Genomic DNA, 55,318 nt, shown 5'->3' on the forward strand with positions numbered 1-55,318 from the left:
TGAGCTAACCGATACTAATTGCCCGTGAGGCTTGACCATATAACACCCAAGCAATCTGCTACTCCGAGTTGAAAGACGAAAGAGACCAGATTGCGGTGGTGAAGACGAAACGAACCGAAAGTTCGAGAGCAACCCACAAACATCACATACCCGATTCGCTGCAACGTCGAAAGACGCTACAGCTCAAGAATTTCTTGACGACCATAGAGCATTGGAACCACCTGATCCCATCCCGAACTCAGCAGTGAAACGATGCATCGCCGATGGTAGTGTGGGGTTTCCCCATGTGAGAGTAGGTCATCGTCAAGATTAAATTCCGAAACCCCAATTGCGAAAGCAGTTGGGGTTTTGTTTTTGCGCGCGGAAAAGTTCGTTGCGCCACATTTCTATGCAATAGCTCCGAGCGTGGCTATCATGCGGGCCTCATGGTGAGGCGAGACTTGCATGCTGACGTTGTTAAAGCTTCTTAAGGATGGTCGATTTCACTCGGGTCAAGCTCTGGGTTCTGCCTTGGGTGTCAGTCGCAGTGCTGTATGGAAGCAGCTTCAACAGCTAGAGGCTGAGCTGGGGCTGACCATTCACAAAGTGCGAGGGCGTGGCTATCAATTGTCTGCGCCGCTGACGCTACTTGATTCTGCAGAAATCAAGAAAATGCCGCCGTACCGCGATTGGCCTGTGCTGGTCTTCGACTCAATCGATTCCACGAACGCTGAAGCCCTGCGGGCGATCGAGCGGCTTCAGCCTGCGCCATTTCTGGTGCTCGCTGAGCGGCAGACAGCTGGGCGCGGACGGCGTGGTCGGAAGTGGGTAAGTCCGTTCGCGGAAAACGTCTACTACAGCCTGGTGCTTCGTATTGATGGTGGGATGCGCCAGCTGGAAGGCCTGAGCCTCGTTGTTGGGCTCGCCGTTATGCATTCTCTGCGTGAGCTTGGTGTTCCTGGTGTGGGCTTGAAGTGGCCTAACGATGTCTTGGTCGGCCAGAAAAAAATTGCAGGGATATTGCTTGAGTTGGTTGGCGATCCTGCTGATGTGTGTCACGTGGTGCTGGGTGTCGGTATAAATGTGAACATGCAGATGACTGATGAGGTTGATCAGCAGTGGACCTCTATGCGCTTGGAAGCCAGCAGGGCCTTCGATCGTAATCGTTTGGTTGCGGAGCTGGGGGGGATGCTTCAGAAATACCTCGAACGGCATCGGGTTGGCGGTTTTGCAGCAGTCCAGGCTGAGTGGGAGCAAAACCATCTATGGCAGGGGCGCGCGGTGTCGCTAATCGCGGGTGCCAACCAGATCGATGGTGAAGTATTAGGTATCGATAGTCAGGGCGCCTTGCGTCTGAAGGTGGGTGGTGTGGAAAAGGTCTTCAGTGGCGGCGAGCTCAGCTTGAGGTTGCGCAATGATTCTTGAGCTTGACTGTGGAAACAGCTTTATCAAGTGGCGTGTACTCGGCGCGAATGCCTGCCTGCTGGTGGGGGAGGGTGTTGCCGATTCTGATCATGCGTTGATTGACGGTTTGAATGCGCTGGATGGGTTGTCCTTGAAGTTTTGTCGGCTGGTGAGTGTCCGCACTGCCGAGGAAACCGGTGTGTTGATCGCATTATTGAAGACATCCTTTGATGTTTCGGTGGTTTGTGCCACTCCGGCGCAGGAAATGTCCGGCGTTCGCAATGGTTACGAAGAATTTGAGCGGTTGGGACTTGATCGCTGGCTCGCCTTGTTGGGGGGGTATCACCTGGCTGCGGGCGCGTGCCTTGTATTGGATTTTGGTACGGCAGTTACAGCGGATTTCGTTGCTGCGGATGGCGAGCATCTTGGTGGGTTCATTTGTCCGGGGATGCCGTTGATGCGTAACCAGCTCCGTACCCATACCCGGAAAATTCGCTATGGCGACGCTGCGGCTGAACGTGCGTTGGAGAACCTTATCCCGGGGCGTACGACGGTTGAGGCGGTCGAGCGCGGTTGTCTGCTGATGTTGCGAGGTTTCGTTCTCACTCAGCTTGAATTGGCGCGCGACTATTGGGGGCAAGACTTCACGGTCTTTCTTACGGGTGGGGATGCAGTCCAGGTCTCGGAGATGGTGCCGCAGGCCAAGGTGGTTCCGGATCTGGTATTTGTTGGTTTGGCCATGGCTTGTCCCTTGCCCTGAGGTCTTTATGCGCTGGTTGTTTTTACTGCTGCTTGTTCTGAACGTCTTTTACTACATCTGGCATCAGCAAGAGGCTCCTTTGCGGGCAAAGGACGTAACGCCTCTGAGTTTATATAAAGGAGGGCAGCAGGATATTCGGCTTTTGAGTGAGGCGCCTGACGCAGCCAGGGACAAGGGCAAGGTGGTTCAGGCTGATGGCGGTTGTCTCTACTTGGGTGGTTTTGCTCGGCAGGACGTAGCTCAGGGGCTTGAGCGCAGGTTGACGGGTATGGAAGTCAAGTTTCAAAGTTTGCCCAGGGCGAGCTCGGAAAACGCGTCGTACTGGGTGCGTGTTGCCCCGGAAAGCAGGCGTTGGCTGGATGACCTGCAGCTGATAAACCTTTCTAAAGAATTCAATGAGTTAAAACATAAAATAATGCCTTGCGAGGGGGTTGCGCCTTCCGAATAGTTTGCATAGAATGGCGCCCGCTCCACAGCGAAGACCTAAAGCGGTAAGCGATGTGAAGCGAAGTCAAAGCAGCTAACCTCAAGATTTTAATGAGAAAATGCTTGACAGAAGGCTGGCATAGTATAGAATGCCGGCTCGCTTAGGAGGGGTTCCCGAGCGGCCAAAGGGATCAGACTGTAAATCTGACGTCTACGACTTCGAAGGTTCGAATCCTTCCCCCTCCACCATTTTAGCGAGAGCTGCAAGCCTCGCGGGTATAGTTTAGTGGTAGAACCTCAGCCTTCCAAGCTGATGATGCGGGTTCGATTCCCGCTACCCGCTCCAAGTTTGCAGGTTTTGCATAGTGTTACGCTCTTGTAGCTCAGTTGGTAGAGCACACCCTTGGTAAGGGTGAGGTCAGCGGTTCAAATCCGCTCAAGAGCTCCATATAACAAGGCAGATATGAAAATATCTGCCTTTGTTTTAATGGCCTGCAGTGGTTGTGTTGGGTTTGGTGGTGTTGTATTGCTGGCTTCCTGTCTAGACCGGGTCATTGATTAAGCTGTTGTAAAGTCTCCTTCAGGTCAGCATAATGGTCGGCCTGATTTTGTTTTAGGTCAGTAGCTCAATTGGCAGAGCGACGGTCTCCAAAACCGTAGGTTGGGGGTTCGATTCCCTCCTGACCTGCCAGATTCACCAGGTGTGTCTGGCTTTCTTTTCACAGGATCTTCATAGATGACTCCTAAAGCTGAAGCTCAAGGCTCTCGCTTCGATCTGCTCAAGTGGCTAGTGGTAGTCGCTTTGGTGGTTGTTGGCGTTGTTGGCAATCAGTACTTCTCTGCTTCGCCGATCCTGTACCGTGTGCTTGCTTTGCTCGTGATTGCTGCTGTGGCTGCGTTTGTGGGTCTGCAGACAGTCAAGGGTAAGTCTTTCTTTGTTCTGGTGAAGGAAGCGCGCACCGAAATTCGTAAAGTCGTATGGCCAACTCGTCAGGAAACCACTCAGACCACGTTGATAGTTGTGGCTGTTGTTCTGGTTATGGCGTTGCTGTTGTGGGGTCTTGATTCCCTGCTCGGCTGGCTTGTTTCCTTGATTGTCGGTTAAGGGTGTCCCGTGGCTAAGCGTTGGTATGTTGTTCATGCTTACTCGGGTTACGAGAAGCACGTAATGCGTTCGTTGATCGAGCGTGTAAAGCTGGCTGGCATGGAAGATGGCTTCGGCGAAATTCTGGTCCCCACTGAAGAAGTGGTTGAGATGCGGAATGGTCAGAAGCGCAAAAGCGAGCGCAAATTCTTTCCAGGCTATGTGCTGGTCCAGATGGATATGAATGAGGGTACTTGGCACTTGGTCAAGGATACTCCTCGTGTCATGGGTTTCATCGGTGGAACTGCTGATAAGCCTGCGCCGATTACCGACAAAGAAGCGGAAGCAATTCTGCGTCGCGTGGCTGATGGTAGCGATAAGCCGAAGCCTAAGACTCTGTTTGAGCCGGGTGAGACTGTTCGTGTCAATGACGGTCCGTTCGCTGACTTTAACGGCGTTGTTGAAGAAGTTAACTACGAAAAGAGCCGTATCCAAGTGGCAGTGCTCATTTTCGGTCGCTCTACTCCGGTAGAGTTGGAGTTCAGCCAGGTCGAAAAGGTCTAGTTGAGCAAGCATCCCAACCCCGCAGCCGTAGGCTGTGGGGTTTTGTCGTCACTGGGATAAACGCGCAAGCAACCGGGGAGCCTTTCGAGGCGTTTGAACCCGTAATTGGAGTGCCTCATGGCCAAGAAGATTACCGCTTACATCAAGCTGCAAGTGAAGGCCGCTCAGGCTAACCCAAGCCCACCTGTTGGTCCTGCTCTGGGTCAGCACGGCGTGAACATTATGGAGTTCTGCAAGGCTTTCAACGCCCGTACTCAGGGTCTTGAGCCAGGTCTGCCGACTCCAGTGATCATCACTGTTTACAGCGACCGTAGCTTCACATTCGAAACCAAATCCACCCCTGCTTCGGTTCTGCTGAAGAAGGCGGCAGGTCTGACCAGCGGTTCCGCTCGTCCGAACACCGTTAAGGTTGGCACCGTAACTCGTGCTCAGCTGGAAGAAATCGCGAAAACCAAAAACGCGGATCTGACTGCAGCTGATATGGAAGCAGCCGTGCGTACTATCGCCGGTTCTGCTCGTAGCATGGGCCTTAACGTGGAGGGTGTGTAATGGCTAAGCTGACCAAGCGTCAAAAGGCTATCGCCGGCAAAATCGAAGCAGGCAAGTCCTACAACATTGTAGACGCCGCTGCACTGCTGGCCGAGCTGTCGACTGTCAAGTTCAGCGAGTCGTTCGACGTTGCTGTAAACCTGGGTGTTGACCCACGTAAATCCGACCAGGTCGTTCGTAGCGCTACCGTGCTGCCGCACGGCACTGGCAAGACCGTTCGCGTTGCTGTGTTCACCCAGGGTCCAGCTGCTGAGGCCGCTCTGGCTGCCGGCGCTGACCGTGTAGGTATGGACGAACTGGCTGCCGAAATGAAAGGCGGCGACCTGAACTATGACGTAGTGATTGCATCTCCTGATGCAATGCGCGTTGTAGGTCAGTTGGGTCAGATCCTCGGTCCACGTGGTCTGATGCCTAACCCTAAAGTCGGCACCGTAACTCCAGACGTAGCTACCGCGGTTAAAAACGCCAAGGCTGGTCAGGTTCGTTATCGCACCGACAAAAACGGCATCATCCACACTTCCGTTGGCAAGATCGGCTTCGATGCCGTCAAGCTGAAGGAAAACGTTGAAGCCCTGATCGCTGACCTGAAGCGTATCAAGCCAGCTTCTTCGAAAGGTATCTACGTCAAGCGCGTAACCCTGAGCACCACTATGGGCCCAGGTCTGGTCATCGATCAGAGCTCGCTGGACGCGTAAGACGCGAATTGGCGCAAGAGATTGCGCCAATTGAAAAATTGGGGTCCCTGCCTGGCGGGGGCTGTCCAAGACCGTAGGCGACGAAAGTCTTAAACCACAAGCCTACGCAGATGGTGCTCCCGGTTCCTTACCGAATCAGACACCAAAACGACATCCGGTTTCGACTGGATGAAACGGTAACAAGCAGGAGTTAAACCCGTGGCAATTAAACTCGAAGACAAGAAGGCCATCGTCGCTGAAGTCAACGAGGCTGCCAAAGTCGCTCTGTCCGCTGTCGTGGCCGATGCCCGTGGCGTAACAGTAGGCGCAATGACCGGACTCCGTAAAGAGGCTCGTGAAGCTGGCGTTTACGTACGTGTCGTACGTAACACCCTGCTCAAGCGCGCTGTTGATGGCACTGAGTTCAGTGTTCTCAACGACGTGTTCACCGGCCCTACCCTGATCGCTTTCTCCAACGAACACCCGGGCGCTGCTGCTCGTCTGTTCAAAGAGTTCGCCAAGGGTCAGGACAAGTTCGAGATCAAGGCAGCTGCGTTTGATGGCAAGTTCCTTGCCGCTAACCAGATCGACGTGTTGGCTACTTTGCCGACCCGCGACGAAGCTATTGCGAAACTGATGAGCGTGATCCAAGGCGCTACCAGCAAGCTGGCTCGTACCCTGGCAGCCGTTCGCGACCAGAAAGAAGCTGCTGCAGCCTAAGGCGCAGTCGAATCTTTCAAAATCATATGTTTAATTTGATGGCTGCGTAGGCTGTCACCCCAATACAGGATTCAAGTCATGTCTCTGACTAACGAACAAATCATCGAAGCAATCGGCCAGAAAACCGTTCTGGAAGTTGTTGAGCTGATCAAAGCAATGGAAGAAACCTTCGGCGTGACCGCTGCTGTTGCTGCTGCTGGTCCAGCTGCTGCTGCCGCTGTTGTTGAAGAGCAAACCGAGTTCAACGTTGTTCTGGTTGAAGCCGGCGAGAAGAAAGTAAACGTGATCAAGGCAGTTCGTGAACTGACCGGTCTGGGCCTGAAAGAAGCCAAAGAGAAAGTCGACGGCGCTCCTCAGGTTGTAGCTGAAGGCGTTTCGAAAGAAGCTGCTGAAGACGCTAAGAAGAAGCTGGAAGAAGCAGGCGCTAAAGTCGAGCTGAAGTAAGCATCGACTTTGCTCCTCCAGCCCGAGCGTCAAGCGAAAGGCTGATGGCTGGTGGCTTTTGCCACCGGCCTTTTTCCGTTATTGGCGCTCGACTGGGTCGGCGCCTATAACGAGCTGTACCACCCGATGCGGTGGCGCAAACCATGGGGTTTGCACGATTTTCTGGCTACTCCCGTCGGGAGGGCCAAACAAGCAGGTGACCAAGCTGGGGAACGCTGATGGCTTACTCATACACTGAGAAAAAACGTATCCGCAAGGACTTTAGCAAGTTGCCGGACGTCATGGATGTGCCTTACCTCCTGGCCATCCAGCTGGATTCGTATCGTGAATTCTTGCAAGCGGGAGCGACTAAAGATCAGTTCCGCGACGTGGGCCTGCATGCGGCCTTCAAATCCGTTTTCCCGATCATCAGCTACTCCGGCAATGCTGCGCTGGAGTACGTCGGTTATCGTCTGGGCGAACCGGCATTTGATGTCAAAGAATGCGTATTGCGCGGTGTAACTTACGCCGTACCTTTGCGGGTAAAAGTGCGCCTGATCATTTTCGACAAAGAATCGTCGAACAAAGCGATCAAGGACATCAAAGAGCAAGAAGTCTACATGGGTGAAATCCCCCTGATGACTGAAAACGGTACCTTCGTAATCAACGGTACCGAGCGTGTGATCGTTTCCCAGCTGCACCGTTCTCCGGGTGTGTTCTTCGACCACGACCGTGGCAAGACGCACAGCTCCGGTAAGCTGCTGTACTCCGCGCGCATCATTCCTTACCGCGGTTCGTGGCTGGACTTCGAGTTCGACCCGAAAGACTGCGTATTCGTGCGTATCGACCGTCGTCGCAAGCTGCCTGCATCGGTATTGCTGCGCGCGCTCGGCTACACCACTGAAGAAGTGCTGGACGCGTTCTACACCACCAACGTATTCCACCTGAGCGGCGAAACGCTCAGCCTGGAGCTGGTGCCTTCCCGCCTGCGTGGCGAAGTTGCTGTTCTGGACATCCAGGATGCCAGCGGCAAAGTCATCGTTGAGCAGGGTCGTCGTATTACCGCGCGCCACATCAACCAGATCGAAAAAGCCGGCATCAAGATGCTGGACGTGCCTCTGGACTACGTCCTGGGTCGTACTACCGCCAAGGCGATCGTGCACCCGGCAACCGGCGAAATCCTGGCTGAGTGCAATACCGAGCTGAGCACCGAGATCCTGGCAAAAATCGCCAAGGCTCAGGTCGTTCGCGTCGAGACGCTGTACACCAACGACATCGACTGCGGTCCGTTCATCTCCGATACGCTGAAGATCGACTCCACCAGCAACCAATTGGAAGCGCTGGTCGAGATCTATCGCATGATGCGTCCAGGCGAGCCGCCAACCAAAGACGCTGCCGAAACCCTGTTCAACAACCTGTTCTTCAGTCCTGAGCGCTATGACCTGTCCGCGGTCGGCCGGATGAAGTTCAACCGTCGTATCGGTCGTACCGAAATCGAAGGTTCGGGCGTGCTGTGCAAGGAAGACATCGTCGCGGTACTGAAGACTCTGGTCGACATCCGTAACGGTAAAGGCATCGTCGATGACATCGACCACCTGGGTAACCGTCGTGTTCGCTGTGTGGGCGAGATGGCCGAGAACCAGTTCCGCGTTGGCCTGGTGCGTGTTGAGCGTGCGGTCAAAGAGCGTCTGTCGATGGCAGAAAGCGAAGGCCTGATGCCGCAAGACCTGATCAATGCCAAGCCAGTGGCTGCGGCGGTCAAAGAGTTCTTCGGTTCCAGCCAGCTGTCCCAGTTCATGGACCAGAACAACCCGCTGTCCGAGATTACCCACAAGCGTCGTGTTTCCGCACTCGGCCCAGGTGGTTTGACTCGTGAGCGCGCCGGCTTTGAAGTTCGTGACGTACACCCGACTCACTACGGTCGCGTATGCCCGATTGAAACGCCGGAAGGTCCGAACATCGGTCTGATCAACTCGCTGGCTGCGTATGCGCGCACCAACCAGTACGGCTTCCTCGAGAGCCCGTACCGCGTGGTGAAAGACGCTCTGGTCACTGACGACATCGTATTCCTGTCCGCCATCGAAGAAGCTGATCACGTGATCGCTCAGGCTTCGGCCACGATGAACGAGAAGAAGTACCTGGTCGATGAGCTGGTAGCCGTTCGTCACCTGAACGAGTTCACCGTCAAGGCGCCAGAAGACGTCACCTTGATGGACGTATCGCCGAAGCAGGTAGTCTCGGTTGCAGCGTCGCTGATCCCGTTCCTCGAGCACGACGACGCCAACCGTGCGTTGATGGGTTCGAACATGCAGCGTCAAGCTGTGCCAACCCTGCGTGCTGACAAGCCGCTGGTAGGTACCGGTATGGAGCGTAACGTGGCTCGCGACTCCGGCGTTTGCGTCGTGGCTCGTCGTGGCGGCGTGATCGACTCTGTCGACGCCAGCCGTATTGTTGTTCGTGTTGCAGATGACGAAGTTGAAACCGGTGAAGCCGGTGTGGACATCTACAACCTGACCAAATACACCCGCTCCAACCAGAACACCTGCATCAACCAGCGTCCGCTGGTGCGTAAAGGTGATCGGGTTCAGCGCAGCGACATCATGGCCGACGGTCCGTCCACCGACATGGGTGAACTGGCTCTGGGTCAGAACATGCGCATCGCGTTCATGGCATGGAACGGCTTCAACTTCGAAGACTCCATCTGCCTGTCCGAGCGTGTGGTTCAGGAAGACCGTTTCACCACGATCCACATTCAGGAACTGACCTGTGTGGCGCGTGACACCAAGCTTGGCCCAGAGGAAATCACTGCGGACATCCCGAACGTGGGTGAGGCTGCACTGAACAAGCTGGACGAAGCCGGTATCGTTTACGTTGGCGCCGAAGTTGGCCCGGGCGACATCCTGGTTGGTAAGGTCACTCCGAAAGGCGAGACCCAACTGACTCCGGAAGAAAAACTGCTGCGCGCGATCTTCGGTGAGAAGGCCAGCGACGTTAAAGACACTTCCCTGCGCGTGCCAACCGGTACCAAGGGTACTGTCATCGACGTTCAGGTCTTCACCCGCGATGGCGTTGAGCGCGACAGCCGTGCCCTGTCCATCGAGAAGAGCCAGCTCGACGAGATCCGCAAGGACCTGAACGAAGAGTTCCGTATCGTTGAAGGCGCTACCTTCGAACGTCTGCGTTCCGCTCTGGTCGGCCACGTAGCCGAAGGCGGCGCGGGTCTGAAGAAAGGTCAGGTCATCTCTGATGAAGTCCTCGACGGTCTTGAGCATGGTCAGTGGTTCAAACTGCGCATGGCTGAAGATGCTCTGAACGAGCAGCTCGAGAAGGCTCAGGCCTACATCGTTGATCGCCGCCGTCTGCTGGACGACAAGTTCGAAGACAAGAAGCGCAAACTGCAGCAGGGCGATGACCTGGCTCCAGGCGTGCTGAAAATCGTCAAGGTGTACCTGGCAATCCGTCGTCGCATCCAGCCGGGCGACAAGATGGCCGGTCGTCACGGTAACAAGGGTGTGGTCTCCGTGATCATGCCGGTTGAAGACATGCCGCACGATGCCAACGGCACACCGGTCGATGTGGTCCTCAACCCGTTGGGCGTACCTTCGCGTATGAACGTTGGTCAGATTCTCGAAACCCACCTGGGCCTGGCGGCCAAAGGTCTGGGCGAGAAGATCAACCGCATGGTCGAAGAGCAGCGTAAGGTCGCTGAACTGCGCACCTTCCTGGATGAGATCTACAACCAGATCGGTGGTCGTAACGAAGCGCTGGATACGTTCTCCGACCAGGAAATTCTGGATCTGGCTCAGAACCTGCGCAACGGCGTTCCTATGGCCACTCCGGTATTCGACGGTGCCAAGGAAGTTGAAATCAAGGCCATGCTGAAACTGGCTGATCTGCCAGAAAGCGGCCAGATGCAACTGACCGACGGCCGTACCGGCAACAAGTTCGAGCGCCCGGTTACCGTTGGCTACATGTACATGCTGAAGCTGAACCACTTGGTAGACGACAAGATGCACGCGCGTTCTACCGGTTCGTACAGCCTGGTTACCCAGCAGCCGCTGGGTGGTAAGGCGCAGTTCGGTGGTCAGCGTTTCGGGGAGATGGAGGTCTGGGCACTGGAAGCATACGGTGCTGCATACACTCTGCAAGAAATGCTCACAGTGAAGTCGGACGATGTGAACGGTCGGACCAAGATGTACAAAAACATCGTGGACGGCGATCACCGTATGGAGCCGGGCATGCCCGAGTCCTTCAACGTGTTGATCAAAGAAATTCGTTCCCTCGGCATCGATATCGATCTGGAAACCGAATAACACGTGACGCGAATCGAGAGCGGGGCAGGATTGCCCGCTCTCTGCTCCGCCAGGAGGAAAGGCCTTGAAAGACCTACTGAATTTGCTGAAAAACCAGGGTCAAGTCGAAGAGTTCGATGCCATCCGTATCGGATTGGCATCGCCTGAGATGATCCGTTCGTGGTCGTTCGGTGAAGTTAAAAAGCCGGAAACCATCAACTACCGTACGTTCAAGCCTGAGCGTGACGGTCTGTTCTGCGCCAAGATCTTTGGCCCGGTAAAGGATTACGAGTGCCTGTGCGGTAAGTACAAGCGCTTGAAGCACCGCGGTGTGATCTGCGAGAAGTGCGGCGTTGAAGTTGCACTGGCAAAAGTTCGTCGTGAGCGCATGGCGCACATTGAACTGGCATCGCCGGTTGCCCACATCTGGTTCCTGAAGTCGCTGCCGTCCCGTATCGGCTTGCTGATGGACATGACCCTGCGTGATATCGAGCGCGTTCTCTACTTCGAGAGCTACGTCGTTATCGATCCAGGCATGACCACCCTTGAAAAAGGTCAGCTGCTGAACGACGAGCAGTACTTCGAAGCCCTCGAAGAATTCGGTGACGATTTCGATGCCCGCATGGGTGCCGAAGCTGTCCGCGAACTGCTGCACGCTATCGATCTGGAACACGAGATTGGCCGTCTGCGTGAAGAAATTCCGCAAACCAACTCCGAAACCAAAATCAAGAAGCTGTCCAAGCGTCTGAAGTTGATGGAAGCCTTCCAGGGTTCCGGCAACCTGCCAGAGTGGATGGTGTTGACCGTTCTGCCGGTTCTGCCGCCAGATCTGCGTCCACTGGTCCCACTGGATGGCGGTCGTTTCGCGACTTCCGACCTCAACGATCTGTATCGTCGAGTGATCAACCGTAACAACCGCTTGAAGCGTCTGCTCGATCTGTCCGCTCCGGACATCATCGTGCGCAACGAAAAGCGTATGTTGCAGGAAGCTGTCGACGCACTGCTCGACAACGGTCGTCGTGGCCGCGCTATCACCGGTTCCAACAAGCGTCCTCTGAAATCCCTGGCTGACATGATCAAGGGTAAGCAAGGTCGTTTCCGTCAGAACCTGCTCGGTAAGCGTGTTGACTACTCCGGTCGTTCGGTAATTACCGTAGGTCCGACCCTGCGTCTGCACCAGTGCGGTCTGCCGAAGAAAATGGCTCTCGAGCTGTTCAAGCCGTTCATTTTCGGCAAGCTGGAAATGCGTGGTCTCGCAACCACCATCAAGGCCGCCAAAAAGATGGTCGAGCGCGAGCTGCCGGAAGTTTGGGACGTTCTTGCTGAAGTGATTCGCGAACACCCGGTTCTGCTCAACCGTGCACCGACCCTTCACCGTCTGGGTATCCAGGCGTTTGAACCGGTACTGATCGAAGGTAAGGCTATCCAGCTGCACCCGCTGGTCTGTGCTGCGTACAACGCCGACTTCGACGGCGACCAAATGGCCGTGCACGTACCGCTGACACTGGAAGCCCAGCTGGAAGCGCGTGCGTTGATGATGTCGACCAACAACATTCTGTCGCCAGCCAACGGTGAGCCGATCATCGTTCCGTCGCAGGACGTTGTATTGGGTCTGTACTACATGACTCGTGAAGCGATCAACGCCAAGGGCGAAGGTCGTGTGTTCGCGGATCTGCAGGAAGTTGACCGTGTATTCCGCGCCGGCGAAGCCGCGCTGCACGCGAAAATCAAAGTGCGGATCAACGAAACAGTCAACGATCGTGATGGCGGCAGTGTGACCGGCACCCGTATTGTCGACACCACTGTCGGCCGTGCACTGCTGTTCCAGGTTGTGCCAAAAGGTCTGTCCTTCGACGTCGTCAACCTGCCGATGAAGAAAAAAGCGATCTCCAAGCTGATCAACCAGTGCTACCGCGTGGTTGGTCTGAAAGAGACCGTGATCTTCGCTGACCAGTTGATGTACACCGGTTTTGCCTATTCGACCATTTCCGGCGTTTCCATCGGCGTTAACGACTTCGTTATCCCGGATGAAAAAGCCCGCATCATCGGTACTGCTACCGACGAAGTGAAGGAAATCGAAAGCCAGTACGCTTCCGGCCTGGTAACCCAGGGTGAGAAGTACAACAAGGTTATCGACCTCTGGTCCAAGGCGAACGACGAAGTTTCCAAGGCGATGATGGCCAACCTCTCGAAAGAGAAAGTCATCGACCGTCACGGTGACGAAGTCGATCAGGAATCCTTCAACTCGATGTACATGATGGCCGACTCGGGTGCACGGGGTTCTGCTGCGCAGATCCGTCAGCTCGCCGGTATGCGTGGTCTGATGGCCAAGCCGGACGGTTCCATCATTGAGACGCCGATTACTGCGAACTTCCGTGAAGGTTTGAGCGTACTTCAGTACTTCATCTCCACTCACGGTGCTCGTAAGGGTCTGGCGGATACCGCTTTGAAGACTGCGAACTCCGGTTACCTGACTCGTCGTCTGGTAGACGTGGCGCAGGATCTGGTTGTAACCGAGATCGATTGCGGCACCGAGCAAGGCTTGCTGATGACGCCGCACATTGAAGGCGGTGACGTTGTCGAGCCGTTGGGTGAACGCGTATTGGGTCGTGTCATCGCCCGTGACGTATTCAAGCCGGGTACCGAGGACGTTATCGTTCCTGCCGGCACCCTGGTCGACGAGAAGTGGGTCGAGTTCATCGAGCTGAACAGCATCGACGAAGTGATCGTGCGTTCGCCGATCAGCTGCGAAACTCGCTATGGCATTTGCGCCAAGTGCTATGGCCGTGACCTGGCTCGTGGTCACCAGGTGAACATCGGTGAATCGGTCGGCGTTATCGCTGCCCAGTCCATCGGTGAGCCGGGTACGCAGTTGACCATGCGTACGTTCCACATCGGTGGTGCGGCAAGCCGGACCTCCGCAGCCGACAGCGTTCAGGTGAAAAATGGCGGTACTGTCCGTCTGCACAACCTGAAACACGTTGAGCGTGTCGACGGTCACCTGGTTGCCGTGTCCCGTTCCGGTGAACTGGCGATCGCTGATGACTTCGGTCGTGAGCGTGAGCGTTACAAGCTGCCGTACGGTGCCGTGATTTCGGTTAAAGAGGGTGACAAGGTCGACGCTGGCGCCATCGTGGCCAAGTGGGATCCGCACACTCACCCGATCGTTACCGAAATGAAAGGTACCGTGACCTACGTGGGCATGGAAGAAGGCATCACGATCAAGCGTCAGACTGACGAATTGACCGGTATGACCAATATTGAAGTACTCGACGCCAAAGATCGTCCAGCTGCCGGCAAGGACATTCGTCCTGCCGTGAAGATGGTCGACGACAACGGCAAGGACCTTTTGCTGCCGGGCACTGACGTTATCGCTCAGTACTTCCTGCCAGCCAACGCCCTGGTCGGTGTAGCGGACGGCGCGAAGATTGCGATCGGTGATGTTATCGCTCGTATCCCGCAAGAGACCTCGAAGACTCGTGACATCACCGGTGGTCTGCCGCGTGTTGCCGACTTGTTCGAAGCCCGTCGTCCGAAGGAAGCGTCGATTCTGGCTGAAGTCAGCGGCACCATCGCGTTCGGTAAAGAAACCAAGGGCAAGCGCCGTTTGGTCATTACCCCGAACGACGGTAGCGATCCGTATGAAGAGCTGATTCCGAAGTGGCGTCACCTGAACGTCTTCGAAGGCGAGCAAGTGAACCGCGGCGAAGTTATCTCCGACGGTCCAAGCGATCCACACGACATCCTGCGTCTGTTGGGTGTGAGTGCGCTGGCCAAGTACATTGTGAACGAGATCCAGGACGTTTATCGCCTGCAAGGCGTGAAGATCAACGACAAGCACATCGAGACCATCCTGCGTCAGATGCTGCGGAAAGTTGAAATCGCTGAATCCGGCGATTCCAGCTTCATCAAGGGCGACCAGATGGAGTTGACTCACGTACTGGTAGAGAACGAACGCCTGGCTGCGGAAGACAAGTTCGTCTCCAAGTTCACTCGCGTACTTTTGGGTATCACCAAGGCCTCGTTGTCCACCGAATCGTTCATCTCGGCGGCTTCCTTCCAGGAAACCACCCGAGTACTGACCGAGGCGGCGGTGACCGGCAAGCGCGACTACCTGCGCGGCCTGAAAGAAAACGTAGTCGTGGGTCGTCTGATCCCGGCTGGTACCGGCCTGGCCTATCACAGCGAACGCAAGCGTCGCCGTGATGCAGACAAGCCGTTGCGCGTAAGCGCCAGTGAAGTGGAAGCTGCACTGACCGAAGCGCTGAACTCGAGCGGTAACTGAGTTCTGCGGTAATTGAGAGTAGGACCCTGACCACTCCGTTCATCGAATCCAGACAAATTGTCCAGGTTGGATGAGCGGGGAGGGCAGGGCCTTGCCTTGACTGGGGGCGGGATCCTCTTTAGACTCTTGTACCCCTAAATTTGGCGGGGATTCGTTCCCGTCATTTTGCTTTTCTTGCAAGACAATAGCGTCGCAAGACAACAGTGGAGCTAGTAGATGGCAACTATCAACCAGCTGGTACGTCAGCCGCGTAAGCGTATCGTCGAGAAATCCGACGTGCCTGCGCTGCAGAACTGCCCGCAACGTCGTGGTGTGTGCACCCGTGTGTACACCACCACGCCGAAAAAACCTAACTCGGCACTGCGTAAAGTATGCCGTGTGCGTCTGACCAACGGTTTCGAGGTTTCCTCGTACATCGGTGGTGAAGGCCACAACCTGCAAGAGCACAGCGTGGTACTGATCCGCGGCGGTCGTGTAAAAGACTTGCCAGGTGTTCGTTATCACACCGTTCGCGGCTCTTTGGATACTTCCGGCGTTAAAGGTCGTAACCAAGGTCGTTCGAAGTACGGTACCAAGCGTCCGAAGTAATCGGCCGCTCTGCAGTTATCTATTTTATTGAGTCGATAAGAGTAAGGTCGGGCACGCATCTCTCGAGATCTGTTCCGAACTAACCTGAAGACCGTTTGAGGGCTTATCAATGCCAAGACGTCGCGTAGCAGCAAAGCGTGAGATTCTGGACGATCCGAAATACGGAAGCCAAATCCTCGCCAAATTCATGAACCACGTTATGGAAAGCGGCAAGAAAGCCGTTGCCGAGCGTATCGTTTATGGTGCCCTGGAAACTGTTGCGGCTCGCAAGAACGGCACCGATCCCCTGGAACTCTTCGAAAAAGCACTCGACGCCATCGCTCCGCTGGTCGAAGTGAAGTCGCGCCGCGTTGGTGGTGCTACTTACCAGGTTCCGGTCGAAGTTCGCCCTTCGCGTCGTAACGCTCTGGCAATGCGCTGGTTGGTAGACTTCGCCCGCAAGCGCGGCGAGAAGTCCATGGCTCTGCGTTTGGCTGGCGAACTGCTGGATGCTGCTGAAGGCAAAGGTGCTGCAGTTAAGAAGCGTGAAGACGTGCACCGTATGGCCGAAGCCAACAAGGCTTTCTCGCACTACCGCTTCTAATTTTAGCTTCACTAATTTTGCGAGGGCTTTATGGCTCGTACTACTCCGATTAGCCGCTACCGTAACATCGGTATCGTCGCTCACGTGGATGCTGGTAAAACCACCACCACCGAGCGCGTCCTTTTTTACACCGGCAAAAGTCACAAAATGGGCGAGGTGCATGACGGCGCCGCGACCACAGACTGGATGGTGCAGGAGCAGGAGCGTGGTATTACCATTACTTCTGCTGCAATTACCGCCTTCTGGAAAGGTTCCGAGAAGCAGTACTCGCACGAGCATCGCTTCAACGTTATCGATACCCCGGGTCACGTAGACTTCACCATTGAAGTGGAGCGTTCCCTGCGCGTACTCGACGGCGCTGTCGTTGTGTTCTGTGGTACTTCGGGTGTTGAGCCTCAGTCGGAAACCGTATGGCGTCAAGCCAACAAATACGGCGTTCCTCGTCTTGTTTACGTAAATAAGATGGACCGTGCTGGTGCCAACTTCCTGCGCGTGATCGGTCAGATCAAGCAGCGTCTGGGTCACACTCCGGTGCCGATTCAGTTGGCCATCGGTTCCGAAGACAACTTCCAGGGTCAGATCGATCTGATCAACATGCAAGCTGTCTACTGGAATGACTCCGACAAGGGTATGGTTCCTGTTCGCAAGGACATCCCGGCTGAGCTGCAAGAGCTGGCTGAAGAGTGGCGCAACAACATGGTTGAAGCTGCTGCCGAAGCCAGCGAAGAGCTGATGAACAAGTACCTGGAAGGCGAAGAGCTGTCGATCGAAGAGATCAAGGCTGCTCTGCGTCAGCGTACTATCGCCGGTGAAATCGTTCTGGCTGTTTGCGGTTCTTCTTTCAAGAACAAGGGTGTTCCCCTGGTTCTCGACGCCGTTATCGACTTCCTGCCAGCTCCGACCGACATTCCTGCTATCAAGGGTTCCAACCCTGATAACGAGGAAGAGGAAATGGAGCGTCATGCGAACGATGAAGAGCCGTTCGCGGCACTGGCGTTCAAGATCGCTACCGACCCGTTCGTGGGTACTTTGACATTCGTCCGCGTTTACTCGGGTGTGTTGAACTCCGGCGACGGCGTAATCAACTCGGTCAAAGGCAAGAAAGAGCGCGTGGGTCGCATGGTGCAAATGCACGCAAACGCCCGTGAAGAGATCAAGGAAGTACGCGCTGGCGACATCGCGGCCCTGATCGGCATGAAGGACGTCACCACTGGTGAGACCCTCTGCAGCGCTGACAAGCCAATCATCCTGGTTCGTATGGACTTCCCGGAGCCGGTAATTTCGGTTGCCGTAGAGCCTAAGACCAAGGATGACCAGGAAAAAATGGGTATCGCACTGGGCAAACTTGCTCAGGAAGACCCGTCTTTCCGCGTCAAGACTGATGAAGAGACTGGTCAAACGATCATCTCTGGTATGGGTGAGTTGCACCTGGACATCCTGGTTGACCGGATGCGCCGTGAGTTCAACGTTGAAGCCAACATCGGTAAGCCTCAAGTTTCGTATCGTGAGCGCATCACGAAGAACTGCGAAATCGAAGGCAAGTTCGTTCGTCAATCCGGCGGTCGTGGCCAGTTCGGTCATTGCTGGATCCGTTTTGCCCCTGCTGACGAAGGTCAGGAAGGTCTGCAATTCGTGAACGAAGTAGTGGGTGGTGTGGTTCCTAAGGAATACATCCCGGCTATCCAGAAAGGTATCGAAGAGCAGATGAAAAACGGCGTTGTCGCCGGCTATCCGCTTATCGGCCTGAAGGCTACTGTGTTCGATGGTTCCTACCACGACGTCGACTCCAACGAGATGGCGTTCAAGGTGGCTGCTTCCATGGCGACCAAGCAACTGGCCCAGAAGGGCGGTGGTGAGTTGCTCGAGCCGATCATGGCGGTAGAGGTTGTTACGCCTGAAGACTATATGGGTGATGTGATGGGCGACCTTAACCGTCGCCGTGGCATGATCCAGGGTATGGAAGACACGGTCTCCGGCAAGGTAATTCGTGCCGAGGTACCGCTGGGTGAGATGTTCGGTTACGCGACCGACGTTCGTTCCATGTCCCAGGGTCGCGCAAGCTACTCTATGGAATTCAAAAAATACGATACAGCTCCGTCGCACATCGTCGAAACTGTAACCAAAAAACAAGGCTGATTCAGCCCCTTTAGGCTAGGAGTTAATTGTCGTGGCTAAAGAAAAATTTGATCGTTCCCTACCGCACGTAAACGTTGGCACCATCGGTCACGTTGACCACGGTAAAACCACTCTGACCGCTGCTCTGACTCGCGTCTGCTCCGAAGTTTTCGGTTCGGCCGTAGTTGAATTCGACAAGATCGACAGCGCTCCAGAAGAAAAAGCTCGCGGTATTACCATCAACACCGCGCACGTTGAGTACAACTCGAACATTCGTCACTACGCTCACGTTGACTGCCCAGGTCACGCTGACTATGTGAAGAACATGATCACCGGTGCTGCCCAGATGGACGGCGCGATCCTGGTTTGCTCGGCTGCCGATGGTCCGATGCCACAAACCCGTGAGCACATCCTGCTGTCCCGTCAGGTAGGCGTTCCGTACATCGTGGTTTTCCTGAACAAGGCTGACCTGGTAGACGACGCTGAGCTGCTGGAACTGGTTGAGATGGAAGTTCGCGACCTGCTGAGCACTTACGACTTCCCGGGTGATGACACTCCAATCATCATCGGTTCCGCTCGTATGGCGCTGGAAGGCAAAGACGACAACGAAATGGGCACTACCGCTGTTAAGAAGCTGGTAGAAACTCTGGACAGCTACATCCCAGAGCCAGAGCGTGCTATCGACAAGCCGTTCCTGATGCCAATCGAAGACGTATTCTCGATCTCCGGTCGTGGTACTGTTGTGACTGGTCGTATCGAGCGCGGTATCGTTCGCGTTCAAGACGCACTGGAAATCGTTGGTCTGCGTGACACCACCACCACCACCTGCACCGGTGTTGAAATGTTCCGCAAGCTGCTGGACGAAGGTCGTGCTGGCGAGAACTGCGGCGTTCTGCTGCGTGGTACCAAGCGTGACGACGTTGAGCGTGGTCAGGTTCTGGTTAAGCCAGGTTCGGTTAAGCCGCACACCAAGTTCACCGCAGAAGTTTACGTTCTGAGCAAAGAAGAAGGCGGTCGTCACACTCCGTTCTTCAAAGGCTACCGTCCACAGTTCTACTTCCGTACTACTGACGTGACCGGTAACTGCGAACTGCCAGAAGGCGTTGAAATGGTAATGCCAGGTGACAACATTCAGATGACTGTTACCCTGATCAAGACCATCGCAATGGAAGACGGTCTGCGCTTCGCTATCCGTGAAGGCGGCCGTACCGTTGGTGCTGGTGTTGTAGCTAAAATCATCGAGTAATCTCTTGTCGAGATAGCTTTGATGCTTTGAAAAAGCCCCCGCTCAGCGGGGGCTTTTTTATTGGGTTGACACCTATCTGGAGCGTCTATAGAATTGCGCCTCCTTTTAACGGGCGTATTGCGCCCGGTGGGAATAGCAGCCGGAGTCTGAAATCCAATGCAAAATCAGCAAATCCGTATCAGGTTGAAGGCTTTCGACCATCGCCTGATCGACCAATCAACCCAGGAAATCGTGGAAACCGCGAAACGTACTGGTGCTCAAGTGCGTGGTCCAATTCCATTGCCTACCCGTAAAGAGCGGTTCACCGTTCTGGTCTCCCCGCACGTCAACAAAGACGCGCGTGACCAGTACGAGATCCGTACTCATAAGCGCGTTCTGGACATCGTCCAGCCAACGGATAAAACCGTTGATGCTCTTATGAAGCTTGATCTTGCGGCCGGTGTGGAAGTGCAGATCAGCCTCGGCTAAGACTCGGTCTTGGTCGTGTAACGCTCTGAAATGGGCGGCCATAGCGGGTGAAAGCCCCGTACACTCATGAGGTTTACAACATGACTATTGGTGTAGTCGGTCGTAAATGCGGTATGACCCGTATTTTCACCGAAGAAGGTGTCTCCATTCCGGTCACGGTCATTGAGATCGAGCCGAATCGTGTCACCCAGTTCAAAACTGAAGAGACCGATGGCTATCGTGCAGTGCAAGTCACTGTCGGCGAGCGTCGTGCTTCGCGTGTAACAGCAGCTCAGGCTGGCCACTTCGCCAAGGCGAACGTTGCCGCTGGTCGTACCGTAATGGAATTCCGTCTTGAAGAAGGCGAGTACCAGGCCGGCGATCTGATCAAGGCCGAACTCTTTGCCGCTGGTCAACTGGTTGATGTAACCGGTCAGTCCAAAGGTAAAGGCTTCCAGGGTACGATCAAGCGTTGGAACTTCCGCGGGCAAGATAACACCCACGGTAACTCCGTATCCCACCGCGTTCCAGGCTCTATCGGCCAGTGCCAGACTCCTGGTCGTGTATTCAAGGGCAAGAAAATGTCCGGTCATATGGGCGCTGAGCGCGTGACCGTACAGTCCCTCGAAGTAGTGCGCGTGGACGCTGAACGCAATCTGTTGTTGGTCAAGGGCGCTGTTCCTGGCGCTACTGGCGGCAACGTGGTTGTACGTCCAGCAGCCAAGGCTCGCGGTTAAGGGGAAGCTGACATGCAATTAAATGTAAATGACGCTCAAGCGATCGAAGTTTCCGAACTGACATTTGGCGGCGAATTCAACGAGACGCTGGTTCACCAAGCAGTCGTGGCCTACATGGCTGGCGGCCGTCAGGGTAGCAAGCAGCAGAAAACCCGGTCCGACGTTTCCGGTGGCGGCAAGCGCCCATGGCGTCAGAAAGGTACTGGTCGTGCTCGTGCCGGTACTATCCGTAGCCCAATCTGGCGTGGCGGCGGTACCACTTTCGCAGCTCGTCCTCAGGATCACTCCCAAAAGCTGAACAAGAAAATGTATCGCGCTGCGCTGCGTTCGATTCTTGCTGAGCTGGTGCGTACTGATCGTCTGGTCGTGGTTCAGGATTTCGCTGTTGAAACTCCGAAAACCAAAGACCTGCTGGGCAAGCTGAACAACATGAGCCTGACCGACGTTTTGATCGTGTCGGACGCTGTTGATCAGAACCTGTACCTGGCTGCTCGTAACCTGCCACACGTCGACGTGCGTGATGTGCAAGGTTCCGATCCAGTTAGTCTGATCGCATACGACAAGGTGTTGATCACCGTGTCGGCCGTGAAGAAATTCGAGGAGCTGCTGGGATGAACCAGGAACGCGTATTTAAAGTTCTGCTTGGCCCGCACGTTTCCGAGAAGGCTACGGTTCTGGCAGACAAGAAAGGCCAGTTCGTTTTCAAGGTTGCTACTGACGCAACCAAGCTGGAAATCAAGAAGGCCGTCGAAAGCCTGTTCAGCGTGAAAGTAGAACGCGTTACTACCCTGAATGTTCTGGGTAAGAGCAAGCGTACTGCTCGCGGTCTGGGCAAGCGTAATGACTGGAAGAAGGCAGTTATCTCCCTTCAGCCAGGCCAAGATCTCGATTTCAGCAGCAGTGCTGAGTAAGGAAGGGGTGCATCATGGCAATCGTTAAATGCAAACCGACTTCCCCTGGCCGCCGTTTTGTGGTCAAGGTGGTCAACCAGGAGCTGCATAAAGGCGCTCCTCACGCACCGCTGCTCGAGAAGAAATCGAAGTCTGGTGGTCGTAACAACAATGGCCGTATTACCACTCGTCACGTTGGTGGTGGTCATAAGCAGCATTATCGTCTGGTCGACTTCCGTCGCAACGACAAAGATGGCATCGCTGCCACTGTCGAGCGTATCGAATACGATCCAAACCGTACTGCTCACATCGCTCTGCTGCTGTACGCAGATGGCGAGCGTCGCTACATCATCGCCCCTAAAGGCGTGAGCGCTGGCGACCAGCTGATCGCAGGTGCTCTGGCGCCGATCAAGCCGGGCAACGCTCTGCAACTGCGTAACATTCCAGTTGGTAGCACCGTACACGGCATCGAGTTGAAGCCAGGTAAAGGCGCTCAGATCGCTCGTTCCGCTGGTGCTTCGGCTCAGCTGATCGCTCGTGAAGGTGTCTACGTGACCCTGCGTCTGCGTTCTGGTGAGATGCGTAAAGTGCTGGCTGAATGCCGCGCGACCCTGGGTGAAGTCTCGAACTCCGAGCACAGCCTGCGTTCGCTGGGTAAAGCTGGTGCCAAACGCTGGCGTGGCGTTCGCCCAACCGTTCGTGGTGTTGCCATGAACCCGGTTGACCACCCGCATGGTGGTGGTGAAGGTCGTACCTCCGGTGGTCGTCATCCGGTATCGCCATGGGGCTTCCCGACTAAGGGCGCGAAGACTCGTGGTAATAAGCGTACCGACAAAATGATCGTCCGTCGTCGCAAGTAAATAGAGGGATACGACAGTGCCACGTTCTCTGAAAAAAGGTCCTTTTATCGATCTTCACCTACTGAAGAAGATCGAAGTGGCGGCGGAGAAGAACGATCGCAAACCAGTGAAAACCTGGTCGCGCCGTTCGATGATCCTGCCACAAATGGTCGGTCTGACCATTGCTGTACACAACGGTCGTCAGCACGTCCCAGTTCTCGTGAACGAAGACATGGTCGGCCACAAACTGGGCGAGTTCGCCGGTACCCGCACTTATCGCGGGCACGTGGCAGACAAGAAAGCCAAGCGTTAAGGGGTTAGGAAATGGAAGTAGCCGCTAAGTTGTCGGGCGCTCGAATCTCCGCCCAGAAAGCCCGCTTGGTCGCCGACCAGATCCGCGGGAAGAAGGTGGGCGAAGCGCTCAACCTGTTGGCTTTCAGCAGCAAGAAAGCCGCCGAGATCATGAAGAAAGTGCTGGAGTCGGCCGTAGCCAACGCCGAGCATAACGAAGGCGCAGACGTTGATGACCTGAAGGTCAGCACCGTTTTCGTCAACGAAGGGCGTTCGCTGAAGCGCATCATGCCACGTGCCAAAGGCCGTGCTGATCGCATCGTCAAGCGGTCTTGCCATATCACTGTCAAGGTTGCTGACAAGTAACGGAGTCGAAGAGATGGGTCAGAAAGTACATCCCATTGGCATTCGCCTGGGAATCGTCAAGGAGCACACCTCCGTCTGGTACGCAGACGGTCGGACTTATGCGGACTATTTGCTCGCAGATCTGAATGTGCGTGAGTATCTCCAAGACAAACTAAAAAGCGCGTCCGTAAGCCGTATCGATATCCATCGTCCGGCTCAAACTGCACGCATCACCATCCACACCGCTCGTCCAGGTATCGTTATCGGGAAGAAAGGTGAAGATGTTGAGAAACTGCGTCAGGACCTGACCAAGCAAATGGGTGTGCCTGTGCACATCAATATCGAAGAGATCCGCAAACCGGAGCTCGACGGTATGCTGGTTGCGCAGAGCGTAGCTCAGCAGCTGGAGCGTCGCGTAATGTTCCGTCGCGCTATGAAGCGCGCAGTACAGAACGCCATGCGCATTGGTGCCAAAGGCATCAAAATCCAAGTGAGCGGTCGTCTCGGCGGTGCTGAAATCGCACGTACTGAATGGTATCGCGAAGGTCGTGTGCCACTGCACACCCTGCGTGCCGATATCGACTATGCCACCTACGAAGCTCACACCACTTACGGTGTGATCGGTGTGAAGGTTTGGATCTTCAAAGGCGAAGTAATTGGTGGTCGCCAAGAAGAGCTGAAGCCACAAGCACCAGCGCCTCGTAAAAAAGCTGCTAAGTAAGGGGTACGCAAAATGTTGCAACCAAAGCGTACGAAGTTCCGCAAGCAGATGACCGGCCACAACCGTGGTCTGGCACTGCGCGGTAGCAAAGTCAGCTTCGGCGAGTTCGCGCTGAAGTCTGTTGCTCGTGGTCGTCTCACCGCTCGTCAGATCGAGTCAGCGCGTCGTGCTCTGACCCGTCACGTAAAGCGTGGCGGCAAGATCTGGATCCGTGTATTCCCGGACAAGCCTATTTCCAAAAAGCCTCTCGAAGTTCGGATGGGTAAAGGTAAGGGTAACGTCGAATACTGGGTTGCCCAGATTCAGCCAGGCAAAGTCCTGTATGAAATCGAGGGTGTTTCTGAAGAGCTGGCGCGTGAGGCTTTCGCCCTGGCTGCTGCAAAGCTGCCGCTCGCCACCTCCTTTGTTAAGCGGACGGTGATGTGATGAAAGCGAATGAACTTCGTGAAAAATCCGCACAGCAGCTGAACGAGCAACTGCTCGGCTTGCTGCGCGACCAGTTCAATCTGCGCATGCAGAAAGCAACTGGCCAGTTGGGGCAGTCGCATCTGCTCTCGCAAGTTAAGCGTGACATCGCTCGCGTGAAGACTGTGCTCAACCAGCAGGCAGGTAAGTGATCATGGCTGAAGCCGAAAAGACTGTCCGTACGCTGACTGGCCGTGTTGTCAGCGACAAGATGGACAAAACCATCACCGTTCTGATCGAGCGTCGCGTTAAGCACCCGATCTACGGTAAATATGTTAAGCGTTCGACTAAGCTGCACGCGCACGACGAAACCAACCAGTGCCACATCGGCGACAAAGTCACTATTCGTGAAACTCGTCCTTTGGCCAAGACCAAGTCTTGGGCGCTGGTTGATATTCTCGAACGCGCTGTGGAAGTCTAAGGACTAGGGGTCGGAGAAATTATATGATTCAGACTCAATCCATGCTCGATGTGGCCGATAACAGCGGCGCTCGCCGTGTTATGTGCATCAAGGTGCTGGGTGGCTCCCATCGTCGTTACGCTGGTATCGGTGACATCATCAAAGTTACCGTCAAGGAAGCAATTCCTCGCGGTAAAGTGAAAAAAGGCCAAGTGATGACTGCTGTAGTAGTCCGCACTCGTCACGGCGTACGTCGTGCTGATGGCTCCATTATCCGCTTTGATGGCAACGCTGCTGTTCTGTTGAACAACAAGCAAGAGCCGATCGGCACCCGTATCTTTGGGCCAGTGACCCGTGAACTTCGTACTGAGAAGTTCATGAAGATCGTCTCGCTCGCCCCAGAAGTGCTGTAAGGAGATCCGACATGCAAAAGATTCGTCGTGACGACGAGATCATCGTGATCGCCGGCAAAGACAAAGGTAAGCGCGGTAAGGTGCTGAAGGTTCTTGCTGACAACCGTCTGGTTGTTGGCGGTCTGAACCTGGTCAAGCGTCATACCAAGCCTAACCCGATGTCGGGCGTACAAGGCGGTATCGTCGAGAAAGAAGCGCCACTGCACGCTTCCAACGTCGCCATCTTCAACGGCGAAACCAACAAGGCTGACCGCGTTGGTTTCAAAGTAGAAGACGGTAAGAAAATTCGTGTCTTCAAGTCGACCCAAAAAGCGGTTGATGCTTGAACACTGCTAGGTAGAAGACCATGGCACGACTAAAAGAGATTTACCGGAAGGAAATCGCACCGAAACTTAAGGAAGAACTTAAGCTTTCGAACGTGATGGAAGTTCCGCGCGTTACCAAGATCACCCTGAACATGGGTCTGGGCGAAGCGATCGGCGACAAGAAAGTCATCGAGCACGCTGTTGCTGACCTGGAAAAGATCACCGGCCAGAAAGTCGTTGTGACCTACGCTCGCAAATCCATCGCTGGCTTTAAAGTCCGTGAAGGTTGGCCGATCGGCGTCAAAGTGACCCTGCGCCGTGAGCGTATGTACGAGTTCCTGGATCGTCTGCTGTCGATCTCCCTGCCTCGGGTTCGCGACTTCCGCGGCCTGAATGCCAAGTCCTTCGATGGTCGTGGCAACTACAGCATGGGCGTGAAAGAGCAGATCATTTTCCCGGAAATCGACTACGACAAGATCGATGCTCTCCGCGGTCTGGACATTACCCTGACCACCACTGCCAAGAACGATGACGAAGGCCGCGCACTGCTGCGTGCTTTCAAATTCCCGTTCCGCAACTGATTGGAGTAGGAAAATGGCCAAGAAGAGCATGAAAAACCGTGAGCTGAAGCGTCAGCTCACCGTTGCCAAGTACGCCACCAAGCGTGCAGCGCTGAAAGCTATCATCGTTGATCTGAACGCAAGTCCAGAAGCGCGTTGGGAAGCTACCGTAGCTCTGCAGAAGCAACCACGTGACGCAAGCGCCTCGCGCATGCGTAACCGTTGCCGCCTGACTGGTCGTCCGCATGGCGTTTACCGCAAGTTCGGCCTGGGCCGTAACAAACTGCGTGAAGCGGCAATGCGTGGTGACGTACCAGGTCTGGTTAAAGCCAGCTGGTAAGCACTGTCAAAGTCTCGGCGTTCCGGTTTGCAATAACCTGACCGCCGGTGGCCTTGAATCTGAATCAAGCCCCTTATGGGGCTTGATTCATTTCCGGGGTGTGTCTAGAATACCCGGCTCGCCTGAGCCCGTGTTTTTATGCTCGGAGATTCTCGGCGATACGTAGTAGCCGCAAGGCTAATTTTTCTGTTTTAGGAGCGTCTAGCCCATGAGTATGCAGGACCCGTTAGCGGACATGCTAACTCGAATCCGTAATGCCCAGATGGCTGAAAAGTCCGTCGTAAGCATGCCTTCTTCCACGTTGAAGGTGGCTGTTGCCAAAGTCCTGAAGGACGAAGGTTACATTGCGGGTTATCAGATCAGCAGCGAAACCAAGCCACTGCTGTCTATCGAGCTGAAATATTTCGAAGGCCGTCCGGTTATCGAAGAAGTTAAGCGCGTTAGCCGTCCAGGCCTGCGTCAGTACAAGTCCGTCGAAGATCTGCCGAAAGTTCGTGGCGGTCTGGGCGTGTCTATCGTCTCCACCAACAAGGGTGTGATGACTGATCGTGCTGCGCGCGCTGCCGGTGTCGGCGGCGAAGTTCTTTGCACTGTGTTCTAAGGGGGGATAAGCATGTCTCGCGTCGCTAAGAACCCCGTTAAGCTGCCAGCCGGCGTCGAAGTAAAATTCGCAGGCCAACAGCTTTCGGTGAAGGGTGCCAAGGGCACTCTCGAACTGAACGTCCATTCGTCCGTTGAGATCGTTGAAGAAGCCGGTGAGCTGCGTTTCGCTGCTCGCAATGGCGATCAACAGACTCGCGCAATGGCCGGTACCACTCGTGCGCTGGTTAACAACATGGTCCAAGGCGTAAGCCAAGGCTTCGAGCGCAAGCTCCAGCTGGTCGGTGTTGGTTACAAAGCGCAAGCAAAAGGCACAGTGCTGAACCTGGCTCTTGGCTTCTCGCATCCAGTGGATTACGAACTGCCGGCAGGCATCACTGCTGAGACTCCTAGCCAGACCGATATCCTGATCAAGGGCATCGACAAGCAGCTGGTAGGTCAAGTGGCCGCCGAGATCCGCGACTTCCGTCCACCAGAGCCGTACAAAGGCAAAGGTGTGCGCTACGCGGACGAAGTCGTCCGTCGTAAAGAAGCCAAGAAGAAGTAGGGCATAGCAAATGACCGACAAAAAAGTTACTCGACTGCGTCGCGCTCGCAAAGCACGCCTGAAAATGCACGAACTCGAAGTCGTGCGTCTCTGCGTGTTCCGCTCTTCGCAGCACATCTACGCCCAGGTCATTTCGGCCGACGGCAACAAAGTCCTGGCAAGCGCCTCGACTTTGGATAAAGAACTGCGTGATGGTGCCACCGGCAACATCGACGCGGCCACTAAGGTTGGCCAGCTGGTCGCTTCGCGTGCTAAGGCCGCTGGCGTCTCGCAGGTGGCTTTCGACCGCTCTGGCTTCAAGTACCACGGCCGCGTTAAGGCGCTGGCTGATGCTGCTCGTGAAGCTGGGCTGGAGTTCTAAGTTATGTCAAATAACGACCAAAAGCGCGACGAAGGCTACATCGAGAAGCTGGTTCAAGTTAACCGCGTAGCCAAAACCGTTAAAGGCGGCCGTATCTTCACTTTCACCGCGTTGACCGTGGTTGGTGATGGTAAAGGCCGTGTTGGCTTCGGCCGTGGCAAGTCGCGTGAAGTGCCTGCTGCGATCCAGAAGGCAATGGAAGCTGCTCGCCGCAACATGATCCAGGTTGATCTGAACGGCACCACTCTGCAGTACTCCACGAAGTCCGCTCACGGCGCTTCGAAGGTTTACATGCAGCCTGCTTCCGAAGGTACCGGTATCATCGCTGGCGGCGCTATGCGTGCCGTTCTCGAAGTTGCTGGCGTTCAGAACGTTCTGGCCAAGTGCTATGGCTCGACTAACCCTGTAAACGTGGTTCACGCCACTTTCAAGGGTCTGAAGGCTATGCAATCTCCTGAGTCCATTGCTGCCAAGCGTGGCAAAAGCGTGAAGGAGATCATCTGATCATGGCTACCGTAAAAGTTACGCTGATCAAAAGCATGACCGGCCGCATCCCTAACCACAAACTGTGCGTTAAGGGTCTGGGTCTGCGTCGCATCGGTCACACTGTAGAAGTCCAGGATACTCCCGAGAACCGCGGGATGATCAACAAGGCTTACTACATGCTGCGTGTCGAGGGTTAATCGATGAAACTCAATGATCTGAGTCCAGCGCCGGGTTCCCGTCGCGAAAAGCATCGTCCGGGCCGTGGTATCGGTAGTGGTTTGGGTAAGACTGGTGGCCGTGGTCACAAAGGTCAGACCTCCCGCTCCGGTGGCACCATTGCTCCAGGCTTTGAAGGCGGTCAACAGCCGCTGCATCGTCGCCTGCCGAAGTTCGGTTTCGTTTCCCTGAAAGCCATGGATCGCGCAGAAGTGCGTCTGTCCGAGCTGGCTAAAGTGGAAGGCGACATCGTCACCGTGCAGTCCCTGAAAGATGCCAACGTGATCAACGTCAACGTACAGCGCGTGAAAATCATGCTGTCCGGTGAAGTGGCTCGCGCTGTAACCATCGGAAAGGGAATCGGCGCCACCAAAGGTGCGCGTGCGGCTATCGAAGCAGCTGGCGGCAAGTTCGAGGAATAAATGGCTAAGCAAGGTGCTCTCTCTGCGCTCGGCAAAGGCGGTATGTCTGAACTCTGGGCTCGTCTGCGTTTTCTGTTCCTGGCGATTATCGTCTACCGAATAGGCGCACACATCCCGGTTCCAGGTATCAACCCGGACCGACTCGCGGACCTGTTTCGACAGAATGAGGGGACCATTCTTAGCTTGTTCAACATGTTTTCCGGCGGCGCGCTGGAGCGTATGAGCATCTTTGCACTGGGGATCATGCCGTACATTTCGGCATCGATCATCATGCAGCTCATGACCGCTGTCAGCCCGCAGCTGGAGCAGTTGAAGAAGGAAGGTGAAGCTGGCCGTCGCAAGATCAGCCAGTACACCCGCTACGGCACTGTCGTCCTCGCCCTCGTTCAGGCTATTGGCATGTCCATTGGTTTGGCGGGGCAGGGCGTAGCGTTCACTGGTGACTTTGGCTTCCATTTCGTCGCGGTATCCACTTTTGTGGCTGGCGCGATGTTCATGATGTGGCTGGGTGAGCAGATTACTGAGCGTGGTGTTGGCAACGGTATCTCGATGTTGATTTTTTCGGGTATCGTCGCCGGTCTTCCGAGAGCGATCGGGCAGTCTTTCGAGTCTGCGCGTCAGGGTGATATCAACATCTTCGCCCTGGTTGCCATCGGTTTGCTGGCAGTAGCGATTATCGGTTTCGTGGTGTTCATTGAGCGTGGTCAGCGTCGTATCGCTGTTCACTACGCCAAGCGTCAGCAGGGCCGCAAGGTCTTCGCTGCGCAGACCAGCCACTTGCCGTTGAAGGTGAACATGGCCGGCGTTATTCCGGCCATTTTCGCGAGCAGCATCTTGCTGTTCCCGGCTTCGTTGGGTGCCTGGTTCGGCCAGTCTGAAGGTATGGGCTGGTTGCAGGACATCTCGCAGTCGATCGCTCCTGGTCAGCCGTTGAATATTCTGCTGTTTAGTGCAGGGATTATTTTCTTCTGCTTCTTCTATACGGCGTTGATGTTCAATCCGAAAGACGTAGCGGAAAACCTGAAGAAGTCCGGTGCCTTTATTCCGGGCATCCGTCCAGGTGAGCAGTCTGCGCGCTACATTGATGGCGTTCTGACTCGCTTGACCATGTTCGGTGCTCTTTACATGACGGCCGTCTGCCTGTTGCCCCAGTTCCTGGTGGTTGCAGCCAACGTTCCGTTCTACCTTGGCGGGACCTCGTTGCTGATCGTGGTCGTGGTTGTGATGGACTTCATGTCCCAAGTACAATCGCACCTCGTTTCGCACCAGTACGAATCCCTGATGAAGAAAGCCAACCTGAAGGGTTACGGCAGCGGCATGTTGCGCTGAGTACCCATAAGGTTCGAGGAGTTGGTGATGAAAGTTCGTGCATCGGTGAAAAAGCTGTGCCGTAACTGCAAGATTATTCGCCGCGAAGGTGTTGTTCGAGTAATTTGCAGCGCGGAACCGCGTCACAAACAGCGCCAAGGCTGAGTGTGATTGTGCTTCAAGCCCGGCAGCTAGTGCGCTGCCGGGTTGATTATTTGTTATTACAGCGATATTATCTCGCGCCCTATTTCTTGGCTTCCGGGGCGTAGGTAGCTGTCAATTGGAGTCCCACTGAATGGCCCGTATTGCAGGCGTTAACATTCCAGATAACAAGCATACTGTTATCTCGCTGACCTACATCTATGGTGTTGGTCGCACTACTGCACAGAAAATCTGTGCAGAGACTGGGGTAAACCCAGCTGCGAAGATCAAGGATCTGAGCGACGAGCAAATTGAACAGCTGCGTGGCGAAGTGGCGAAGTTCACCACTGAAGGTGACCTGCGTCGCGAAATCAACATGAAAATCAAGCGCTTGATGGACCTCGGTTGCTATCGCGGTCTGCGTCATCGTCGTGGTCTGCCAGTACGCGGTCAGCGTACCAAGACCAACGCGCGTACCCGTAAAGGTCCGCGTAAGCCGATCCGCAAGTAATCGCCCCAGCGAATCGACAGGAATTTAATCATGGCAAAACCTGCTGCTCGTCCTCGTAAAAAAGTTAAAAAGACAGTGGTTGATGGCATCGCCCACATCCATGCTTCTTTTAACAACACCATCGTGACCATTACCGACCGTCAAGGTAACGCTCTTTCCTGGGCTACCTCCGGTGGTTCGGGTTTCCGCGGTTCCCGCAAGTCCACCCCGTTCGCTGCTCAAGTAGCTGCTGAGCGTGCTGGTCAAGCTGCGCTGGAATACGGCCTGAAAAACCTCGACGTAAACGTCAAGGGCCCAGGTCCAGGTCGTGAATCCGCAGTCCGCGCTTTGAACGGCTGTGGCTACAAGATCGCCAGCATCACCGACGTGACGCCAATCCCGCACAACGGGTGCCGTCCGCCGAAGAAGCGCCGCGTGTAATCCAGGAGATTGTAAAGAATGGCTCGTTACATTGGTCCAAAATGCAAACTCGCTCGTCGCGAAGGCACCGATCTCTTCCTGAAGAGCGGCGTGCGCGCGATCGAATCGAAGTGCAACATTGAAGCAGCACCTGGTATCCACGGCCAGCGCCGCGGTCGCCAGTCCGATTACGGCACCCAACTGCGTGAAAAGCAGAAGGTCCGTCGTATCTACGGCGTTCTCGAGCGTCAATTCAGCGGCTACTACAAAGAAGCTGCTGGCAAGAAAGGCGCAACCGGCGAAAACCTGTTGCAACTGCTCGAATGCCGTCTGGACAACGTTGTATACCGTATGGGCTTTGGTTCGACTCGTGCCGAATCCCGTCAGCTGGTATCGCACAAGTCGATCAGCGTAAACGGCAAAACCGTTAACGTTCCGTCCTACCAGGTTCGTGCTGGTGACGTGGTTGCTGTTCGCGAGAAAGCAAAAAACCAACTTCGCATTGTCCAAGCTCTCGATCTGTGTGCTCAACGTGGCCGCGTAGAGTGGGTAGAAGTAGACACTGAGAAGAAGTCGGGCGTTTTCAAGAACGTTCCAGCTCGCAGTGATCTGTCCGCCGACATCAACGAAAGCCTGATTGTCGAGCTCTACTCCAAGTAAGGGCTAGAAAATAGGTGCATCCATGCAGATTTCGGTAAATGAGTTCCTGACACCCCGTCACATTGATGTGCAGGTTGTCAGTCCAACCCGCGCCAAGATCACTCTCGAGCCTCTCGAGCGTGGTTTTGGCCACACCCTGGGCAACGCGCTGCGCCGCATCCTGTTGTCCTCAATGCCTGGCTGTGCAGTAGTCGAGGCCGAGATTGACGGTGTGCTCCACGAGTACAGCGCCATCGAAGGTGTACAGGAAGACGTAATTGAAATCCTGTTGAACCTTAAGGGTCTGGCTATCAAGCTGCACGGCCGTGACGAAGTTACGCTGACCTTGTCGAAGAAGGGTTCGGGGGTGGTTACCGCTGCCGATATTCAGCTGGATCATGATGTCGAGATCGTTAATCCCGATCACGTAATCGCTAACCTGGCGTCTAACGGCGCCCTGAACATGAAGCTCGTAGTAGCTCGTGGTCGTGGTTATGAGCCGGCAGACTCGCGTCAGAGCGATGAAGACGAAAGCCGCAGCATTGGTCGCTTGCAGCTTGACTCTTCGTTCAGCCCGGTTCGCCGTATCGCATACGTGGTGGAAAACGCCCGTGTCGAGCAGCGTACTAACCTGGACAAGCTGGTTATTGATCTGGAAACCAACGGTACTCTGGATCCTGAAGAGGCTATCCGCCGCGCTGCAACCATTCTGCAACAGCAGTTGGCTGCGTTCGTCGACCTCAAAGGTGACAGCGAACCAGTGGTAATCGAGCAGGAAGACGAGATCGATCCGATCCTGCTTCGCCCGGTTGACGATCTGGAACTGACTGTACGTTCGGCTAACTGCCTTAAGGCGGAAAACATCTACTACATCGGCGACCTGATTCAGCGTACCGAAGTAGAGCTGTTGAAGACTCCGAACCTGGGCAAGAAATCCTTGACTGAAATCAAGGACGTTCTGGCCTCCCGCGGTCTGTCCCTCGGCATGCGCCTCGACAACTGGCCGCCTGCAAGTCTTAAGAAGGACGACAAGGCGACTGCCTGATCGTCGTAATCACCGAACGTAGTGTTTGGTAAGGAATGAACCATGCGTCATCGTAAAAGTGGGCGTCACCTGAGCCGCACCAGCTCGCACCGCAAGGCCATGTTCCAGAACATGGCGGTGTCGCTGTTCGAGCACGAGCTGATCAAAACTACTCTGCCAAAAGCCAAAGAACTGCGCCGCGTTGCCGAGCCGCTGATCACTCTGGCCAAGACAGACAGCGTTGCTAACCGTCGTCTGGCTTTCGACCGTACTCGTTCGAAAGCCATCGTAGGCAAGCTCTTCAACGACCTGGGCAAGCGTTACGCTACCCGTGAGGGTGGCTACCTGCGCATTCTCAAGTGCGGTTTCCGCGCTGGCGACAACGCTCCTATGGCGTACGTCGAGTTGGTTGATCGTGCTACCGGCGGTGAAGCTGTTTCCGCTGAGTAAGACGTCAGTCTGAAACAAAGAACCGGGCCTAGTGCCCGGTTTTTTGTGCGCGCTCGAAAAGTGGATTTACGTTCTGTTGGTATTGGTTATCTCTATCGATTGAGATGAGTTAATGAATTAGATGGTGTCATGCTCATCGTCAATACTTCCTTTCAGCCGATTAGCCGGCAGTTCAAGACCGATAAAGGAAGAGATCGCATGAGCCAAAACAAGATGCTTACCACTGCCAGTGGCGCTCCTGTCGCTGATAATCAGAATTCCCGCTCCGCAGGCCCGCGTGGGCCGCTGTTGCTTGACGACTTCCACCTGCTCGAGAAGTTGGCGCACTTCAACCGTGAAAATATCCCTGAGCGTCGTGTGCATGCCAAAGGCTCAGGGGCATACGGCACCTTCACCGTAACTCGTGATATCACTGAGTACACCAGCGCCAAGCTGTTCGCGGCCGTCGGCAAGCAAACCCCAACCTTCCTGCGATTCTCCACTGTGGGCGGTGAGCGTGGTTCGGCTGACACCGAGCGCGACCCACGGGGTTTTGCGCTGAAGTTCTACACCGAAGAAGGCAACTGGGACATTGTGGGTAACAACACGCCGGTGTTCTTCATTCGTGATCCTTTGAAATTCCCGGACTTTATCCACACCCAAAAGCGTCTGCCGCAAAGCAACCTGAAAAGTGCGCAAGCGATGTGGGATTTCTGGTCGCACTCCCCTGAGGCACTGCACCAGGTCACGATCCTGTTCTCGGACCGCGGCATCCCCGACGGCTATCGCCACATGCACGGCTTCGGTAGCCACACCTACAGCCTGATCAGCGCCAAGGGCGAGCGGCACTGGGTGAAATGGCACTACAAAACCAAACAGGGCATCAAGAACCTGGCGCCAGCTGAGGCCGCGCGCCTGGCAGGTACCGACCCGGATTACGCCCAGCGCGACCTGTTCGAAGCCATCGAGCGCGGTGATTTCCCGAAATGGAGCGTGTGCATCCAAATCATGACCGAGGCCCAGGCCGCTGCGCATTACGAAAACCCGTTCGACGTGACCAAAACCTGGTCGCAGAAAGAGTTTCCGCTGATCGAGGTCGGTGAGCTGGAGTTGAACCGCAACCCGCTCAACTATTTCGCGGAAGTAGAACAGGCTGCCTTTGGCCCAAGCAACATGGTGCCAGGTGTAGGCCTCTCTCCGGATCGCATGCTGCAAGGTCGCGTCTTCGCCTATGCCGACGCGCACCGCTACCGTGTGGGCACCAATCACCAGCAACTGCCGGTGAACGCACCTCGTAGCACGGTCAACAGCTACCAGCGCGATGGTTCGATGGCGTTCGGCACCAATGGTGGCGCGGCGCCGAATTACGAGCCCAACAGCTACGTCGACTCGCCAAAGCAAACTCCGCACTACGCCGAGCCGCAGTTGGCTCTGAGTGGCGCTGCCGATCGCTACGATCATCGCGAAGACACGGACTACTACAGCCACGCAGGCGCGCTGTTCCGCCTGATGAGCGATGAACAGAAGACGCTGCTGGTTAGCAACATCGCTGGTGCGATGGCAGGTGTATCGAGCGATGTCGTCGATCGCCAGTTGCAGCATTTCTTCAGGGCTGATCCGGCGTATGGAGAAGCAATCGCAAAGCTGCTCAATGTACAGATTAACGAAGTCTAAATGAGAAGCAGAACCGCCCTTATTTGGGCGGTTTTTGCGTTATTTAGGCTGCTTTTCTAAGAATATCTTCGCTTTTATTGCGTTTGGTCCGTGACGATGGAGTCGTGTTGGTTCAAACTACAGACTTTCAAGCAGGGAGATGTAGGGCGATGAAAGGCCACCCAGACGTTATCGATTACCTCAACACGTTGCTGACCGGCGAATTGGCCGCGCGTGACCAATATTTCGTGCACTCGCGGATGTATGAGGACTGGGGTTTCACCAAGCTCTACGAACGAATCAACCACGAGATGGAAGAAGAAGCCGGGCATGCCGATGCACTGATGCGCCGCATTCTGATGCTCGAAGGTACTCCACGCATGCGTCCTGATGATCTCGATGTCGGCACCACGGTACCGGAGATGCTGGAAGCGGACCTGCGCCTCGAGTACAAAGTACGCGCCGCTCTCTGCAAAGGCATCGAGCTCTGCGAGAAGCACCAGGATTACATCAGCCGCGAGATCCTCGAAGTTCAGCTCAACGACACAGAAGAAGATCACACCTATTGGCTGGAAAAGCAGCTGGGCCTGATCAAGCTGATCGGTATCCAGAACTACCTGCAGTCCCACGCCTGATTCACCCAGATACAAAAAAGCCCCGGCCACTGAGACAGTGACCGGGGCTTTTTCATGGGCCTTGATCAGGCCCGATCACGCTCCAGCAGCGGTTTGAGGTAGTAGCCGGTATGAGATTGTTTCATCTCGGCGACTTCCTCTGGTGTGCCAACGGCGATGATCTGGCCACCTTTGGAGCCGCCTTCCGGCCCCAGGTCCACCAGCCAGTCGGCTGTCTTGATCACGTCCAGGTTGTGCTCGATCACCACCACGGTATTGCCGTGATCGCGCAAGCGGTGCAATACGTCGAGCAGTTGCTGGATATCCGCGAAGTGCAGGCCGGTTGTCGGCTCGTCGAGGATGTACAGGGTCTTGCCGGTATCGCGCTTGGACAGTTCGCGGGAAAGCTTGACCCGCTGTGCCTCGCCACCGGACAGCGTGGTCGCCGATTGCCCCAGTTTGATGTAGGACAGGCCGACGTCCATCAACGTCTGTAGCTTGCGCGCCAGGGCCGGGACCGCGTCAAAGAACTCTCGGGCTTCCTCGATGGTCATCTCGAGGGTCTCGTGAATGCTCTTGCCCTTGTACTTGATCTCCAGGGTTTCGCGGTTGTAGCGCTTGCTCTTGCAGACGTCGCACGGTACGTAGATGTCCGGCAGGAAGTGCATCTCGACCTTGATCAGACCATCGCCCTGACAGGCTTCGCAGCGCCCACCCTTTACGTTGAACGAGAAGCGCCCCGGACCATAACCGCGGGAGCGGGACTCTGGCACGCCGGCGAACAGCTCGCGAATCGGCGTGAACAACCCGGTGTAAGTCGCCGGGTTGGAGCGCGGCGTGCGTCCAATCGGGCTCTGGTCGATATCGACCACCTTATCCAGATGCTCCAGCCCCTTGATGCTGTCGTGCGGAGCCGCTTCGAGTGTCGTCGCACCGTTCAGCGCCGTGGCGCTGAGAGGGAAAAGCGTATTGTTGATCAGCGTGGATTTGCCCGAGCCGGACACACCCGTCACGCAAGTCAGCAAGCCGATCGGAATATCCAGATCGACATTGCGCAAGTTGTTGCCACGGGCGCCTTTCAGCGACAGCGACAGCTTCTTGTTGCGAGGTGTGCGCTTGGCCGGTACTTCGATCTTCACCCGACCCGACAGGTACTTGCCGGTCAGCGAATCCGGATGCGACATCACCTCGTCCGGCGTACCCTCGGCAACGATGGCGCCGCCATGGACCCCGGCCCCCGGGCCGATATCCACCACGTAGTCGGCCAGGCGAATGGCGTCCTCGTCGTGTTCGACCACGATCACCGTGTTACCGATGTCGCGCAGGTGCTTCAGAGTGCCCAGCAGGCGGTCGTTATCGCGCTGGTGCAGGCCAATCGAAGGTTCGTCGAGAATGTACAGCACGCCGACCAGCCCCGCACCGATCTGGCTGGCCAGACGGATACGTTGTGCTTCACCGCCCGACAGCGTGTCCGCGCTGCGGTCCAGCGACAGATAGTCGAGGCCGACGTTGACCAGGAACTGCAGGCGCTCACGGATTTCCTTGAGGATCTTGTCGGCAATCTCGCCGCGACGACCGGTCAGCGACAGCCCGCCGAAATATTCGCAGGCATCACCGATTGGCAGGTTGGTCACTGCCGGCAGGTTTTTCTCTCCCACCCACACATGCCGCGCCTCGCGCCGCAGACGGGTGCCACGGCAATCCGGGCAGGATTGGGTGCTGAGAAACTTGGCCAGTTCTTCGCGCACCGAAGCCGATTCGGTTTCGCGATAGCGACGCTCCAGGTTCGGCACGATGCCTTCGAACGGGTGCGAGCGTTTGACGATGTCGCCGCGATCATTCAGGTATTTGAAGTCGACGTTCTGTGAGCCGGTGCCGTGCAGGATCTGCTTCTGCTTGTCGGCCGGCAACTCGTTGAACGGCACTTCCAAGCTGAACTTGAAGTGACTGGCCAATGAGCCAAGCATCTGGAAGTAATAGACGTTGCGCCGGTCCCAGCCGCGAATCGCCCCTTCGGCCAGTGTTAGCTCGCCGTTGACCAGTCGCTTGATGTCGAAGAACTGCTTGACCCCAAGGCCGTCGCAGGTCGGACAGGCGCCGGCCGGGTTGTTGAAGGAAAACAGCTTGGGTTCGAGTTCGCTGATTGCGTGGCCGCAGATCGGGCAGGCGAAGCGTGCGGAGAAGATCATCTCTTCGCCCGGTTCGTCGTCCATCGGCGCTACCAGCGCAATGCCATCCGCCAGCTTGAGCGCGGTTTCGAAGGATTCGGCCAGTCGCTGTTGCAGATCGGCGCGGACCTTGAAGCGGTCGACCACCACGTCAATGGTGTGTTTCTTCTGTTTGTCGAGCTTAGGCGCTTCGTCCAGCTCATAGAGCTTGCCGTTGATCCGGGCACGAACGAAACCCTGGGCCCGCAGCTCTTCGAAGACCGAGAGGTGCTCGCCTTTGCGCTCGCGGATGACCGGTGCCAGCAGCATAAGTTTGCTGCCCTCCGGCTGCGCGAGGACCAGATCGACCATCTGGCTGACGGTCTGCGCTTCCAGCGGGATGTCGTGATCCGGGCAGCGCGGGATGCCGACGCGCGCATACAGCAAACGCAGGTAGTCGTAGATCTCGGTGATGGTGCCGACGGTCGAACGCGGGTTGTGCGAGGTCGACTTCTGCTCGATGGAGATGGCCGGCGACAGGCCTTCGATGGTGTCGACGTCGGGCTTTTCCATCATCGACAGGAATTGTCGGGCGTAGGCTGACAGCGATTCGACGTAGCGGCGCTGGCCTTCGGCGTACAGTGTGTCGAATGCCAGCGACGACTTGCCGGAGCCGGACAGGCCGGTGATGACGATCAGCTTGTCCCGCGGCAGGGTCAGGTCGATGTTCTTCAGGTTGTGGGTTCGAGCCCCACGGATCAGGATCTTGTCCAAAGTGGCCTCGCTTGGCGGGCGTCGAAAACGTAGGAGTATACGGCCAAATACTGGATGGATGCACACTATCGAATGATGTCATTGCAGGCTTACATGAAAGGTCTTTCATCTACACGCGGCAAAGCGTCGCGATATACCCAGTCAATCGATCGGACTGGTAGAATCGCCGCCGGTTCACATGAGGTTTTTCCATGCACGATCCCCACAGCGAACGCATGAGTGGCAGCGAGACCCGCGCGGCGAGCGGTCTGGCCCTGGTGTTCGCCTTCCGCATGCTGGGCATGTTCATGGTGTTGCCGGTACTGGCGACCTATGGCATGGACCTCGCTGGAGCGACCCCCGCCCTGATAGGGCTGGCGATTGGCGCTTACGGCCTGACCCAGGCAATTTTCCAGATTCCTTTCGGCATCATTTCCGATCGCATCGGCCGTCGCCCGGTGATTTACCTCGGGTTGGTGGTATTCGCCCTTGGCAGCGTATTGGCGGCCAACGCCGATTCGATCTGGGGCGTGATCGCCGGTCGTATCCTGCAAGGCGCAGGGGCGATTTCCGCCGCAGTCATGGCCTTGTTATCGGATCTGACTCGCGAGCAGCATCGCACCAAGGCCATGGCCATGATCGGCATGACCATCGGCCTGTCGTTCGCCGTGGCGATGGTGGTCGGTCCCTTGCTGACCCGGGCTTTCGGCCTTTCCGGATTGTTCCTGGCCACCGGTGGCATGGCGCTGGTGGGTATCGTGATCGTGATGTTCATGGTGCCGCGCTCCACCGGTCCATTGCAGCACCGCGAGTCCGGCGTCGCGCGCCAGGCCTTGATGCCGACCCTCAAGCACCCGGACCTGTTGCGCCTGGATTTGGGTATCTTCGTGTTGCACGCGATGTTGATGTCGAGCTTCGTGGCCTTGCCGCTGGCGCTGGTCGAGAAGGCCGGGCTGCCCAAGGAACAGCACTGGTGGGTGTACCTCACAGCGCTGCTGATCTCTTTCTTCGCCATGATCCCGTTCATTATCTACGGCGAAAAACGACGCAAAATGAAACGAGTTCTGCTCGGTGCCGTCGTGACGCTGATGCTCACTGAGCTATTCTTCTGGCAGTTCGGCGACAGCCTGCGGGCTCTGGTGGTGGGTACGGTGGTGTTCTTCACCGCGTTCAACCTGCTGGAGGCTTCGCTGCCGTCGCTGATCAGCAAGGTTTCACCGGCTGGCGGCAAGGGCACGGCGATGGGGGTTTATTCCACCAGTCAATTCCTCGGTTCGGCATTGGGCGGAATTCTCGGCGGCTGGATGTTCCAGCACGGCGGTTTGTCGGTTGTGTTCCTGGGATGTGCGGCTCTGGCTGCACTCTGGTTGGCCTTTGCTGTTACCATGCGTGAACCTCCCTACGTGACAAGCCTGCGCTTGCCGTTGTCGCCCGAGGCGATCCGCGAAGCGGGTCTGGTCGAGCGCCTGAAGGCCGTCGTAGGGGTAACAGATGCAGTGATAGTCGCTGATGAGGCGGCCATTTACATCAAATTGGACACCGAACTATTGGATCGCAGCACCCTGGAAGACCTGGTGAACAACCCGGCCGGGGCAGCGTGCGTAGCCTAGGAGAACGTAATGGCCCGTGGGGTTAACAAAGTCATATTGGTCGGCACTTGCGGCCAGGATCCTGAAGTTCGCTACCTGCCGAACGGTAACGCCGTGACCAACCTGAGTCTGGCGACCAGCGAACAGTGGACCGACAAGCAAACCGGTCAGAAAGTTGAAAAGACCGAATGGCACCGTGTATCGATGTTCGGCAAAGTGGCGGAAATCGCCGGCGAATACCTGCGTAAAGGTTCGCAAGTCTACATCGAAGGCAAGTTGCAGACCCGCGAGTGGGAAAAAGACGGCATCAAGCGTTACACCACTGAAATCGTGGTCGACATGCAAGGCACCATGCAGCTGCTGGGCGGTCGTCCACAGCAGGGTGACCAACAAGGCGGTGGTAACAACTACCAGCAGTCCGCGCCACGCCAGCAGGCTCCACGCCCTCAGCAGTCGGCACCGCAGCAGCGTCCAGCGCCACAACAGGCCGCTCCGCAGCCAGCTCCGGATTTCGACAGCTTTGATGACGATATCCCGTTCTAATCGGGACCTATGGAAGTGTCTAAAGCAAATTAAGAGGACTGACCCCAGTGTTTACACAGGGTTAGTCTCTAAAAGCCCACAAGAAAGCCCCGCGTTTTTGTAAAGAAGCGTGGGGCTTTTGCTTTACACCTTTTGAATGTCTCTTCGCTTGTGCGCTGTTCGCCTCCTCTAGTGTCCAAAAAGCGCTGACCTGCTTTGCGATTAAAAAATGAAATGCATTCCATTTCGCGATCTGTGCCTGCGTGTGGCATGGCTTGTCTGACGATGTATGCCTTCAGTGAGGAGAACCAGAAAAGGAGCGTGTACATGTCTTTATGGCAGGTTTTCTTTTCAATTCGCCCAAGGTCGCCTTCGCTTGTTTGAACTGTGTAATGGATGGCGGCTGTTGGTCACACCAGCATAAGCCATCGGGCCTGTGGTCCAAAGCTTAGCTGGTGAGCGGAGCGTCTTGGCATGTCTTGGTTGGGTGACCATCTACTTGGGGAGCCGTGCAATGAGAAAGCCGGCAGGCCTAGACTACATGGTGGCAAAACAGTAGCTTGCTGCTCAGGCGCCTCGAAAACCTTTCATGGAGGACGCAGAACAGGACAAGTAGATAGGCCGAGAGACAGGAGGTTGAATGTTTGAGCCTATAGAAGCACTGGATATCTACAACAAAAACGTCAATATCCTGATCGGCTCGGGTGCGTCGGCAGATCTGTTTCCCACTCTGGGGTTGCAGATTCGGGATGCGCAGGGCAATTGGGAGACGATTGAAACGCTGTCAACCAAATATGCACTGCGCCCCGAAAAGAATGCGGCGCTGTTTATGCACTACTACAACACGTGCATTCATCCCGTACAGACATTTACTCCGTCAGCGATCACCACGCCTGAGGGGCTGGAAAACCTTCACCACTACGAAGTGTTTTTGCGTACGTTATTAGGGTTCCTAGACAGACGAAAGGATGCTAATCGAAAGATCAACATTTTCACGACCAATTATGATGGCTGCCTGGCGCACTCAGCTGATCGTCTACTCGTGAAAGGGGCGCACGAATTTGTTGTGAACGATGGAACCTCAGGGTTCTATAAGAAGCATCTGCACGCCAAAAACTTCAACACGTTTCAATGCCAGACCGGGGTGTTCGAACGTGCCGCTTACGGCGTCCCGCAGCTCAACATCATTCACTTGCATGGTTCAGTTTACTGGGCCAAGAGCGGTGACAAGATTGAGGTGAGCTACAAGAATGACTTCAAGAACGTGCTCACTCCACACGTCGAAAACAAGATTTCGGAGTTTTCAAAGTACCTAGTTACCAAAGGGGGCGTCACTGACGAGGTCCCGATGGTGAAGCTTACCCATCATCAAATAGATAGATTCTGGTACGAATACAACAAGCTGCCCATCGTGAATCCTACAAAATGGAAGTTTCACGAGACGGTTTTTGAAGAGCACTACTATCAAATGCTCAGGCTCCTCAGCTACGAGTTGGAGCGACCTAACTCGATCCTGATCACGTTCGGGTTCTCCTTTGCGGATGAGCACATCCTCAAACTCGTTCAGCGCTCGCTGTCAAACCCCAAGCTCCAGACGTTTGTTTGTGCCTATAGCCAGCGGGGCGCGCAGAAAATGCGCGACGAGTTTGGGGCTTGGAGAAACGTCAAGGTCATCGGCCCGCCCGAGGGGGCTGACTTGAATTTTGCCAATTTCAATAAGCATGTGCTTTCGCTCAGTCCGCAAGCCTACGAGTCCGGAGATGCTCACTGATGACCATCTCTGTAGGTGAGGTTATCGCCGTCAGCGGCGTCAGGATTACCTTGAGGATATTCGAGGATTCCAACCAGGAGACTCTGTTTCACGATGGGGTGAAGTACAGAGGGGTGTCAATCAGAGAGCATTTGCTGATCCAGCGCGGGTTCATCGATATCGTCTGTCTGGTCGAAGGTGAATACCTCGATGAGCGCAAGCTGGACGAGTCCGCCGAAAAAACTGCCTACATCAGGAAAGTCGATGTCCGGCCCATCGGCTACGTGGCCGATCATCAGTTCTATGAAGGCGTAAAGTATCTGCCGATGATCAGAGACCTTGCCTCTCTACTTAGTGAGGAGATGGTCGGGAAGATCTACGGTGTGAACAATGGGGCCAGCTTCACAATCGGTGCGATGCTCAAGGAAAACGTCGCTATTAGCCTTCCTTGGACGCGGCTGTTTAACAGTCATCTGGGCATTTTTGGAAACACGGGCAGTGGGAAATCGAATACGTTGGCCAAGCTCTACACGACCTTGTTTCGGGAAAAGCTTGAAGGGTTAAAAGGAAAGAGTCAGTTCATTATCATAGACTTCAATGGTGAGTACACGGGCGACCAGATCCTAGCCGCCGCAGATAAAAAAGTGACGGTTTTAGATTCCAAGAAAGGCGCGCAAAAATTCACGTTGGAGAGTGCTCACTTCTGGGATGCAGAAACCCTCAGTCTACTTTTTCAGGCAACCACGAACACGCAGGCTCCGTTTCTGCGGCGGGTCTTATCAGGGAAGGAGAAGTTTAAAGAAATTCCGCTCTCGCATTTCTTGGTCAAAACCTTTGAGCGGGTGTTTGCTGCCGCAGAGCCTAAGCCGGAAGCGCTTGAGTTGGCGCGCGAGGTCGCCCGAATTGTTGACTCGGAAGCGTTGCAACACCATTTGGCCGGGGTCAAATACCATGCGCAAAATAAATATTTTAGAGCGCTGGAGGGGCATTACTACGATTCAGATGGAAAATCATTTTCTGACTTTTTGAAACCTTTCCTCGCCGAGCATGTGAACCTGGAGGAGCTGGATCAATTCGATGAGCTACTTTTTCGGTGTTATTTACAGCTTTGCAATGATGTGGTGATGGGCTACGCGCAATACGAGCATATCCAGCCCGTATTGGGCAGGGCGAGGTCTTCTCTGGCGGGATTGCGTAACGTCCTGCATATCGTCGATGACGCACCGCAGCCCGCTCTGTTGCATGTCATCTCCCTGAAGAAATGTAAGAACGATGTGAAAAAAATTCTGCCGATGCTCATTGCCAAGAATTTTTATGTGAATCACAAGGAAGCTGAAGGGTTAAACAGCCCTCCCACTAAAACCCTGCACCTGATCATTGATGAAGCGCATAACATTCTTTCAGAGCAATCAACACGAGAGCATGAAATCTGGAAGGATTATCGCTTGGAGCTGTTTGAGGAAATAATCAAGGAAGGACGAAAATATGGTGTGTACCTGACGCTCTCCAGCCAACGGCCTGCGGACATTTCTCCCACTATCGTCTCCCAAATACATAATTTCTTCATTCATCGTCTGGTCAACGAGCGTGACTTGATGTTGCTCGATAATACGATCAGTACATTGGACGCTTCGTCCAAATCATTGATACCTACCTTGGTCAAAGGGTGCTGCGTACTCACTGGAACGGCGTTCGACTTGCCGATGATCCTGAAGGTAGATCCATTGCTGGAAGGGCACAGGCCCGCGAGTGATGATGTCAATCTTGAGGCGCTGTGGAAAAGCCCATGAGTGTTACCTGCGAGGAGCCTCAGCGAGCGGTTGGATGAGCAGAGATCTACCCAAGAGGTCGAGCGGCTTACAATGAGGGTTTGTACCCACCCTATGAACAGCTTGGGCTCAGATTAGCCATCATAACGAAGAAGGCTCGCCGAGGGAGTCCTGAAGTTCTTTAAGAACTTCCGAGGATTGCACCACCATGTGGTGGCTAACTTTTGGGTCTGCACCATGGATAATCGCATTTCTAAGTGAAATGAGTTCTCTTAGTTTGTTGTACAGTTCTGTCGTAATTCGTTCGCTCTGGAGCAAGAGCCTAGCCAGCCGGCTATTAGAGGTTCGCTTATTGTTTTTTAATGGCTCTGCTACTGCCATGACCATCGTTTCGAAATTGGTGGCTGAGGCTAAAAGGCCTTCAATCTGATTGTAGTTCTTAACGAAATCCTCTAGCTTTCCGTTCCGCTCCCCTGCTTGATTTTTAGGGTCAATCTCATTTTGGAGTGCGATACTGGCAGACTCAAGCCCATCGGGCTCAACAATGTCCACAACAAAAAACGCAATGGTGATGAAAGATACGGCGAAGAGTGATTGGGCGAGGTTCAGCAGAATGGTCAGTAGCAAAGTGTTGGAAGAGTTCTCATAGGCGAACACAAGGCTTGTAAATAGCATCGTGAACATAACGAGCGCGGTGATGACAGCCAACTGCTGGAAATACCTATGTTCGAGCTTCGCAATCGGCTCGGTACGGGTGGCGTCAGCCCTAGCTTCTCGCCCGAGCTCGCCCCGGAAAAATATATAGCCTGTCAGTGTTAAGCCGTACACAGCGGCCAAGACCTGAGCCGAAGTCGAATACAAATACATTATTTGGTTTTCGGTAAGCTCAAAAAAGGCATCATTCACCCCGTAATACATCGTGGTTATACAAATTAAAAACAGAGCTCCAAGAATAGTTGAGAAGACTACCTTGTTTGGGATTGAATTCAGTCGCATCTACCATCCTTGAAAAAACCATTCGATCAGCGAGCCCGTAAGCAATAGCTATGCACCTGGCGTCGCAACCGCCTCGAGAGGCGGCGTGTCATTATGCCATTATTGGCGCTTACGGCGAATCCCAGCGGATATGTGCAATTCTTGACCTATTTTTAATGGACGAATTTGAAGGCCGCCTGCCGTGCTCGCTCCTCCGAAGCTTGGTCAGGCAGTGTGCGAAGTAGGCTTCAAGCCGGCTCAGCAGTGCTTCAGCGCTCTCTTCTGCATCCTCGACAGAGAAGCGAGCGTTGAAGCCTGGATAGGCTGTGTTCACCTCGTTGAGTATCCATCGGATCGAGTTGCTTCATGGCGTGGAGCGAAACCGAGCTGAGTTCAGATCAATCAGGCTGTTTCACACCTCTGATCTCACGACTCAAAATCAAGCGGCTCCTCTGTCTCACTCTTGTCGGTGTCCCGTTTCCAGTGATGGATCTGGGGTTTCCCCTTGCTATGCCAGACGACTCCTTCAGAACGGCGCCAGGACGCATGGTGGTTTCCTCCATCAGGCCACGCGCCACGTTCGGTGACGAACACCCATATGCACGAGAAACCATCTTCCTCAAGGAATGTATTGAATAGATCTCGGTCAATGAAGGCGTGTGAGCCGTCATCTCTGCTCTGCCCACTGATGAAGAGAGGAGTGCCGGAAGTACCAACGTAAATATTCGGGTTTGCGTAATCTGGTTTCAGGCCGAGGCGTTTGGCTAACCAGGGCGCAGGCATCAGAGCATGGGCGCCGTCCGTCAGCGAGGCGTCCAGGTGTGACTCCCAGTGGTAGCGGAAACAAGGGTAAGCAACCTCTACCTCGCCGATGTTGTAAAAGTCCATAATTGACCACTGCTCCTGATCCCAAGTTGAGCGCCATGGGGCCTCCAGGAGATAGCCATTGTCCGTTGAGTTGCGCGTCGACCAATTGTCCACTCGGATCTCTTTCTGCAGGCGGATGTACTTTATGAGGGCTTCCTCGTCTTCCTGCCTGACAATTACTGGCAACAGAAATCGCCATTCTTGCTTTCTTTGCCCGTGCTCGCGGTCGGATCTGTCCTTATAACACTCTGTCTCCGAGCGATGCTCGTGCAGAACCACCCAGTCCTGGCCAGTCGAATCCTTCCTGACCAATAGGTTTGGCATGTTCGTCGCGGGATTCTCTTCAAACGGCCACTTGCCAAGCTCTGCCTCGGAAGTCTCTCGCATACTGATCTCGCACCTCCCAATAGAGTCTCTGGGCTTGGCTGGGAGCTCGGCAGGAAGCAGGATCGTGGGATCAATGTCTCGGTGGAAGCCAATGTCGAGTGGCCCTGCATACTGGCGCGAGCCGTGGAGGGCTCGCTCCGACATCCATTTATTGTCAGCAAGACTGCAGAGGAGCTCATCCAAAGCCAGCCACTGGTACTTCTTGCCGATCCGCTCGACGAGAGGCCGGTCTCGGCTGTAGTCATGCCGCCTGCTTCGGTCATTGGGGAAGAGCTTTTTCGTCCATCCCAGTGCGTAGGCTCGCTTGGCAACCCATAGTTGGGCAGCGGCTATGTCGATGTGCGGCAAAGGATCTGGTCGCCCATCTTCATTGTTGAAACGTGGCCTGTACTCCTTGTGATACCGGGCTTTTTCCTTTGCGCTCAATTGCATCAGAAGCAGCTCTTCACAGTCTCTGAAGTGTTCTGAGTAGTCTTTTGCAGCTTTGCCCTTCCGACGCATGGCGAGATCTCGGAAGCGATTGGGTGCGAAGCTACGCATCAGCTCCAGGAGTTCGACACGTAAAGGGCAATGATCTATGACTTCCTGCTCGAAGACTTCATACCGTTCGGTCAGAGTGAGAGGCTCTGCCTTGCTCAGGGACACGTTTGCAAATGAGCTAACGCGCGGACGTATCTCGTAGCATCCAAAATCACCTCCCCACTGAGCGCAAGAGTCTTGTATTTGGGAGTCGCCCGCTCGATTGGCCGCTTTATCCAGCGCTTCCTCAGTCACTGCCAGGCGAATTACCTTGGAGGTATAGGGCGGCCTTGATTGCAGCATGTCTACGGTACTGGGCAGATAGCCTCTGGCGTGTGCAAGCTCAATGATTCCGAAAGCAGCATCTCTGAGCAGAATGGATGCAGGAACATCTTCACGACTGAATACGGTCTTGTAAGCCACGCCAGCAAATTCACGTAGAATTTGCTCGTCATTTCTGATGCAACACGCGCCGTAAGCGGCTGTGTGGAGGCGCTCCAGCACATAAAGGTCGTCGACTTCGTAAAAGGCTTGAGAGAGCTTCGCATAAAGGGATAGGTTGCGGATCATCAAGGACGTGAGCGCCTTGGTTGATTTATCACGTAGCTCGCGGTTTGAACTCGCGAGGAACCACGTGAGAGTTATCGCGCAGAGGTGCTGAACTTCCGGATCAGTATGGTCATTTTGCTCAAGGGCACTCCACTCGATCAGTCTCCGTGCGGTATCACCCTCGCCCAAGGGAAGCCCGTTAATAAGTACAGTCCAGTATGCATCCCGATTTGCCATGCTTCGGTTGATCAACTTTTTGTGAAGTACCCTAGCGTTCCATGGGTGCCCCACACTCGCGCTTACCTGGACAATAATATCGAAGTGTTCCTCTTCAGCTTTTACGAACGCCTCGAATATTTCTAGGGTGCGCTCAGTGAAAGAGTCGTTATTCCTCCATCTTAGGCTTTCGATGAATGCGTTGCCAATGGCGTAGTCATCAGCCCAAACCCCGATGTCTCCAGGTAGTAGATCAAGTAACTCTTGATGAAATAGCTCGGGTAACTGCACGGAAAGTGCATCTGTAAGCCCGGCCCATTCGCCGTGAATACTCTCGCCATCGTGGATAAATTGAAGGGTGCCAGCTCGCAATGCTTCCGATGGGTCATTAACCTCCTTCAGAAGACCAGAGGCCATTAGATAGTCCTGAAGGCGTTGGAAGCTAAAACGAACTATGTCCTCCGGAACTGCGAACGGATCAGCATCCCAGCCTCTGGGATCAGGATCTAGTCTGAAAAGTCCGTTTCTCTGAAGGGCCTCGAACCAAGTTATCCCAGGGGGTGTAGGATACGCATGAAACTTTTCTCCTACGATTCGAATAGCATCAATGTGAGGTACAAAGTCTCGTCTATGGGCTGCCATATAAGCAGCAATTGCAGCGAGTGCCTGGTTGGTGGGTATGACCAGCTCGTCGCTGCCATCCCTTCCTACTCCCAAGTTCCGGGCAATGCTTCTTGTGTAGAAAGAGAATACCTGCTTCGTACCCACCAGTCCCTTAGGGAAATGTCTGAGACCTTCTCGCTTCAGAGCCACACAAGCGCTGCGCAGGAAGAGCGGATTAACGAATTCCGCTGCCAGCCATGGTGTATTTGGTTGAGAGATACCACGTCCGCCTAGGTATATTCTCGCTGCTCGTGATTGCTCTTCCTTAGTTTCGAATCCTTGAATTCTGAACGATGGAATCGTCTCCTCTACAGTTCTAGGGACGACATAAGGCTTGTACTCAGTTCTGCAACTGAACACTAGTAGGAGATTGGCGTAGCGCTCAACCCTGGCGATGAACTCAGCTAGCTCATTACGCCAAAGCGTCAACCCCGCGCCTTCATTGACCGCATCTACCAAAATTAAACCGCGCTTACCGCTGGCATCAGCTGCCGCGCTTAGCGCCTGCAGTAAAGCATCAGGATTGATCTCATCTATACCGAGCCGTCTGGATATCTGAGTCCAGATATTTTCTGCTGTTAAATGCTGGCCAAGGATGAAGAAGACAGGCCGACCTTCCGATATGGCGCTTTCGGCGATACTCCCTAACAGATGTGATTTTCCTGTTCCTGCTTTTCCATATATGAAAATGCTGCGTCGGTACTCGGCGGAGAAATGGCGGTTCTGAATAAAAGACCTGAAAATGTAAGCCGCATCGCTAAGCTTTCTCAGTGTGTGGTCTGCTGAGTCCAGCGCGGAGAATCCTGACTTTGGCTGCTCCGGCGTTGACTCTCGCAAATTCCACACGGCCCGTTCTAAGTCGTGGACGTTTTCCGAGATATTCTCAACGGTTTGTACGACTTCCCTTAGGGGCCAATTTTTCCAAGCGTCGGTTGTGAATTGATGAGAAAGCCTTTCGAGCGAACCAATTTCCCGCTCGATTTTTTCTATTTGGTCGGCCTGGCCACCTAAGGTTTTTCCAACGGATTTGAGTTGAGCTGCAGCGTAAATCCTGGCGATCTGTTCTTGGATCTCTGTGATGATGCAGGGGGCGCGTAACGCTATTCGAAATACTCGCTGTATCCCGACCTCTACATGATCTTCAGGGTGATATCTTTCATCCAGCGACTTGATGGCCAAAGCGATGTGGTCAGAGAACCAACGGGCCGAGAACTCAAAATCTCCAAACCAGAAGCGGCGGAGGCCTTCTGCTGACGGATGAGTTAGCCGGTCCGTGATATCAGAGGCTGTCCAAACAATGAACTCTATGCTTTTTCCTGGCGCAACAAGTTCAGCCCATTTAGCTTTTCGTGCATTCCAAGAATGCCAACCAGTGTTGCCACGACCTTGCTTTCCAGTTTTGTCAGTAAGATCACATGGGAGCGCAATGACGTACTTTGTCAGGTCTGGGTGAGCCTTTAGAGCGGTCTCTACAGAGTCATCAATGTTTGCCCAATTTACTTCTCGAGACTTCGTATAGTATTTGGCTTGATACCCGATCTCGCTCCCATCATCGAGCAACCAATATGCCTCGATTCCTCCGTCCCCGCCGGAACCTTCTATTCGCCTGAATTCCGCGTCAGCGGCTGGCCTTTCCCGTCGAGCTAGCTGGCAGATAAGTTCTTCGAAGGCAAGGCGCTGTCCTGATTCCATGCCCCTGATGCGTGTGTAATCCATGCGGGTATCCGTAGCGTAACTGGTTGGTGGCACCTTGCCTCATGCGAGTGTATTCGTTTGAGCTGGCGATCAAAATGCTGCATTGATATTGCAGGATCACGATCAGGTTTAGCGTTGCGAGGAGCAGAGGTTGTCAATGCTATCAAGGCCGAATTACCCTCCCAAAATGACTGCGGTCGGATTTTTGCCTGGGCGGTGGTTGTGCAGGCCCTGCTTACAAAAATTGATCCTATTTCCTATTGGAAAACGCGTTTCAAGCATTTATTGACGATGCCGCCAACGGCGGTGCTGGCGAAGGCTGGCTTAACAACTGCAGAGCTAGGTCTAGTCCCAGGCTGGCAAGCCCGCCCTTTCTGGTCTCAATCCAGGTGCTCGACCGGCTTCAGCATGGTAGAAAAGTGTAAACAACGGTGCTTCAAAGCCTGGTGGTGTTTACACTTTTTTTAAATGGTGAGTACCTGATTTTCAACATGTTGACTCAAAAGGGAAATTTGAGTTGTTGTCGTTTTTTGGTGAATAGAACCGTTCTAATTAAACGCTTGGAACAAAAAAAGCCAGGCATTCCCAAAGGATCCCGGGCTTTTTGCTGCCCGCGATTTTTCAGTCGAGTATCAGGTGTGGCAGAAACCGGCTCGAATCCTTGGTGATCAGGCTGTTGTCTTCCCGGACACCGATGCCCGCCGCCTGATCGCCGATCACCCAGGAGCCGATCAGCGTATAGCTCTCGCCGAACTTCGGCAGCGGGGCGAATTCCTGCAGGATGAACGGCGCGTCCGTGTAAGGCCCATCCTGCTTCACGATCATGCCCTCCGCGGTTTGCAACTCGATGTTGGCGCCTTCCCGCGAGAAGTACGGTTTGCGAACCCAGCCCTTGGGCACCGCTTTGCCTGGCTCGGTATCCAGGTGGGCGGCGAGCAGGTTCGGGTGACCTTTGTTGAATTCCCACAGCAGCGGCAGGATGCCCTTGTTGGACAGGATCGATTTCCAGGCCGGCTCGAAAAACTGCGTGTCACTCTCGGCAATCGCCGCGCCGAACGGTTCGTGGAAGATGAACTCCCAGGCATGCAGCTTGAACAGGTGAGGGATCCAGCGATCTTCAAGATCGACGAAACGGCCTTCACTGGTCAGCCCGATATCTTCGATATCGATGTGCCGTGATTCGATGCCGACCTTTTCGGCGATCAGGCGCAGGTAGTCAGTGGTGCCCCTGTCTTCCACCGAGTCTTTCATCGAGGCAAAGTAGAACGGTTGCTTGAGCTGAAGCTGGGCGAAGGCCTGATGCAGTTTGGTGTCGATGCTGTTGAACTGGTCGGCACTCTTGGGCAGCAACCCGCGCTCGATGCACTGCTCCAGCCAGCCCCATTGAAAGGCGGCGGCTTCGTACAGACTGGTGGGGGTGTCGTAGTTCAGCTCCAGCAACTTGGCTGGGCCGTTGCCGTTGTAGGAGAAATCCATGCGCCCGTACAGGTGCGGATGGCCTTCGAGCCACGACGTGCGGATCAGGTCGTGGAAGGGCGCAGGAATGCTCAGACGCTCCAGCAGCTCTTCACTCTTGACCACCCGGGCCACCAGATCCATGCACATTTCGTGGATCTCGGAGGTCGGGTCTTCCAGATCGTTTTCGATCTGTTTGAGCGTGAACTGGTAGTACGCGCTTTCGTCCCAATAGGGTTCGTCGTCGATGGTATGGAACAGAAAGCCGAGGCTCTCGGCCGTCTGTTTCCAGTCATGCCGCTCTGCGCAGTGGATTTTCTTCATGGCCTTGCGTCCTCAGCTGCTCGATCCGCCGCCCCAGCCGCTGCGGGCACTGGCCTTGCTGCCGAAGCCGCCACGGGAGGTGGAAGAAGCCACGGAAATCGGTTTCTTGGCCGGGCGCGTAGAGGTGGTGCTGTAGCCGCTGCCGTATTTCGCCTGGTTGGAGCGGTAGAACGTTGAGCCCTTGGCGATCCGCTGGCTGAGCGTGGAAGAGCCGTAGCTGCCGCGATCATCGCGATAGCGATAGACCGGCTCGGAGTAGTAGCTGTTGCGGTTGTTGCTCAGCATGTTGCCGATCAGCAGGCCGGTCAGCAGGCTGCTGGTGGAAAAGCCCGAACCGCCGCCACTGTTGCTGGTTTCTGACGCAGGCAACTGGGCCCTCGCGGCGTCCACCTGGGATTGCGTGACCTGGCCATCAGCCGTCAGTTCGAAGCCGCCCAGCCGGGGGATGAACTTGCCGGCCGAGTCCTGCTGGCACCAATCGGCGACGAAGTCGGCATCGCAATCGGCTTGGTTGTCGTACACCGGGGCCATGCGGCGATGCTCGGCCAGGGCGGTCATGTAGGCGTCGGAGCAGACATCCACCGGCAGCTTTTCATCGGCGCACTGCTGAACGGACTGGAAGTTGTACTTCTTCTGCACCGCGTAGGTTTTTTCCGTTGGCCCGCAGCCCGATATCGCCATGGCGACCGACGCGGCCAGCGAAAGCTGTACGTACTTGCTTCGTTTCATTCGGCGCTCCCTGCCGTCAGTTCTGGGATGGGGTCATGCACGCGGCGTTCAACATGCCGACGCTGATGGCCACTGCCGCCACATAGATACCCGCAGCAATTTCACCTTTTTGAATGCGCTCGGACACGCCCTTGAGCACCAGGCTGGTCATCAGGAACGCCAGCAACTGGACGAACGCGGCGATCACGGCCCAGACAACGAAATCCAGAATGCTGATGGAGTAAGCGATGACATTGCTGGCCGGAATGGCGAAACCGATGATCGCGCCACCCAGGGCAATCGCGGCGGCCACGTTGCCCGAGCGGATCAGTTCGAATTCCTTGTGGGGCGTGATTCGGGTGTAGATCAGCTGGAACAATGCGAATAACGCCGCAGCGCCGCCAAGGTACAAGACGAACCCGAGCACGGCGGCTTTGTTCAGGGAGATGGAGAGTGCTTCCAGCATGGATAACTTCCTGTTTAAAAAATAGTCAGATCGGTGGTGTACAGCGAGATGCCCCGGGACGTGCTCAGGCTGATGGTGCCCTCTGCGTCTTCCTCGACGGAAAACAGCAGGAACTCCCGGCGATTGGTCAGGCCGGTGTCGCGGGCGTAGAGCATCGAATGGTGTTCGATGCGGTAAGTCTCCTCGGGATTGCTCAGGTTTTCGCTCAGCGACACCAGTTCCGTCTGGCCGGTCTCAGTGCCCCATTCACGGGTGAATACGATGCCGTCATGGGTATAGTTCGGCAAGCCGATCCGGCTGTCGGGACCGGCCAGCCGGCGCAATTCCGCTTCAGTGCTGATGGTGACGTAATCCAGGTAATTGAACAGGATCACCGACTCGACTTGTCCGGCGATTTCGCCGCTGGTGTGCACTTGCAGCCAGTGATCCTCGTCGTTCAAGTAGTAGCGCGACAGCCAGGTCGATTGACCGAGCTCGATGGTGCCGGCGCTCCAGATCTGCTGGGACTCGGGAATCGCCACGGTGGTTTTCCCGTCGAGCAGCAGTTTCAGGGTCGAGTCGAACATCACGCCCTTGCCGAATGCCAAGCCCAGCGGCCCGGCGAGCGCCTCATTGGACGGCACGCTGTCGTTGGCAATCCACTTCGAATCCGAGTTTGGAGCTTCGAGCCCCATGAACTTTTTAAACCATCCCATCGAAGACCTCGAATCGACAAAATGAAAGAAGGGCAATCAATGCCCTTCCTGTTGCGCGGTTGCCGCCTGGATCACTCGGCGGACTGTTTTTTCAGGCGCTCGAGAATGGCGTTGGCGCTGCCTGCGTCCGGGGTGATGCCGGCCTCGCGCAGTTTGCGATCCAGATCGTTGCCGGATGAAGCCTCGGCCAGTTCGTCCTGGGCGTTCAGTTCAGCGGCGCGCTGCTGTTGCTTGGCTTGCAGGCGATTGAGAGTGCCGACAGCGGTTTCCAGCTTGCCGTTGGCGCCACCGCTGGCAATCGAAGCGCTGACCTGGGCCTTCTGCACGCTTTCGCGGGCTTTGGCCATGTCCACTTGCTGGCGCAGGCTCTTGATCCGCGCTTCGGCCTTGTTGATGTCCTTGCGCATGTTGTCGGCGTAGGTGCCGAACTCGGTGGCCTGCTTCTGTTCGACATCCAGATCGTTGGTCAGGGTCGAAATGGCTTCGGCCACTTCCAGCGCCAGGTCTTCGCGATTGGCCTGGATCGCGGCGAGTGCCTTGGACTCCAAGTCCTTGATCTTGGCGTTGTACTCACCGACGCGATCGGCCGAGAGTTTGTGTTTGGCCATGATGGTGACCAGCTCGCGCCGGGCATTGGCCAGGGCGCTGTCGGCGTCGCGGATTTCCTGATCGAGGATGCGCAGGGCCTGCTGGTCGACGATGGCCTCGCCGACTTCGCTGGCGCCGCCGCGCAATGCGGTGAACAACTTGCTCCAGATGGACTGAGTCATTGGATTTTCCCTGTTTGCGAATGGCTTGGAAGAGGATTACTTGAAGAAGTGTTCGAAGGCTTCGCTGGCGCGATGCACGTTGTCCACCAGGGTTTTGATCTCGGTGACCACGTTGGTCAGGCTCGAGTCGGAGCTCAGCGCGCCGAACATGTTGTAGACGGTCTGTCCGTTCGGCATGGATTCGATGCCGATCGAGGACAGCGGGAACAGCTCGCGGCTGCGCAGCACGGCATCGTTGAAGGCACGCACGTCACTGATCGAATCGATGTCGACCAGTACGGTGTCGACGATGATCTGCTCGCCGACCACCGCGATGTAAATCGGCAGGCCACCAAACTCGTTCATTTCCAGCTTGATGCTGGACTCGGAGCCTTGGACGAGGGAGAGGGTGATTTCCTGCGATACCACTTCGTCCAGAGCCTGAAGGGCGGTGAACAGGCGGTCGATGGTCCAGTTGTTACCTGCGCTCATGTATTTCTCCGACATGAATGAGCCAGCCAGAATCGGTTGGCGTAGCTGTTGCTCCATTTGCTTGAGCAGGCTTCGATTTTCCGGAAGCACCCAAGTCTCGTGTTTCACATAACCGGCGGCGGCCAGTCCAGCGCGCATCTGCTTCATGTAGAAGCTCGAGGGCTTTTTCGTGGACGGTTTCGAGCGCTCTTCCTTGCCGGCGGATGCCCGTGCTGAAGAGCTGCTTTTCATGG

General features: G+C 55.2%; 58 protein-coding genes, 4 tRNA genes and 1 rRNA gene. 54 read left to right on the forward strand and 9 right to left on the reverse strand.

Annotation, left to right across the window (positions count from 1 at the left end):
• The first annotated feature begins 193 nt into the window (after positions 1 to 193).
• The 50 genes from rrf (at position 194) to bfr (ending at position 35,816) form a co-directional block, all read left to right on the forward strand.
• Positions 194 to 309 (forward strand): 5S ribosomal RNA (gene rrf / locus ACW9JE_RS05165).
• A gap of 135 nt (positions 310 to 444) precedes the next feature.
• Complete coding sequence (gene birA, locus ACW9JE_RS05170; protein WP_224535883.1) at positions 445 to 1,404, forward strand: bifunctional biotin--[acetyl-CoA-carboxylase] ligase/biotin operon repressor BirA; 960 nt, start codon at positions 445 to 447, stop codon at positions 1,402 to 1,404.
• Entirely contained in the window at positions 1,394 to 2,143 is a 750-nt protein-coding gene (locus tag ACW9JE_RS05175; RefSeq protein WP_457432153.1) for a pantothenate kinase, read from the forward strand. Before birA ends, ACW9JE_RS05175 begins: the two co-directional genes overlap by 11 nt.
• 7 nt (positions 2,144 to 2,150) lie before the next feature.
• The gene (locus ACW9JE_RS05180) at positions 2,151 to 2,591 is read left to right on the forward strand and encodes a hypothetical protein (protein WP_457432154.1); all 441 of its coding nucleotides are present in this window, start codon (positions 2,151 to 2,153) and stop codon (positions 2,589 to 2,591) included.
• Between the two features lie 142 nt (positions 2,592 to 2,733).
• Positions 2,734 to 2,818, forward strand: a tRNA-Tyr gene (locus tag ACW9JE_RS05185).
• 23 nt (positions 2,819 to 2,841) lie between these two features.
• Positions 2,842 to 2,915: transfer RNA gene (locus tag ACW9JE_RS05190), tRNA-Gly, on the forward strand.
• Between the two features lie 26 nt (positions 2,916 to 2,941).
• A tRNA-Thr gene (locus ACW9JE_RS05195) sits at positions 2,942 to 3,017 on the forward strand.
• A gap of 167 nt (positions 3,018 to 3,184) precedes the next feature.
• Positions 3,185 to 3,260, forward strand: a tRNA-Trp gene (locus ACW9JE_RS05200).
• 45 nt (positions 3,261 to 3,305) lie between these two features.
• Entirely contained in the window at positions 3,306 to 3,674 is a 369-nt protein-coding gene (gene secE, locus ACW9JE_RS05205; RefSeq protein WP_110965138.1) for a preprotein translocase subunit SecE, read from the forward strand.
• A gap of 9 nt (positions 3,675 to 3,683) precedes the next feature.
• Positions 3,684 to 4,217 carry a transcription termination/antitermination protein NusG gene (gene nusG, locus ACW9JE_RS05210; RefSeq protein WP_007957598.1) on the forward strand — a complete coding sequence of 178 codons (534 nt, stop codon included), beginning with the start codon at positions 3,684 to 3,686 and terminating at the stop codon, positions 4,215 to 4,217.
• 117 nt (positions 4,218 to 4,334) lie between these two features.
• Complete coding sequence (rplK, locus tag ACW9JE_RS05215) at positions 4,335 to 4,766, forward strand: 50S ribosomal protein L11 (protein WP_007933726.1); 432 nt, start codon at positions 4,335 to 4,337, stop codon at positions 4,764 to 4,766.
• On the forward strand, positions 4,766 to 5,461 hold the full coding sequence (gene rplA / locus ACW9JE_RS05220; RefSeq protein WP_224535888.1) for a 50S ribosomal protein L1: 696 nt from the start codon (positions 4,766 to 4,768) through the stop codon (positions 5,459 to 5,461). The genes rplK and rplA overlap by 1 nt, the downstream gene beginning before the upstream one ends.
• Before the next feature lie 198 nt (positions 5,462 to 5,659).
• Positions 5,660 to 6,160 carry a 50S ribosomal protein L10 gene (gene rplJ / locus ACW9JE_RS05225; protein ID WP_175377080.1) on the forward strand — a complete coding sequence of 167 codons (501 nt, stop codon included), beginning with the start codon at positions 5,660 to 5,662 and terminating at the stop codon, positions 6,158 to 6,160.
• Between the two features lie 78 nt (positions 6,161 to 6,238).
• Entirely contained in the window at positions 6,239 to 6,604 is a 366-nt protein-coding gene (gene rplL / locus ACW9JE_RS05230) for a 50S ribosomal protein L7/L12 (protein WP_007957596.1), read from the forward strand.
• A 218-nt stretch (positions 6,605 to 6,822) separates the two neighbouring features.
• Positions 6,823 to 10,896: a DNA-directed RNA polymerase subunit beta gene (gene rpoB / locus ACW9JE_RS05235; RefSeq protein WP_175377081.1), complete on the forward strand. Its 4,074-nt coding sequence runs from the start codon at positions 6,823 to 6,825 to the stop codon at positions 10,894 to 10,896.
• Positions 10,897 to 10,960: 64 nt separating this feature from the next.
• Complete coding sequence (rpoC, locus tag ACW9JE_RS05240) at positions 10,961 to 15,160, forward strand: DNA-directed RNA polymerase subunit beta' (RefSeq protein ID WP_457432155.1); 4,200 nt, start codon at positions 10,961 to 10,963, stop codon at positions 15,158 to 15,160.
• Positions 15,161 to 15,376: 216 nt separating this feature from the next.
• Positions 15,377 to 15,748 carry a 30S ribosomal protein S12 gene (rpsL, locus tag ACW9JE_RS05245; protein WP_003186084.1) on the forward strand — a complete coding sequence of 124 codons (372 nt, stop codon included), beginning with the start codon at positions 15,377 to 15,379 and terminating at the stop codon, positions 15,746 to 15,748.
• A 109-nt stretch (positions 15,749 to 15,857) separates the two neighbouring features.
• Positions 15,858 to 16,331 (forward strand): 30S ribosomal protein S7, encoded by a 474-nt coding sequence (rpsG, locus tag ACW9JE_RS05250; protein ID WP_027617685.1) that lies wholly within the window; start codon positions 15,858 to 15,860, stop codon positions 16,329 to 16,331.
• A gap of 30 nt (positions 16,332 to 16,361) precedes the next feature.
• On the forward strand, positions 16,362 to 18,467 hold the full coding sequence (gene fusA, locus ACW9JE_RS05255) for an elongation factor G (protein WP_457432156.1): 2,106 nt from the start codon (positions 16,362 to 16,364) through the stop codon (positions 18,465 to 18,467).
• A 31-nt stretch (positions 18,468 to 18,498) separates the two neighbouring features.
• On the forward strand, positions 18,499 to 19,692 hold the full coding sequence (gene tuf / locus ACW9JE_RS05260) for an elongation factor Tu (RefSeq protein ID WP_010220303.1): 1,194 nt from the start codon (positions 18,499 to 18,501) through the stop codon (positions 19,690 to 19,692).
• Positions 19,693 to 19,848: 156 nt separating this feature from the next.
• Entirely contained in the window at positions 19,849 to 20,160 is a 312-nt protein-coding gene (gene rpsJ / locus ACW9JE_RS05265) for a 30S ribosomal protein S10 (protein ID WP_003186070.1), read from the forward strand.
• Between the two features lie 80 nt (positions 20,161 to 20,240).
• Entirely contained in the window at positions 20,241 to 20,876 is a 636-nt protein-coding gene (gene rplC, locus ACW9JE_RS05270) for a 50S ribosomal protein L3 (RefSeq protein ID WP_085728002.1), read from the forward strand.
• 12 nt (positions 20,877 to 20,888) lie between these two features.
• Positions 20,889 to 21,491, forward strand: coding sequence for a 50S ribosomal protein L4 (rplD, locus tag ACW9JE_RS05275; protein ID WP_080925911.1), 603 nt, complete (start codon positions 20,889 to 20,891; stop codon positions 21,489 to 21,491).
• Positions 21,488 to 21,787 carry a 50S ribosomal protein L23 gene (gene rplW, locus ACW9JE_RS05280; protein ID WP_002555488.1) on the forward strand — a complete coding sequence of 100 codons (300 nt, stop codon included), beginning with the start codon at positions 21,488 to 21,490 and terminating at the stop codon, positions 21,785 to 21,787. Before rplD ends, rplW begins: the two co-directional genes overlap by 4 nt.
• Before the next feature lie 14 nt (positions 21,788 to 21,801).
• Entirely contained in the window at positions 21,802 to 22,626 is an 825-nt protein-coding gene (gene rplB / locus ACW9JE_RS05285) for a 50S ribosomal protein L2 (protein WP_007924198.1), read from the forward strand.
• Positions 22,627 to 22,642: 16 nt separating this feature from the next.
• A complete protein-coding gene (gene rpsS, locus ACW9JE_RS05290) occupies positions 22,643 to 22,918 on the forward strand; it encodes a 30S ribosomal protein S19 (RefSeq protein ID WP_002555486.1) in 276 nt (91 codons plus the stop codon).
• A gap of 11 nt (positions 22,919 to 22,929) precedes the next feature.
• Positions 22,930 to 23,262: a 50S ribosomal protein L22 gene (gene rplV / locus ACW9JE_RS05295; RefSeq protein ID WP_003103908.1), complete on the forward strand. Its 333-nt coding sequence runs from the start codon at positions 22,930 to 22,932 to the stop codon at positions 23,260 to 23,262.
• Positions 23,263 to 23,275: 13 nt separating this feature from the next.
• Positions 23,276 to 23,962 (forward strand): 30S ribosomal protein S3, encoded by a 687-nt coding sequence (gene rpsC / locus ACW9JE_RS05300; RefSeq protein ID WP_007924192.1) that lies wholly within the window; start codon positions 23,276 to 23,278, stop codon positions 23,960 to 23,962.
• A gap of 12 nt (positions 23,963 to 23,974) precedes the next feature.
• Complete coding sequence (gene rplP, locus ACW9JE_RS05305; protein WP_003228729.1) at positions 23,975 to 24,388, forward strand: 50S ribosomal protein L16; 414 nt, start codon at positions 23,975 to 23,977, stop codon at positions 24,386 to 24,388.
• Positions 24,388 to 24,579 (forward strand): 50S ribosomal protein L29, encoded by a 192-nt coding sequence (gene rpmC / locus ACW9JE_RS05310; RefSeq protein WP_002555481.1) that lies wholly within the window; start codon positions 24,388 to 24,390, stop codon positions 24,577 to 24,579. Before rplP ends, rpmC begins: the two co-directional genes overlap by 1 nt.
• A gap of 2 nt (positions 24,580 to 24,581) precedes the next feature.
• Positions 24,582 to 24,848 carry a 30S ribosomal protein S17 gene (gene rpsQ, locus ACW9JE_RS05315; RefSeq protein WP_003444370.1) on the forward strand — a complete coding sequence of 89 codons (267 nt, stop codon included), beginning with the start codon at positions 24,582 to 24,584 and terminating at the stop codon, positions 24,846 to 24,848.
• Positions 24,849 to 24,871: 23 nt separating this feature from the next.
• Positions 24,872 to 25,240, forward strand: a complete 369-nt coding sequence (gene rplN, locus ACW9JE_RS05320) for a 50S ribosomal protein L14 (RefSeq protein ID WP_002555479.1) — start codon at positions 24,872 to 24,874, stop codon at positions 25,238 to 25,240.
• Positions 25,241 to 25,251: 11 nt separating this feature from the next.
• Positions 25,252 to 25,566, forward strand: coding sequence for a 50S ribosomal protein L24 (gene rplX / locus ACW9JE_RS05325; RefSeq protein WP_003186046.1), 315 nt, complete (start codon positions 25,252 to 25,254; stop codon positions 25,564 to 25,566).
• A gap of 20 nt (positions 25,567 to 25,586) precedes the next feature.
• A complete protein-coding gene (gene rplE / locus ACW9JE_RS05330) occupies positions 25,587 to 26,126 on the forward strand; it encodes a 50S ribosomal protein L5 (RefSeq protein ID WP_003210069.1) in 540 nt (179 codons plus the stop codon).
• A gap of 13 nt (positions 26,127 to 26,139) precedes the next feature.
• Positions 26,140 to 26,445: a 30S ribosomal protein S14 gene (gene rpsN / locus ACW9JE_RS05335; protein WP_003228726.1), complete on the forward strand. Its 306-nt coding sequence runs from the start codon at positions 26,140 to 26,142 to the stop codon at positions 26,443 to 26,445.
• A gap of 208 nt (positions 26,446 to 26,653) precedes the next feature.
• Positions 26,654 to 27,046, forward strand: a complete 393-nt coding sequence (gene rpsH, locus ACW9JE_RS05340) for a 30S ribosomal protein S8 (protein ID WP_003228724.1) — start codon at positions 26,654 to 26,656, stop codon at positions 27,044 to 27,046.
• A gap of 12 nt (positions 27,047 to 27,058) precedes the next feature.
• Positions 27,059 to 27,592, forward strand: a complete 534-nt coding sequence (gene rplF / locus ACW9JE_RS05345) for a 50S ribosomal protein L6 (protein ID WP_175377085.1) — start codon at positions 27,059 to 27,061, stop codon at positions 27,590 to 27,592.
• A 10-nt stretch (positions 27,593 to 27,602) separates the two neighbouring features.
• Entirely contained in the window at positions 27,603 to 27,953 is a 351-nt protein-coding gene (gene rplR, locus ACW9JE_RS05350) for a 50S ribosomal protein L18 (protein ID WP_010443919.1), read from the forward strand.
• A 3-nt stretch (positions 27,954 to 27,956) separates the two neighbouring features.
• Positions 27,957 to 28,457 carry a 30S ribosomal protein S5 gene (gene rpsE, locus ACW9JE_RS05355; protein WP_175377086.1) on the forward strand — a complete coding sequence of 167 codons (501 nt, stop codon included), beginning with the start codon at positions 27,957 to 27,959 and terminating at the stop codon, positions 28,455 to 28,457.
• A 2-nt stretch (positions 28,458 to 28,459) separates the two neighbouring features.
• The gene (gene rpmD / locus ACW9JE_RS05360) at positions 28,460 to 28,636 is read left to right on the forward strand and encodes a 50S ribosomal protein L30 (protein WP_003176408.1); all 177 of its coding nucleotides are present in this window, start codon (positions 28,460 to 28,462) and stop codon (positions 28,634 to 28,636) included.
• A gap of 3 nt (positions 28,637 to 28,639) precedes the next feature.
• The gene (gene rplO, locus ACW9JE_RS05365; protein ID WP_011336169.1) at positions 28,640 to 29,077 is read left to right on the forward strand and encodes a 50S ribosomal protein L15; all 438 of its coding nucleotides are present in this window, start codon (positions 28,640 to 28,642) and stop codon (positions 29,075 to 29,077) included.
• Positions 29,078 to 30,406, forward strand: coding sequence for a preprotein translocase subunit SecY (secY, locus tag ACW9JE_RS05370; protein ID WP_003228718.1), 1,329 nt, complete (start codon positions 29,078 to 29,080; stop codon positions 30,404 to 30,406).
• Positions 30,407 to 30,433: 27 nt separating this feature from the next.
• Positions 30,434 to 30,550, forward strand: a complete 117-nt coding sequence (gene rpmJ / locus ACW9JE_RS05375) for a 50S ribosomal protein L36 (protein ID WP_002555468.1) — start codon at positions 30,434 to 30,436, stop codon at positions 30,548 to 30,550.
• A 130-nt stretch (positions 30,551 to 30,680) separates the two neighbouring features.
• Positions 30,681 to 31,037, forward strand: coding sequence for a 30S ribosomal protein S13 (rpsM, locus tag ACW9JE_RS05380; RefSeq protein WP_009045849.1), 357 nt, complete (start codon positions 30,681 to 30,683; stop codon positions 31,035 to 31,037).
• 30 nt (positions 31,038 to 31,067) lie between these two features.
• A complete protein-coding gene (rpsK, locus tag ACW9JE_RS05385) occupies positions 31,068 to 31,457 on the forward strand; it encodes a 30S ribosomal protein S11 (protein ID WP_002555466.1) in 390 nt (129 codons plus the stop codon).
• Between the two features lie 18 nt (positions 31,458 to 31,475).
• The gene (gene rpsD, locus ACW9JE_RS05390) at positions 31,476 to 32,096 is read left to right on the forward strand and encodes a 30S ribosomal protein S4 (protein ID WP_122852423.1); all 621 of its coding nucleotides are present in this window, start codon (positions 31,476 to 31,478) and stop codon (positions 32,094 to 32,096) included.
• 22 nt (positions 32,097 to 32,118) lie between these two features.
• Complete coding sequence (locus ACW9JE_RS05395) at positions 32,119 to 33,120, forward strand: DNA-directed RNA polymerase subunit alpha (protein ID WP_007924176.1); 1,002 nt, start codon at positions 32,119 to 32,121, stop codon at positions 33,118 to 33,120.
• A 42-nt stretch (positions 33,121 to 33,162) separates the two neighbouring features.
• Entirely contained in the window at positions 33,163 to 33,549 is a 387-nt protein-coding gene (gene rplQ / locus ACW9JE_RS05400; RefSeq protein ID WP_110965127.1) for a 50S ribosomal protein L17, read from the forward strand.
• Positions 33,550 to 33,747: 198 nt separating this feature from the next.
• Positions 33,748 to 35,202, forward strand: a complete 1,455-nt coding sequence (locus ACW9JE_RS05405; protein WP_457432157.1) for a catalase — start codon at positions 33,748 to 33,750, stop codon at positions 35,200 to 35,202.
• 149 nt (positions 35,203 to 35,351) lie between these two features.
• The gene (gene bfr / locus ACW9JE_RS05410; RefSeq protein ID WP_110965125.1) at positions 35,352 to 35,816 is read left to right on the forward strand and encodes a bacterioferritin; all 465 of its coding nucleotides are present in this window, start codon (positions 35,352 to 35,354) and stop codon (positions 35,814 to 35,816) included.
• A 65-nt stretch (positions 35,817 to 35,881) separates the two neighbouring features.
• On the opposite strand, the gene uvrA is transcribed toward bfr, so the two are convergent.
• Positions 35,882 to 38,716, reverse strand: a complete 2,835-nt coding sequence (gene uvrA, locus ACW9JE_RS05415) for an excinuclease ABC subunit UvrA (RefSeq protein ID WP_224535892.1) — start codon at positions 38,714 to 38,716, stop codon at positions 35,882 to 35,884.
• 191 nt (positions 38,717 to 38,907) lie between these two features.
• Here uvrA and ACW9JE_RS05420 point away from each other — a divergent pair, with 191 nt between their 5' ends.
• From ACW9JE_RS05420 to ACW9JE_RS05435, 4 genes are all read left to right on the forward strand, one after another.
• A complete protein-coding gene (locus ACW9JE_RS05420) occupies positions 38,908 to 40,305 on the forward strand; it encodes an MFS transporter (RefSeq protein ID WP_224535894.1) in 1,398 nt (465 codons plus the stop codon).
• Between the two features lie 9 nt (positions 40,306 to 40,314).
• Positions 40,315 to 40,827, forward strand: coding sequence for a single-stranded DNA-binding protein (locus ACW9JE_RS05425; RefSeq protein ID WP_110965122.1), 513 nt, complete (start codon positions 40,315 to 40,317; stop codon positions 40,825 to 40,827).
• Between the two features lie 619 nt (positions 40,828 to 41,446).
• A complete protein-coding gene (locus ACW9JE_RS05430; RefSeq protein ID WP_457432158.1) occupies positions 41,447 to 42,577 on the forward strand; it encodes a hypothetical protein in 1,131 nt (376 codons plus the stop codon).
• Positions 42,577 to 44,346, forward strand: a complete 1,770-nt coding sequence (locus ACW9JE_RS05435; protein WP_457432159.1) for an ATP-binding protein — start codon at positions 42,577 to 42,579, stop codon at positions 44,344 to 44,346. Before ACW9JE_RS05430 ends, ACW9JE_RS05435 begins: the two co-directional genes overlap by 1 nt.
• 120 nt (positions 44,347 to 44,466) lie before the next feature.
• Here ACW9JE_RS05435 and ACW9JE_RS05440 read toward each other — a convergent pair whose 3' ends face one another.
• From ACW9JE_RS05440 to ACW9JE_RS05475, 8 genes are all read right to left on the reverse strand, one after another.
• Complete coding sequence (locus tag ACW9JE_RS05440) at positions 44,467 to 45,321, reverse strand: hypothetical protein (RefSeq protein ID WP_457432160.1); 855 nt, start codon at positions 45,319 to 45,321, stop codon at positions 44,467 to 44,469.
• 405 nt (positions 45,322 to 45,726) lie between these two features.
• On the reverse strand, positions 45,727 to 50,217 hold the full coding sequence (locus ACW9JE_RS05445) for an ATP-binding protein (protein ID WP_457432161.1): 4,491 nt from the start codon (positions 50,215 to 50,217) through the stop codon (positions 45,727 to 45,729).
• Positions 50,218 to 50,817: 600 nt separating this feature from the next.
• Positions 50,818 to 51,975 (reverse strand): glutathionylspermidine synthase family protein, encoded by a 1,158-nt coding sequence (locus ACW9JE_RS05450; protein ID WP_457432162.1) that lies wholly within the window; start codon positions 51,973 to 51,975, stop codon positions 50,818 to 50,820.
• A 12-nt stretch (positions 51,976 to 51,987) separates the two neighbouring features.
• Positions 51,988 to 52,704 (reverse strand): DUF1190 domain-containing protein, encoded by a 717-nt coding sequence (locus ACW9JE_RS05455; protein ID WP_457432163.1) that lies wholly within the window; start codon positions 52,702 to 52,704, stop codon positions 51,988 to 51,990.
• A 16-nt stretch (positions 52,705 to 52,720) separates the two neighbouring features.
• Positions 52,721 to 53,149 (reverse strand): DUF350 domain-containing protein, encoded by a 429-nt coding sequence (locus ACW9JE_RS05460; RefSeq protein ID WP_224535897.1) that lies wholly within the window; start codon positions 53,147 to 53,149, stop codon positions 52,721 to 52,723.
• 14 nt (positions 53,150 to 53,163) lie between these two features.
• Entirely contained in the window at positions 53,164 to 53,844 is a 681-nt protein-coding gene (locus ACW9JE_RS05465; RefSeq protein WP_457432164.1) for a DUF2491 family protein, read from the reverse strand.
• A gap of 71 nt (positions 53,845 to 53,915) precedes the next feature.
• Complete coding sequence (locus tag ACW9JE_RS05470) at positions 53,916 to 54,614, reverse strand: PspA/IM30 family protein (RefSeq protein ID WP_224535902.1); 699 nt, start codon at positions 54,612 to 54,614, stop codon at positions 53,916 to 53,918.
• A 36-nt stretch (positions 54,615 to 54,650) separates the two neighbouring features.
• Positions 54,651 to 55,232, reverse strand: a complete 582-nt coding sequence (locus ACW9JE_RS05475; RefSeq protein ID WP_457432167.1) for a YjfI family protein — start codon at positions 55,230 to 55,232, stop codon at positions 54,651 to 54,653.
• Positions 55,233 to 55,318 lie beyond the last annotated feature (86 nt).

This window comes from Pseudomonas sp. SDO55104_S430, from assembly GCF_054070595.1.

What these genes read in the sequence shown, in the direction of transcription:
- birA (WP_224535883.1), top strand. Translation starts at nt 445, where the DNA reads ATGCTGACGTTGTTAAAGCTTCTTAAGGATGGTCGATTTCACTCGGGT.
- ACW9JE_RS05175 (WP_457432153.1), top strand. Translation starts at nt 1,394, where the DNA reads ATGATTCTTGAGCTTGACTGTGGAAACAGCTTTATCAAGTGGCGTGTA.
- ACW9JE_RS05180 (WP_457432154.1), top strand. Translation starts at nt 2,151, where the DNA reads ATGCGCTGGTTGTTTTTACTGCTGCTTGTTCTGAACGTCTTTTACTAC.
- secE (WP_110965138.1), top strand. Translation starts at nt 3,306, where the DNA reads ATGACTCCTAAAGCTGAAGCTCAAGGCTCTCGCTTCGATCTGCTCAAG.
- rplK (WP_007933726.1), top strand. Translation starts at nt 4,335, where the DNA reads ATGGCCAAGAAGATTACCGCTTACATCAAGCTGCAAGTGAAGGCCGCT.
- rplA (WP_224535888.1), top strand. Translation starts at nt 4,766, where the DNA reads ATGGCTAAGCTGACCAAGCGTCAAAAGGCTATCGCCGGCAAAATCGAA.
- rplL (WP_007957596.1), top strand. Translation starts at nt 6,239, where the DNA reads ATGTCTCTGACTAACGAACAAATCATCGAAGCAATCGGCCAGAAAACC.
- rpoB (WP_175377081.1), top strand. Translation starts at nt 6,823, where the DNA reads ATGGCTTACTCATACACTGAGAAAAAACGTATCCGCAAGGACTTTAGC.
- rpsL (WP_003186084.1), top strand. Translation starts at nt 15,377, where the DNA reads ATGGCAACTATCAACCAGCTGGTACGTCAGCCGCGTAAGCGTATCGTC.
- rpsG (WP_027617685.1), top strand. Translation starts at nt 15,858, where the DNA reads ATGCCAAGACGTCGCGTAGCAGCAAAGCGTGAGATTCTGGACGATCCG.
- fusA (WP_457432156.1), top strand. Translation starts at nt 16,362, where the DNA reads ATGGCTCGTACTACTCCGATTAGCCGCTACCGTAACATCGGTATCGTC.
- rpsJ (WP_003186070.1), top strand. Translation starts at nt 19,849, where the DNA reads ATGCAAAATCAGCAAATCCGTATCAGGTTGAAGGCTTTCGACCATCGC.
- rplC (WP_085728002.1), top strand. Translation starts at nt 20,241, where the DNA reads ATGACTATTGGTGTAGTCGGTCGTAAATGCGGTATGACCCGTATTTTC.
- rplD (WP_080925911.1), top strand. Translation starts at nt 20,889, where the DNA reads ATGCAATTAAATGTAAATGACGCTCAAGCGATCGAAGTTTCCGAACTG.
- rplW (WP_002555488.1), top strand. Translation starts at nt 21,488, where the DNA reads ATGAACCAGGAACGCGTATTTAAAGTTCTGCTTGGCCCGCACGTTTCC.
- rplB (WP_007924198.1), top strand. Translation starts at nt 21,802, where the DNA reads ATGGCAATCGTTAAATGCAAACCGACTTCCCCTGGCCGCCGTTTTGTG.
- rplV (WP_003103908.1), top strand. Translation starts at nt 22,930, where the DNA reads ATGGAAGTAGCCGCTAAGTTGTCGGGCGCTCGAATCTCCGCCCAGAAA.
- rpsC (WP_007924192.1), top strand. Translation starts at nt 23,276, where the DNA reads ATGGGTCAGAAAGTACATCCCATTGGCATTCGCCTGGGAATCGTCAAG.
- rplP (WP_003228729.1), top strand. Translation starts at nt 23,975, where the DNA reads ATGTTGCAACCAAAGCGTACGAAGTTCCGCAAGCAGATGACCGGCCAC.
- rpmC (WP_002555481.1), top strand. Translation starts at nt 24,388, where the DNA reads ATGAAAGCGAATGAACTTCGTGAAAAATCCGCACAGCAGCTGAACGAG.
- rpsQ (WP_003444370.1), top strand. Translation starts at nt 24,582, where the DNA reads ATGGCTGAAGCCGAAAAGACTGTCCGTACGCTGACTGGCCGTGTTGTC.
- rplN (WP_002555479.1), top strand. Translation starts at nt 24,872, where the DNA reads ATGATTCAGACTCAATCCATGCTCGATGTGGCCGATAACAGCGGCGCT.
- rplX (WP_003186046.1), top strand. Translation starts at nt 25,252, where the DNA reads ATGCAAAAGATTCGTCGTGACGACGAGATCATCGTGATCGCCGGCAAA.
- rplE (WP_003210069.1), top strand. Translation starts at nt 25,587, where the DNA reads ATGGCACGACTAAAAGAGATTTACCGGAAGGAAATCGCACCGAAACTT.
- rpsN (WP_003228726.1), top strand. Translation starts at nt 26,140, where the DNA reads ATGGCCAAGAAGAGCATGAAAAACCGTGAGCTGAAGCGTCAGCTCACC.
- rpsH (WP_003228724.1), top strand. Translation starts at nt 26,654, where the DNA reads ATGAGTATGCAGGACCCGTTAGCGGACATGCTAACTCGAATCCGTAAT.
- rplF (WP_175377085.1), top strand. Translation starts at nt 27,059, where the DNA reads ATGTCTCGCGTCGCTAAGAACCCCGTTAAGCTGCCAGCCGGCGTCGAA.
- rplR (WP_010443919.1), top strand. Translation starts at nt 27,603, where the DNA reads ATGACCGACAAAAAAGTTACTCGACTGCGTCGCGCTCGCAAAGCACGC.
- rpsE (WP_175377086.1), top strand. Translation starts at nt 27,957, where the DNA reads ATGTCAAATAACGACCAAAAGCGCGACGAAGGCTACATCGAGAAGCTG.
- rpmD (WP_003176408.1), top strand. Translation starts at nt 28,460, where the DNA reads ATGGCTACCGTAAAAGTTACGCTGATCAAAAGCATGACCGGCCGCATC.
- rplO (WP_011336169.1), top strand. Translation starts at nt 28,640, where the DNA reads ATGAAACTCAATGATCTGAGTCCAGCGCCGGGTTCCCGTCGCGAAAAG.
- secY (WP_003228718.1), top strand. Translation starts at nt 29,078, where the DNA reads ATGGCTAAGCAAGGTGCTCTCTCTGCGCTCGGCAAAGGCGGTATGTCT.
- rpmJ (WP_002555468.1), top strand. Translation starts at nt 30,434, where the DNA reads ATGAAAGTTCGTGCATCGGTGAAAAAGCTGTGCCGTAACTGCAAGATT.
- rpsM (WP_009045849.1), top strand. Translation starts at nt 30,681, where the DNA reads ATGGCCCGTATTGCAGGCGTTAACATTCCAGATAACAAGCATACTGTT.
- rpsK (WP_002555466.1), top strand. Translation starts at nt 31,068, where the DNA reads ATGGCAAAACCTGCTGCTCGTCCTCGTAAAAAAGTTAAAAAGACAGTG.
- rpsD (WP_122852423.1), top strand. Translation starts at nt 31,476, where the DNA reads ATGGCTCGTTACATTGGTCCAAAATGCAAACTCGCTCGTCGCGAAGGC.
- ACW9JE_RS05395 (WP_007924176.1), top strand. Translation starts at nt 32,119, where the DNA reads ATGCAGATTTCGGTAAATGAGTTCCTGACACCCCGTCACATTGATGTG.
- rplQ (WP_110965127.1), top strand. Translation starts at nt 33,163, where the DNA reads ATGCGTCATCGTAAAAGTGGGCGTCACCTGAGCCGCACCAGCTCGCAC.
- ACW9JE_RS05405 (WP_457432157.1), top strand. Translation starts at nt 33,748, where the DNA reads ATGAGCCAAAACAAGATGCTTACCACTGCCAGTGGCGCTCCTGTCGCT.
- bfr (WP_110965125.1), top strand. Translation starts at nt 35,352, where the DNA reads ATGAAAGGCCACCCAGACGTTATCGATTACCTCAACACGTTGCTGACC.
- ACW9JE_RS05420 (WP_224535894.1), top strand. Translation starts at nt 38,908, where the DNA reads ATGCACGATCCCCACAGCGAACGCATGAGTGGCAGCGAGACCCGCGCG.
- ACW9JE_RS05425 (WP_110965122.1), top strand. Translation starts at nt 40,315, where the DNA reads ATGGCCCGTGGGGTTAACAAAGTCATATTGGTCGGCACTTGCGGCCAG.
- ACW9JE_RS05430 (WP_457432158.1), top strand. Translation starts at nt 41,447, where the DNA reads ATGTTTGAGCCTATAGAAGCACTGGATATCTACAACAAAAACGTCAAT.
- ACW9JE_RS05435 (WP_457432159.1), top strand. Translation starts at nt 42,577, where the DNA reads ATGACCATCTCTGTAGGTGAGGTTATCGCCGTCAGCGGCGTCAGGATT.
- ACW9JE_RS05440 (WP_457432160.1), bottom strand. Translation starts at nt 45,321, where the DNA reads ATGCGACTGAATTCAATCCCAAACAAGGTAGTCTTCTCAACTATTCTT.
- ACW9JE_RS05445 (WP_457432161.1), bottom strand. Translation starts at nt 50,217, where the DNA reads ATGGATTACACACGCATCAGGGGCATGGAATCAGGACAGCGCCTTGCC.
- ACW9JE_RS05450 (WP_457432162.1), bottom strand. Translation starts at nt 51,975, where the DNA reads ATGAAGAAAATCCACTGCGCAGAGCGGCATGACTGGAAACAGACGGCC.
- ACW9JE_RS05455 (WP_457432163.1), bottom strand. Translation starts at nt 52,704, where the DNA reads ATGAAACGAAGCAAGTACGTACAGCTTTCGCTGGCCGCGTCGGTCGCC.
- ACW9JE_RS05460 (WP_224535897.1), bottom strand. Translation starts at nt 53,149, where the DNA reads ATGCTGGAAGCACTCTCCATCTCCCTGAACAAAGCCGCCGTGCTCGGG.
- ACW9JE_RS05465 (WP_457432164.1), bottom strand. Translation starts at nt 53,844, where the DNA reads ATGGGATGGTTTAAAAAGTTCATGGGGCTCGAAGCTCCAAACTCGGAT.
- ACW9JE_RS05470 (WP_224535902.1), bottom strand. Translation starts at nt 54,614, where the DNA reads ATGACTCAGTCCATCTGGAGCAAGTTGTTCACCGCATTGCGCGGCGGC.
- ACW9JE_RS05475 (WP_457432167.1), bottom strand. Translation starts at nt 55,232, where the DNA reads ATGAAGCAGATGCGCGCTGGACTGGCCGCCGCCGGTTATGTGAAACAC.